Below are 57,671 nucleotides of genomic sequence, written 5' to 3'. Positions count from 1 at the left end.
TAAGTCAGCATATCCACTTGCATTGTTTGATACCCGCAGGGGCGCTAAATAAAGCGCACTGGCATGAAATAGAAAAAGGCTATTTATACCCCGTAAAAGCGTTATCAACAGTCTTTAGGGGTAAAATGCTAGCGGAACTCAATGAATGCGATAGTTCATTCGCGAAGATAAACACCCCAACAAAGTGGTGTGTGTATAGCAAAGCCTGTTTAACGTACAGTGAAAAGCTCGTGAGCTACCTTGCGCGTTATACCCGAAAAGGCGTGATGTCAGAATCGCGGTTCGTGTCAGCGAATGAGCAGTCAGTGAGCTTTAAATATCGCGACTATGCAGATAACAACCGCGATAAAGTCATGACACTGAGTTGTGATGATTTTTTACGGCGCTACTTACAACATGTATTGCCGAAAGGGTTTATGCGTATTCGCCACTATGGCTTTCTAGCTAATGCGTGCCGCAAGCGAAAGTTAGGGTTAATAAAGGCTCAAGCATCAGCAACCCCATTCAAAGCGGTGAAGCCGAAGGTAGAGCAAGAACGACTAATACCGCATTGGCCTTGCCAGTCATGTAAAGTGGGTATCTTACGATTTATTGGCGTGATGAATTCAGACATGGCGACAAATAAAATAGCGCGAACGAGTTAGCAGCCTTGCTTGCTGCATCAAATCAATGAGTTAACCTGCTTAACTGTTCAGGCTAGTCGCGGCTGCGCGTAAGAAAAACATCCTTGCTTAACGGTTAAACATTCGGTTTAATAAATAGATAATAAACGCTGAGCAATGCAGGGAAAGCTTAAATTATAATAGGTAAGCTTATTAAACTAGCTGATTTAGCTAGAGCCTCTAAAAAGCAAATTCCCATAGCATAAATAGCACCAACTCTGACACACCGAGCAGGTAGCGCCTCAGTCCAACAAGCGATTATGCAACACAAACTGCGTGTCGCATAAATACTAAAATGTTAGTTGTCTAGGAAAGTTTTGAGAATACTTCTACTTTTATTGATCACGTTCGCTTCCGTTGCGTCACAAGAAAGCGAGGCTCCTGAAACGGTTTGGGTTGAGTCACCTAAGCATTTTAACTGTACTCCAAATGAAATCAGCCTTAGAGGTAGTGTTTCCATTTTTCTTGGCGAAAATTCATTTGAAGAATTAGCTATATTCCGCGAATCAGATAACACATGGTTATTTTTGGTCGTCGGTAACGCTCCGAAAAGAAATGAATAGTTTAATGTCACCGCCGGAGCTGAAATCAAAAAATGTAGTAAGCCTAAACCACGAAACCACAGGTTTCCGCTGGGAAGCTAATGGTTACAATGACAGAATATTTACTGCTCCAGGCAAATACACCGTATACAACAGTGATATTTTAGAGAGTGAAGTTGGCGGTTATAAATGCGACATTGTCGTCGTCGGCAACTAACAAGTTACTCAAAAGGACGCAAAACGCTTGGCTTGTGCTCCTTCGTCGCTAATTTTAGCCAAGCATTTTTGCGCCCATTAGTAAGGCGTTATGTAGCCAAGGATAGATCGGCGTTTGTATGACCTACGAAGAATTTTATTACAGTATTGATTGCAATTTTCCTTATCACAATGAAAGTGAATGGAAACGAATTATTCAGCAATCTATCGAGATTGGTGGTGACGCTCCCTTTATGGTGCTGCACGAAATATGTAGAGTGCCAGCATCAGAAAAAATCGAAGAAGCTAAGCACCTACAAATGTACTATTTCTGGAAAGAGTCCTTTTCTAGTCCTGTACAAAAAATCGTTGAACCTGCTGCACTCTCATATATTAATAAAGAGGAGCTAACTGACAACGAGGCACTGGAGATTATGGTCAAACTTTCAAAGTTTCCAAACTCGTACAATGCTCTTCAAGTAGTTTTATTTTCGTGCCCCGATGATGAAGAGTTGGTTGACGAAAAGTATGAAGAAATTGTTAGTATGTGGAAGTCGGCTACATAACAAGCCATTGCAGTGCGGGACTTTTAACAGTTGGCTTTCCTCACTGCGTTCGTTATTTTAGCCAACTATTAAAAGCCCCTGAATGGGGCGTTAGGTGTTGCGTATGGATACGTCAGTAAGTTTTAAGTCCAATATGTTCAAACCCTTTTTACCAGATGACTCTCAGGTTAACCCTGAGGTTTATGGGGCAGAACTGGCTTTTTGGATTAGTAAGAAATTAGCTCAAAAAGGTATCGTTACTTCTTACCCTGAGAATGAAGATTGGGGCTGGTATGTGGAACACTTTTTGGGTGACAACGAATATAGATTATGTTGTGGCAACGTAGATGGTTCGCAGACAGAGTGGCAATGCTTTCTTGAGCCATATGCCAAAGGTTTTTTCGGTAGAAATAAGGCACCTCTTGAATTAGCTAAGCCTTTAATAGATGCAGTTCGACAAATTTTAGAAGAAACCGATGACATCACTGATATTAAGTGGTCTAGCGTAGGTAACACCTAACAAGCCAATGCAGGCAGGGACTTTTAACCGTTGGCTCGGTTCCGCTTCGCTTCACATTTTAGCCAACATTTAAAAGCCCCTGATTGGGGCGTTAGCAATCTCAAGGAGCCAGAGTGATTATCAAGAATCGTGAAATAGTAGTTGAGCCGGGTAGCCCATTTTTAAATGATGAACTAAATAGGCTTGAAAGTGCTGAAGTTCTTACTCAATTCGTTCTTTCTACTAAAGACCCTATGGTTGTTTGTTTAGATGCACCTTGGGGACAAGGAAAAACTACTTTTCTAAGGATGTGGGAACAACATCTTAAAGATAATGAAGTACCAACTATATATTTTAATGCTTGGGAAAATGATTTTACAGATGATGCACTAGTTTCAATTATTGGTGAAATCAGCTCTGCAATTGATGAACTCTCTACACCTGAAGATATTTCTAAGACTAAAGAGTACCTAGATAAGGCAAAAGGGTTTGGAGTTACGTTGCTAAAAAGAACTGTTCCTGTTGCAGCAAAAATCGCAACAGCAGGTGCTTTAGAACTGGATAAAGTAACTGAACAAGCTCTTGCTGGTTTTGCCGAGTCTATCGCGAAAGAAGAACTAGAAAGTTATGAGAAATCAAAAAATACTTTATCTGCTTTTAGAGATTCACTACAAGAACTAGCCACAAGTATTTCATCTAAAGAAAACCCCAAACCTTTAGTGTTTATTATTGATGAACTTGATCGGTGTAGACCCAACTTCTCAATTGAAGTGCTTGAGAAAGCAAAGCACTTCTTCAATGTGAGTAATATAGTATTTGTATTAGGTGCAGATAAAACTCAACTTGGACATTCAATTAAGGCAGTGTACGGACAAGACCTCAATGTAAACGGCTATTTGAGGCGGTTCATAGATTTTGATTACCTTTTACCGCCTCCAGAAAAAGGGCTTTTTGTTAAAGCACTATTTAAGAGATTTGACTTCAATAGTTATTTTTCAACGAAAACTGGAAGAGACTCACAATATGAGGGGCGTCAATCCTTAGAAATGTTCTCTGAATTTTTTGAAATATATAATCTTACTTTAAGAGAACAAGAGCATTGTTGCTCTTTGTTAAGCTTAGCTATTAGGACAACCCCTAAAGATTATGCGCTTTATCCATTATTCCTCTGCTACCTAATCGTTTTAAAAGTCAAAGAGCCAGATCTATATAAGTCCTTTGTAAATGAAGAAATGACTCCAGCAGCTTTATTTGAACATCTTTCTTCTAAACGCGGCGCCGAAGAGTTAATCGCCAACAATTACGGGGCAGTTCTTGAAACATACATAATGACATGTAAGTCTCACCGTCATGGAACTAATGACGTTGTAGAAAAATATAACGAAGTTGTTAATTCAACTACTGCGAGCGATGAGCAAAAAGCCCGAGCAAAAAGAATCCTAGAGCTAATAAACAAGTTCGATTGGGATGGCGGTGTTGGTATTTTAGGTTACTTAGTAAATAAAATAGAGATAGCGTCTAGGTTCAGCTCATAGATTGCTAACAAGTCAATTATGGCATGGACGCAAAACGCATGGCTTGCGCTCCTTCGTCGCTAAGTTTAGCCATGCATTTTTGCTCCCCATATTGAGGCGTTATGTTTCTCTCAGCTAGCAGCATCAAGGATTAGAAATTTTTATATGAGTAATAAATTTACATATCAATCAGATGATTATGATCGACAGTCGCAAAGATTCGTAATCCCTTTATATATCAAGGATGAATTAGAAAATTACGAATATTCATCTACAGGGACACTCGTTAGGTATAAAGGACATCATTTTATAATTTTCGCTGCGCATGCATTGGGCGGTGGAGTTGAGTTTGAGAATGTCTACACTTTTGGTAGTGATGGAGATTTCCATCAGATCATGAGTTTTGCAATTGGTCATCAAGTGTTCAAAGAAGAGGACATAGTTATTGTTGATTGCTTTAATCAAGCATTAGAAAACAAAAACTATTTTAACCTTGATATAAAAAGTATGAATGGTTTTGATAAAAAGCACTTTGCTTGGACTGGATTTCCTGCAAGTAAGTCTAAATCAAAGAAAGTACATAAAAGTAGTTCCAAAGAAACTTTGAAAAATAAATTTGTATATATTGATGAAAGTGGAAATTACTTTAAAAATGCTAAGTACTTCACGATACTTTCGAAAATAGTAACAAATAACAAAATTAAAATTTCTGGGGTTTATGATAGAAAGGGTGTGAATTTAAAATACCAAGGCGATGTGAGCATGGGGCCACACCCTCAAGGTATGAGTGGTGGCGCTATGTATTTATTTTTTTTCAAAAAATCAGATATTAAAATCAAGCATTGAAGACACCTTTCGGTTTGCAGGAATAGGTATCGAGTACAAAAAAGACAACTCGATTATCGGTGTTCCTAGGCTTAAAATAATTGAGTTAATAGAAAAGTTTGATAGCGAGAACCCTATTCAATTCAAGCTGGTTCAAAATAGCTAAGCCAAGGCAGTGGTAACCGAAACATAACAATCAATTCAAGCAGATTCGCAACGTTTGGCACTTTTGGTTTGAATCAGCTTTAGTGATTTCGGCAAAATGCTTTAGGCTGGTGGTAGCGTTGCTCACTACTTAATTGGGCGTTACTGATTAAATACTCTAACGTGTTTTTGTCCAAAAATGAGTTAAAGTAATAGACTTTAACTCATTAATGTAAGTATTTATGAATAACTGAGTGTCTTTCACTATTTAGGCAGGCGTTAAACTTTACGTTCTGTATAGCACTTTGATTACATGCCAACCAAAGCGAGTTTTCACTAAATGTGGTTCTAAGATTTCGCCACTGAAAGCTACTTTGTCAAACTGTGGCACCATTTGACCGCGTCTGAATTCACCCAAATCGCCGCCTTTTTTACCCGACGGACAGGTTGAATATTTTTTAGCTAAAGTCTGAAACTTAGCCCCTTTTTTAAGTTGCTTGATGATGTCTTCAGCTTGTTCTTTATGTTTAACAAGAATGTGCAGTGCGTGCGCTGTATTTGCCATGGAAAATCTCAAAAATAAAAACGCGTGTATTTTATCACGGCAATCAACACTGAGCCACTGCGGCTATTTATGTTTACTTGTTGCCTGCAAAAACCCTGTCACCAAACAAAATTGTGCAATGTAATACGTTATCATTATTGCGATACTTGCATGCACTATTTCTAAATAAAAGCGGTTAAGGCCAAGAATAGAGTCTGATATAACAAACACTGCCCCACCTAACACTAAAAAGCCGTTAGATTTATCTGTCATCCAAGTAAGACTTGCCATTATGGTGAGAACCAACATATAGAAAATCACCGGAATGAGCATGTCATTTAAGTTTGGATAGAATAAGCAAAAAACAATGATGGCCAAAAATAGATAAAGGAGTACAACTTCTAGTCGCCAATTTTTAATTGGCAACATGGTAATAATATAAAAAGCGTGACTTACAAAGAATGCTGCTAAACCGCTAATAAACAACTGCCCACTATCGATGGCAAGTAGCACATCACCTAGTGTGGAAAAAATAAGTGCAAACAATAAAGTAATAAAAGTGCGATTTTGTAACTGACTGCGTGCTTTTAATACCATCACAATCAATATACCGATTGGTAAGGTTTTAAAAAGCGCTAGTAAAGGCTGAGGCCATGCTGGTTGTAAGAGCAGTAAAGCAATGTAAACCGTGCTTAAAATTAGAAAGAGAATGTTCATATTCTTATTATTGTTATTTGTTCCCAAGAACGAGAATAGCAAGCTTTACTTTAAATGTTTATAAAAATGCTGCTTTTGTCTTTCGGTCAGTAACTTACATTGTGTTTGTTTACCAAAAAACCGATAACGATTACGGCCAAGCCAATCATACATACGATCGCGAATGCCTTTTGGCAGTAGCTTGAAAACGTTAGCCAAAGAGAATGGAAAACCTAATTGAGTTGCGATAAATAACACAGCGTCACTTTGTTTATATAACTGGTTATTATCAATCACTAACATTGAAGAGAGTGGATCGTCAACTTGATGCGCCTTTAGTAAACGTTCACCTTTATCGCTTTGCATTGGGCATAACTTAAAGGTTATTTGCTTATCAAAGCGAACAGTAAACTGAACACAAAAATGGCACAGATTGCACTGACCATCAAACAGTATGACTGGGCAGTGAGTTTGCAAAATTAACCGCTTACTTGCACAACTTGTTTACCGGTAAAGCCACCAGCAAGTTGTTTATTTAATGCCGCTGAAACAGCCTCGGCGATAAAGTCTACGGCATGAATTTGCGGCAATTTGATCTCGCCACGAGCTGCATTATCGAGTAATAAGTTACCCATAAAACTCAGCTTTTGTTGCGCACATAAGCTATTTGCAAGCCACGCTCCACCTAACGATACAATGCCAATATTTGGTGCGCGTCTAAACATCAGTTCTTGTTCAAACTTAGGTAATTCATTTAAACAGGCAATACGGCCACAAAAGCGCATTAACTCAACGTTACGAATGGTGGTATCGCCACCAATACAATCAAGCACTGCATCAAAGCCTTGCGGGCCTAATTCACGGCGAATTTTATCTTCAAGTTTTGGGTCTTTGTAATCAAACACCACATCAGCACCTAATTGCTTAAGTAACTTATGATTGTGTTTGCTGGCAGTTGTAAATACGGTTGCGCCACGTTGCTTAGCAAATTGAATAGCAAATTGGCCAACGCCACCTGCCCCTGCGTCAATAAACAGTGAATCCCCTTCGCTCAGCTGCAACTTATCAAGGGCAATTAATGCCGTCATACCTGAACAAGGTAAGGTTGCAGCGTCTGCAGGTGATACGTTATCTGGCACAACCGATACCGCATAATTAGGCACCGTGGTGTATTCAGATAACACACCTTGGTCGCCAAGGCTGGCGTGCCATACAACGCGAGCACCAACACCAGGGAATACACCTTTATTTGCCTGAACAACCACCCCAACAGCATCATGACCTAATACATGCGGGTAATGCCACTTACAAAAACCTTGTTTTGCAAAGTTGGCATCAACATGATTTAAGCCCACATATTCAACTTTAACCAAAAGCTCATTGCCTTCAGGGCTCGGTACTGGCACAGATAGCTCAGATAACGCTATAGCGTCATTCGGCTCAACCACTGCTAGCGCGCGCATTGTTGACGGAAGATCTGTAGTTTGTTGAATATGCGACATTTAATACTCTGGGTTAAAGGTTGTTTAGTTCAAAGCTCCAACGACCATTAAACGCTTGATAAGCACTTACTTTGGCCTGCAATGAAGCAATTGTTGAATCAACAGCGTTCTCTTGCGCTATTAAAACATCCTGTCTCGCATCTAACAACTCTAAGTAAGGAATTTGTCCTTCTTGATACATTGCTTGAGCTTGACCAAATGCTTTATTCGCATAATTAAAACGCTGATCAGCATAATTTAACTGTTGCTGCTGTTTGACTAGTCTTTGCAAAGTAAGTTCACTATCGCTAATGGCTTTTAATACTTTACTTTGATAGTCACTGTAAGCGGCTTCACTTAAAAACTGCTGTGCATCACGCTGAGCTAATAATGCAGGATAGCTGAGTAATGACCATTCAACTTTTGGCGTTACTTGCCATTGTTGCACGGTATCTTCTAAACCATTGCTGGTTAAACTCACCACACCTGCAAACCCTGCCAGACTAATATCTGGCAAAAGTGCTTTTGAGGCTGCAACACTCAATGAATAAGCCTGACTAAACTGATATAAAGCACTGGTGATATCTGGTCTGAGAGCCATTGCTTCGCTGGCTTTACTAAACGACACGCTAAACTCGTGGCTTAATAATTCAGGCTCTTCAATCAATGTTATGTCGCTTGCAAGTCGGCCGGTTAGCACCGCAAGGGTTGCGAGGTCACGATACTGCAAGTAACTAAGCTCAGGAATAAGCGCTTGTTGCTGCTTTAACTGCGCAAGGGTGCGGTTAAGATCAAGCTCATTTGCAACGCCCTCTTCTACTCGCGCATTGAGCACATCAATACTTTGCTCGAGTGCTTCGATTTGCATCTCAATGATAGCTTGCTTTTGCACATTACCTTGATAGCTTACATAGCCTTGCACCACGGCAGAAACCACTTCAACCTGTAATGCTCTTAGTTGCTCTGCTTGGTTTAGTGCACCCGCATTAGCAGCATCTACTAATGCGGTAATACGACCAAATAAATCAAGTTGCCAATTAACATTAACGCCTGCGTTTGATTGGCGGGTAATTGCGCCATCTAAGCTGCTGCGATCTGCGCCTACGCTTAGGCTGCCCTGCGGATAATAATCCGCACGAGCTGCACCTAAACGGGCAATGGCTGCATCAAGTTGAAGTTGGCTGGTTTTTAGGTCGTGATTCATTGCTAATGCATCAGTCACTAAATTGTTTAACTGCGGCGAATCTAAACGGCGCCACCAGTTATTTTCGCTCGCACCTTCGTTTTGTGCACCAATTTGTGTATCGCTAACAAATTGTGTCAAGCTCACTTGCTGCTCTTGCATATCGACGCTTTGTGCGCAGCCAGCCAGTGCACCGGCTAACAGCATCGCACTGACTAGTTTGCCTTGTTTAAAGATTGCATGAAGAGGCTTATGCATCGTGTTGCTCCTTCTGCGATTTTTTAGTAACTAACATATAAAACACCGGAGTAAACAGTAAGCCGAACACAGTTACACCAATCATGCCTGAGAACACTGCATTACCCATGGCATGACGCATCTCAGCACCAGCTCCTGTTGCTAAAACAAGGGGTACAACACCTGCCGTAAAGGCAATTGACGTCATTAAGATTGGGCGAAGTCGTAAGCGACACGCTTTGATGATAGCTTCAAGGTGAGACATCCCCCCTTTATGCTGATCTCGTGCAAACTCAACCATTAAGATGGCGTTCTTACTTGCTAGTGCAACGAGTACGATGAGTGCGATCTGCGTGAAGATGTTGTTGTCATCACCAACAAACCAAACACCCAACAAGGCCGAGAAAATCGTCATAGGCACAATCAAAATAATAGCCAGTGGTAATCTTAAGCTCTCGTATTGCGCAGCAAGTACCATAAATACAAGCAATACGACAAGTGGGAAAACATACACCATGGTATTACCCGCTAATATTTGCTGATAAGTTACTTCTGTCCACTCAAACTCAATACCATTTGGTAATGTCTCTGCAAGGATTGCTTCAATCGCATGTTGCGCTTGATCAGAGCTATACCCTGGTGCTGGGCTACCATTTAATTCAGCTGTAGGATAACCATTGTAATGCATTACACGATCTGGGCCTGTTGTTGGCGTGACCGTTAATACAGAGCCTAATGGCACCATCTCACCCATGCGGTTACGCACTTTAAGATTCAAAATTTGCTCAGGATCTTGGCGGTAATCAGCATCAGCTTGTGCATTAACCTGATAGGTACGACCAAACAAGTTAAAGTCATTTACATACATAGAACCTAAGTACACTTGTAAGGCATTGAATACTTCATCAAGTGGAATACCTTGGATAAGCGCTTGCTCACGGTCAATGTCGATATCCATTTGTGGCACTTGAATTCTAAAGCTTGAGTAAAGGCCCATTAATGCAGGGTCTTGCTGCGCTTTAGCAATGGTTGCTTGTAAGCTATTAAAGAGTGCTTCAAAGCCTTTATTAGCACGGTCTTCAATTTGTAGTTTAAAGCCACCCGTTGTACCTAAACCTTGAATTGGCGGTGGCGGGAATACCGCAACAAATGCTTCATCAATACTGGCAAACTTTTGATTTAACTGAGCCGCAATCGCCATTGCCGACATACTCGGATCTTGACGCTCTTCAAAAGGGGCAAGCGGAGTAAATACAATGCCGCTGTTAGGGCTATTTGTGAAACCATTCACCGATAAACCAGGAAACGATACTGTGTTTGCAACACCCGGTACTTGTAATGCAATTTTTTCCATTTCTTGCACAACTTCTTGGGTTCTGTCTAAGCTTGCCGCATCAGGCAACTGTGCTACAGCCACTAAATATTGCTTATCTTGCTGTGGAATAAAACCACCCGGTACTGCGTCAAACAATTTAACTGTGCCACCAACAAGTGCAACATAAGCAACTAAGACAATGACACTCATACGAATTAGTTTTTGTACCAGCTTTTCGTAGCCATTAGCGCCTTTATCAAACAAGCGGTTAAAAGGTTTAAACAGCCAATTACCGAATACACGGTTTAATAACTTAGTTAAACGGTCTGGTTTTGCATCATGACCTTTTAATAGTAACGCCGATAACGCAGGCGATAGTGTTAACGAGTTAAACGCAGAGATAACCGTTGAAATAGTAATAGTTAATGCAAATTGCTTATAAAATTGACCAGATAAACCCGTAATAAAAGCCGTAGGAATAAATACCGCACATAGGACAAGTGCAATGGCGATAATCGGCCCTGTTACTTCGGTCATCGCAACACGTGTTGCTTCAAGTGGTGATAAACCTTGCTCGATATTACGCTCAACGTTTTCAACCACAACGATGGCATCATCAACAACAATACCAATGGCAAGTACCAAGCCGAATAACGATAAGGTATTAATCGATACACCTAACCATTGCATAACCGCAAACGTACCAATCAGAGACACTGGTACTGCAATCAGTGGGATTACCGATGCACGCCATGTCTGTAAGAACACCACGACAACGATTACCACTAGCGCGATTGCTTCTAGTAGCGTTTTAATAACAGCATCGATTGAGCCGCGTACGAAAATAGTTGGGTCATAAACAATGTCGTATTCAACACCTGCCGGAAAGTCTTTTGATAATACTTTCATGGTTTCACGTACTTGATCAGAAAGCTCAATCGCATTTGACCCCGGACGTTGGAATACCGGCATTGCAAGGGCTGGTTGACCATCTAACATAGCTCTTAAAGCATAGGTGTCTTGACCTAATTCAAGGCGTGCAACATCACTTAGGCGTGTAAGCTGACCTTGCTCACCCACTTTGATGATCACATTTTCAAATTCTTCTTGAGAGCTTAAACGTCCTTTAACATTCATTAGAATTTGAAATTGATTACTTTTCGACGTAGGCTGCGCACCTAAACTACCCGCAGCAACCTGTTGGTTTTGCGCGCGTAATGCATTTACTACATCCATCGCTGTTAAGTCACGTGCAGAAAGTGCATCTGGGTTAAGCCAAACACGCATTGAGTACTGACCACCACCAAACATACGAACATCACCCACACCTGGAAGACGTGCAATTTGGTCTTTGATATACAAATCAGCATAGTTCGCTAAGTAAGTTGTATCATGCGTTTTTTCTGGTGAATATAAATGCACCACCATGGTTAAATCTGGTGATGATTTTTCAGCTACAACACCTAAACGCTGAACTTCTTGTGGTAAGCGTGGTAGCGCACTATTTACACGGTTTTGCACTTGAACTTGTGCACGGTCTAAATCAGTGCCTAATGCAAAGGTTACCGTCAACGTCATGCGGCCATCACTGGTTGCTTGCGAAAACATATACAACATGTTTTCAGTACCATTGATTTCTTGCTCAAGCGGCGTCGCCACTGTTTCAGCAATTACCGTTGGGTTTGCACCCGGGTAACTTGCCGTCACAACAACTGTCGGCGGCACTACCTCAGGGTACTCACTCACTGGCAATTGAAATAACGAGATTGCCCCTGCGATGAGAAAGATAAGCGACAGCATCGCTGCAAAGATGGGTCGCTGGATAAAAAAGTGTGAAAATTTCATTTTGCCCTACTGTTTTGCAACCAAATCTGAGTGATTATTTGAAAGAGTGAATGCAATTCCATCGCTATTAATAGTGACTGTGTTTGGTGAAATAGGCATACCAGGGCTTACACGCGCAGGGCCATTTACGGCTATCACATCGTTTTCGTTTAAGCCCGATGTAATCGCTCGTAGGCTGCCGTAACGCTCACCAACTGTCACTAATTTATATTCAAGAACATTGCCTTCACCCACAGTGAGTACAAAGCGATTCTTTAAATCAGTCCCAATTGCACGCTCAGGCACGATAACTTTTTCGCTTACTTTATCTGCGGCAAGCTTAATACGTGCGAATGAACCTGCACGCAGTTGTTGCTCATCGTTTTCGAACACCGCACGCACACGAAGAGTACCGGTAGTTTGATTGATTTGGTTATCAATGAAGTTGATTTTGCCATTGAAGTTAAAGCTGGTTTCACCCACTTTTTGCATCACAACAGCTTGTTCACTTTGCGCTGTTACATCAGCAAATGACTGATTCCAAGTACGCTCATCAATATCAAAATAAGCATACATTTGCTGGTTTGACACAATGCTTGTTAACACGCTTTGACCAGCAAGTACGTTGTTACCTTTGGTGATATTCGCACGCGATACAACGCCATCAATGGGTGAACGCACTTGGGTAAATGCTAAATCAAGCTCTGCCGCAGTAAGCTCAGCCTGTAGTGCTAGCAATTGTGCTTCGCGTTGTCTTAGTGTTGATTTACGAGATTCTGCTTGCTCCGTTGAAATTGCTTTACGCTCAGTTAAGCGCTCTGCACGTTTTGCTTCACTTTTAGCTTGCTCAAGTGCCGCCTTAGCACTTTCGATTTGCGCTTTTAAGCTATCGACTACGGCTGCAAAAGGACGTGCATCAAGGGTGAAAAGTAAATCACCTTCTTTAACGCTGTCACCTTCTTTAAAGTTAATTTTATCGATTACACCCGAAACACGTGGCATTAACGCAACTTCTTGTGGCGCTTCTAAACGCGTTGTATAGGTGTGCCAATTTTGTACTGGCTTTACAAGTACTTGTGCTACATCGATAGGTTGTAAATGCTGTTGCTGCGCTGCTTGGTTGGCTTCTGTGCCACACCCTGCAAGCGTTAAGCTCGCAATGGTCACAGCCACTGCAAGAATAGATTTGTTCATCACGACTCTCCTGTTAATAGATTGGAGACAATGTTACGGAACTAATTAGCGGATAAAAATGATAGATTTTTAAATTCTTTAATGCCAGAATGGCACCAATAAAGATTAAGGAACTGCTATGGATACCACCAGCCGCTTATTAATGTTGCTTGAAGTGATTGAACGAGGCTCATTTGCCAAGGCTGCAGAGTCTAGAAATATAGACCGTTCTGTCATTTCAAAACAAATTAGCCGTCTTGAAGATGAATTAGGGGTGCGTTTACTTAATCGAACTACGCGTTCCTTTTCGTTAACTGCTGCTGGCGCTGAAATGGTAAAAAAAGCAGCTGAACTCAGAGATTTGCTATCAGATACCGTAAGACTTGCAGAGAATTACCATCAAGAACCCCGTGGTACGTTAAAAATTACCTCATCAAGTATTATTGGCAAACGATATATTCAGCCAGTCATTAATGACTTTCAAAAACGCTTTCCTCAAGTAGAAGTAGAGCTTCGCTTAGACGACAGACTAATTGATTTAGTGTCAGAAGGTTATGATTTAGCTTTTCGCGTTGGCGAGCCAAAAGACTCATCATTTATTGCCCGAAAAATTGCCCGCAACCGCATGTTACTGCTGGCCTCACCTGAGTTTATCGAAACTTACGGTATGCCAAAGCATGTTGAAGATTTAAAAGAGTTGCCTGCCGCTAGTTATTCAAGCCCAAGTAAACGCATTAGTGGTATTCGCTATCGTAATGTCGATGGCGATATTATTGAGCAAAACATTAAAAGTGTCTTTCGTGCAAACGATGCTGAAGTACTTTTGATGAAAGCTATTTCAGGCAATGCTTATGTTCTTGCCCCGGCATTTATTCTTGATGATGAAGTAAAACGCGGTGATTTAGTGCCCATTTTAACCGATATGGAATTACTCGATTACAGCGCCGTGTACGCGGTTTACCCACACAGAGACTTACCAGTAAGAACACGTTTATTTTTTGATGCGATGCGCGAGTACATAGGCAAAGATATTCCAATATGGGAAGCGAACATTCCTGATTTTGACACTATGTACAAGGGTTAAGTCTATAAAGCGCTAGCTCGCTTTATTACACCGGGTTAATTGTTGGTTTAACTCATAAGCCGTTACGACTCTATTTCGGCCTTGCTGTTTAGCTTGATAAAGTGCATCGTCAGCTCGTTTTATAAAGCTTTTTAGGGTTTGGTTTGGTGTATAGCAAGCAACACCGATACTCACAGTGAGGTTGATCGCTTGCTCGTCAATATTGTGAATTGTCGATGCTAACTGCTCTCTTAATTCTTGTGCAAAATCTAATGCACCTTGAGGGTCGCTGTTTGGTAAAAAAATAGCAAACTCTTCACCACCAATACGAAACACATATCCTTTAGTAATCCTTTGTCTGAAAAACCTAGTCACCTCAATTAAAACGCGATCTCCCATTTCGTGGCCATAGTGATCATTAATTTTTTTAAAATAATCAAGGTCTAACATAAGGATAAACAAACCATGTTTATTTGTTTGTTCAATTTCAAAATAGTGTGTCATTGCTAAGCGATTACCAGCCCCCGTTAACGGGTCAAGTAAAGCTAAGTTTTCGAGCCGCTGTCCATACTCTGCACGACTGTTTTCAAAGGTATGAGACACCGCCCAAATACTGATGTAGGTAAAAGAAAAATTAAGTAAGAAATTAATAGTATTAAGGGGTTCTAAACTAGGTTTAGCTAATAGAATCGCGGCTTGAGTGACAGCGGCTATTAATGAAAGGTACAAACCAACTTGTTTACCTAACAGCAAGTAAAACAAAATAGGTAATGAACAGGTCCAAATAAACAACACGCTTTTTATGTTACTTAAATACGTGCCGAGCGTGATTAAAACCGTTAAAAAAATACATAATGTAACGGATTGCCAGCGATGACCATTGTGATTTCGTGTATAAAAGAAAATATAAAAACAGAACAGGGCGAAAATAACTTCAAGTGCCCCTAATAAAATCATGTTTGTAACAAGTAAATTAAAAACGGCAAAGATACTAGCAAGCACACCCAAGCAAAATCCCATCCATTTCAGAACGTTATTTCGTAAAGCCTGAGTACCTCTCAGTGCGCCGATATCCATTAGATTTCCTGCCGTAATTATAGTAAGCAGATTTTAACGTGATTCACCATAATTAGGAACATTTTATTACCAAACAGTGCATAACAATGCACTTTTTTACCTACAATTGTTAAACATTTTAGCTCCAAAGCAATAACGGAAATACACCCCAAAGTGCTAAAATGAGTGACCATTGCAAAGCTGCTACCATTGCTAAACTATTTAACAAATTCATTTTACTCAACTTTTCATGAGTAAATATACGCCATAACCCGTAAGTCATAGCAAACGGTAATATTGTCGTGGCTAATGCTAACAATGCACTGGCAAGTGTAAACTCACCAATATTTAAAAATGATTGAGTTAAAAATAAAGGCAGCGGTACAAAAAGAAATAACGTCGCCGTAAAAGGCAATAATAGAGGTGACGACAAGCATAATTGCCCCTTAACCAAGCAAATAGCGCCATATACTAATATCCATAGTATGGCGATTACGCCGATGGCGAGGCTGAGCCACATCGGCAGTAACTTCCAAAGACTGGTTTGTTCATATGTTCGAAAACCATCACTGATCATATGTTGACCATTTTCAGAAATATACAGAGTGTGTGAAGGAAATCGCTTTGTTTCTTCACGAAACAAATTACCGCCTGTAGCTAGCAAGGTTTTTTGCTGAGACTGAAATGGTGACAGTGTTAGCGTTTCGCCATTTGAGCTCACTGTTGCAAAATGAAGTAGGCGATCAAAATAGGCAAATCTTTTCATTCTGTTTGGGGAAAGCGTGTAAAACCCTTGCCAATCATCAAGCGCTACTTGCGCTTTTGATGGAGCTATTGCATTGGCCTTATTTACACCAAGGTTGCTAATCAGCATGCTATCAAATTGTTTGTAATTTGCAGTTTCTATATCGGCATTAAAAGCGATAAAAAATGCTTTTTGTTGCTCAGGAAAAAAGCAAAAGTTAGTGCGGTAACCTAAAGTAGAGCCACTGTGGCATTTGCCAACCACATTATGCCGGTCGCGTGTAGTTACGCCTAGCGCATAGCCGATATCAGTTAAATTATTTAAGGTAGCTTCTGTTTTAAAAGGCTTTCCCATGCTTGTTAATAATGTCGGTTCAATAAATATACGGTCATTAATCTTGCCATCGCCCATTAAAAACTGCGCAAACAAAGCCATATCATAAGCTGTCGTTGTGAACTGCCCTGCCGGTCTTAAAAACATTGGTAACGTGGCTTGGCTAACGCCATTTTCAAAATGGCCCATAGCAAGCGCAGGATCACTAAACTGTCCTACTTGAGAAACAAAATTAAATGTACTCATGTGCATACCCAGCGGTTCAAGCAAGTGTTTATCTAAGTAAGATTCATAGCGCTCTTTAACAACGGCTTCAATCACCATAGCTAAAATTGCATAACCAAGATTAGAATAGGATAAGCGGCTTCCGGGGCGATTTCTAATACGCAACTGACTTTCAGTAAAGGTTTCTTTTAGAGCCGTATCAGGCTTTGCTTGTGTCGTTAATAATTGCCAAAGCCGAATGTCTTCAAGCCCTGACGTATGATCAAGTAAATGTCTAACCCGAACTGGTGTGTTCAAGGCCCAAGGATTTTGCAAGCCAATATCTGGTAATATTTCAGTAACCGGGGTATCCAAGGAGAGTTTTTTATCTGTTACAAGATGCAACACCCCAGTAGCAATAAGTGTTTTAACGATAGAGCCTGTTTGCACCTTATTAGCTGTCGTCATAGGTTTTAAATTCGTAAAGTCTGCATAGCCTTTTGCACCTTGCGCAATTTTATTTGCACTCACTGTTGACCAAACAACGCCTATTAGAGATTCGTTATGCAAAGAGTGTTCAATTTGATTACTTAACTCTATTTCTGACCCAAACTTTTCGTCAGCCAAGGTTACATGAGATACAAAAAATAATGCCGTTACAGCAATAACTAAAAATTTTACAAGGTGTTTCATGTTTTATTAAACCATTCCTTAGGCAACAAGAAGTTGACCTGCGGCGTATTTACTAACCGCAAGCTAGAAAGTTATTTATTAAAAATACGACTATGAGCGAGGTGTGATTATTTAGTCATTCATTAAATCTGTAACATCATCGATTAGATCATCAAGCTCTTCACGAACATTTCGACGCTGTTTGTCTGTAAGAGTTGGTTTTAAGGCAAGCAGTAAGGTTACGTAGTCATCTAGATTTTTATCGTCAGCTTTGATTAATTCATCACTCATAAAAGCCAAACGATTATTAATGATCACCGCTAACTGTTGATCAAAATCCGCAGGCTTAGTTTTTTGCATAAACAAAGATTTTAAAGCATCTAAGCGCTTTTGTTTGTACTGCATCCAAAGTAAAAATGTACTAATGCGAGTGTTAGATGCCGATTCGATCAGTGCTTTTTGTTCAGCTGATAACTTTGAGCCAAACCACTCTTTATAATTCTCAAGATTTTCATCTAGACGTTCTTGTTTGTGCTGCTCAGCAGATTTTTCTTGATGCTCTAAATATTCTTCATTGATTTTATCTTGCAGTGCCGCTACAAATTCAACTCGTTGTTCATAACTCAATGCGTTAGCTAAATCGATCAATTCTGGTTCTAGCTTATCAACTAGTGTTTGCCAATGTTGCTTTGCTTGGCTGAAATGCTGTTTTAATTGAGCGTGATTAACGTCAGTTTCTAACATTAGTTTTAAACTTTCTAAGTCCTGTTTATAAAGAGGCAGTTGAGTCTCTCGATGCCAATCACGGCTGGTTTTAACTATATGTTCAAACTTTTCAGCTTGCTCATTGTTTAAGTCAACATAATCATCAATCCAGAATCCTGACAGCCAACCTAAATTGTTATAAGTGAAGCTAGGAGAACAACCAGCAACTCCTAAAAGTAAACTCAATGTGATTAAACACTTTGCTATTTTTTTCATCATGCTCAATTTATTAATCTAATTTTAATTAGTACCTTATTAAGTTAACACTGAGAATAAATAATCAGCAACACCCTCTAAATGAAATTAATTATCATTTAAGTGTTGACGCCCACGCTAATCTAAGTAATAATCGTTATCAACAAGTTCAGGTAGGCTATTAATCTCACAACAATATCAATGTCTATAAGGCTTTGATGGTGTTTTTCTGGATTTGTTCAAGATTTAACACTTGATTGTTTGCGGCTTCCTCGACCCAAGCAGCGACATAAAACGTTACACTTTACTTGCTACATTGCTCATATCGGTGACGGTAGATATGACACTAAAAAGCCCATCATGGGCTTTTTTTATTTCTTTAATTTTTCTGTAAAATCTGTATCTTGTGTCTACTTTTTTAATTATGTACTTGCTATTGCCTTCAAATTGGGCATTTAATACTGTTGGGTCTAAACTAAAAATAATGTTTTGCCCTTTTGCGAGTTTGGCAATGCATTTATCAATATCTAAGTTTGTAGCTGTTGATAACTAACACACATTTGGAGGCAGACAATGATCAAGCCTAACTTGAAATCACTATTGCTTACTAGCGCATTAATCCTCTCACCTTTTGTACATGCTAGCCTAGAAGATGCTCAATTGGCGGCTAATGAAGGTCGCTTTGAAGAAGCATTAAAAGAATACAACTATTTAGCAGATCGGGGCTTTGCACCGGCAATGTATGAACTTGCTAAAATGTACGAAGGTGGTTTTGGTGTACAGCGTAACTACCAAAAAGCAGCTGAGCTTTATCAACAAGCCGTAAAAAAAGTTCACGCTGATTCGATGTTTGCACTTGGAGTTCTTTACCAAGAAGGCAAAGGTGTAAAACTCGACAAAGAAAAAGCTATTTCGCTGTTTGAGATGGCAGCTAAGAAGAATCACCCCGCAGCTCAATATAACCTAGGTGTTATGTATGCAAATGGTGAAGGTGTATTACAAGATTACCGCACTGCACTTAGCTGGTATCAAAAGGCGGCAGCGAATAATTTTACACTTGCCCAGTTTAATATGGCTCTGATGTACTATGAAGGCCTTGGCGTTCCAAAAAACCTAGAGAAATCTTATATTTGGAATACCATTGCTGAATACAACGGCAACATGGATGCAAGCCATAGCCGCAAGCTTGATGAACGCAGTATGTTACCTGCAGAAATTGAAGCCGCAAAAGAAAAAGCTGATGCAATTTACGCAAAAATTCAGGCAGGTTTATATGCCCCTGATGGCCGCTTATAAGCGTAACTACTTGCTTAATTCAGTGATAACCAGTTAGCTAAAAATGAGCTTTAAATGTTTTGTACTTGCGCCTAAGGGCGCAAGTACATCCATTTTAATATCTTAATAAGCCACTTATTCTGCTTTAATAACAAGTGTGTGCGTGGGTTGAATTTACCCGAAACCAAAGTATTGCGCGCATGACTGAAAGTTTTAAACCCTTCAATACCGTGGTAATTACCCATTCCAGACTCACCTATTCCGCCAAACGGTAATTGATCAGCTGTCACCTGCATAAGTAAATCATTAATTGCTAAAGTTCCACTGCGAATAGATTGACTGACTCTTTTGATTTGTTCTTTATTATGGCCAAAAATATACAGGGCTAAAGGTTGAGAGCGGTGATTGATGTAATCTATGACTTGCTGCTCTGTTTCGTAGGTCATAATTGGTAACAGAGGGCCAAAAATTTCATCCTTCATAACTTGCATATCGTCATTCACTTGTGTGATTAAATGCAAGCCCATACGATGTTTTAAGTCATCATGTTGATCATCATCAAGTGGGCTAAACAGTTGCGCCCCCTTTTGCTCTGCATCGTGTAGGTATGACTTTAAACGTTGATACTGAGCATCTGATATTATTGAAGTTAAGTTTTTGCCCTCAACACCTTGCTTATAAACTTTTTTATACAGTTCACATAGCTGCAATACCAACTGGTGCTCAAGCTTTTTAGGTACAAATACATAGTCTGGGGCAACACATATTTGTCCTGCATTGTTCAGCTTTCCAAATAACAGTGTTTTTGCCGCCATCTTAATATTTACGTCATCGAGAATAACAACGGGTGATTTTCCGCCAAGCTCTAAAGTAACAGGTGTCAAATGCTTACTTGCTGCTTGCATGACTTTACGACCAACAGAAGTTGAACCTGTAAATAACAAATGAGCAAATGGGATATCACAAAAATTTGCGGCGACTTGGGCATCTCCCTCAACAACAACGCAGTGCAGTGCTAACTCATCAGTCATTATTGATTTGATTACCTGGTTAGTGTGGGGTGTAAACTCACTAACCTTTAACATTACCCGATTACCTGCTGCTAAGGCACTTATCACAGGTACTAAAGATAATTGAATAGGATAATTCCACGGTGCTATAACCCCTACGACACCTTTTGGCTGGTACTGAATATGTGCATTTGAAGGCCATAAGCTAATACCAACTGAACGCTTTTCGTTACGTGACCATTTAGGTAAACGTTTAATTATGTCGCTAATTGTTTTAACCGTTGGTAATAAATCACCAAGTACGGTATCAAAGGAAGTACGATAACCAAAATCTTTACTCGTTGCAGCGACCAATGCTTGTTCATTTTCAATAAGCCGAGTTTTAATCTGTTTCAACAGCTTAATACGACTGGCGATAGGTAAATAAGGCTGAGCTAAAAATGCCTCATCAAGTTGTTTAAATTGTATTTGCAAAGGTACATCTGTGTCAGTCAAAACGTCATCTCTTTCAAAGCGATTTTATCAACTATAACCAGCAATGCATGTATGGGCAACATTAGTCGTATCAAAAAAAACAGCGCTCACTAGGAGCGCTGTCGGTGGTTGGAAAATGGTTGAGAAAATAATCTAGTTATTAAAAACCAAATACTGCTCCTGCAATTGTCATTGTGACAAGAGTGATCATAACAATCGCAATAATATTCAGTGCAAAACCAGAACGAATCATATCGCGCATTTGAATTTGCCCAGAGCCAAAAACAATCGCATTAGGCGGTGTCGCAACTGGCATCATAAACGCACAACTACACGCAATCGCTGCCGGAATAACCCACACAAGCGGCGTACCAAATACAGATTCAGCTACCGGGCCTAATAGTGGTAAGAAACCTGCTGCTGTTGCTGTGTTACTAGTGATCTCAGTTAAGAAGGTAATTAAGGTAGCCACTGCTAGTACACTTAAAACCAATGGAATTGCACTTGCCCCTTCAATCATATGGGCAATGTATTCCGCAAGGCCTGATGATTTGATTTGTGCAGCCAGTGTTAAACCACCACCGAATAAAAGTAACACACCCCATGGCACTCTAGCTGCGCTTTCCCAGTCAAGAATACGCTCACCATCACCTTTGTTTGCTGGTAACACAAATAATAATAAGGCTGCTGCGATAGCAATACCGGTGTCAGAAATTTTTAAGCCAGAAAGATCAGCCAGTAACGGTCTGAAGATCCAACAAACAGCTGCCAAAACAAATACTATTGCTACACCTTTTTCTGCACGCTGCATAGCACCGAGCTCTTGTAACTGTGATAAAAATAGCGATTTAGTATCTTTACTCGCTGCTTTTGCACATTGTGTATCTACTTTATAAGCAAATTTAGTTAACCAAACCCAGCATAAAATAAGCATAACAGTCGCAAGTGGTACACCTACTTTCATCCATTCGGCAAAGCCAATATCAATCTTATAGCTATCTGATAAGTATGCTGCCATAAGTGCATTTGGTGGCGTACCAATTAGCGTTGCAATACCACCGATACTTGCGCCATAAGCGATTGATAATAACAATGCTTTACCAAATTGGTCATTGTCAGGGTTAGACTGTTTAACCAACATATTAATCGACATAGCAATAGGTAGCATCATTACAGCTGTTGCAGTATTTGACATCCACATTGATAAGAATGCTGTTACTAACATCATGGCTAAAATTTGCAGGCTAGGTTTAGTTCCGGCACGAAGCATAGTGTTAAGTGCAATACGCTTATGTAAACCCCAACGCTCCATTGCGATTGAGATCAAAAAGCCGCCTAAGAATAAAAAGATCAAAGGGTGTGCATACGGTGACGCGACCCCTTTGATTGCTGCAATATCAGCAAGAGGTGATATTACAAGTGGCAATAATGAAGTCGCAGGAATTGGCACAACTTCACTGACCCACCAAGAAGCCATCCAAAATGCTAGGCCTGCGGTACGAAGTGCAGCTACACTCATACCTGCTGGAGGCTCAATAATACAAGTTAATAACATCACTAATGGACCCAGAAGTAACATTACTGTGCTCATTAATGGGCGTGGCTGAGAGCCATCTTTTGTTTGATTTACTAATGACATACCGACTCCTTAGAACTTGTATTTAAGGCCAATTGCAACGCTGTTGTCTGATTCAAGCTCTAAATCTAAATCAGTATAGAATAAGTATGCTGTGGTTTGTTTATCAAAATTATAGTCAACACCTGCTGTCCATTGTTTACCTTCTTCAGCATGGCGAATTTTTGAGTCATCTTTAACGTATTGCAGTTTAGGTACCCATTTATCAATTGCATAGCTTGCACTGAGAGCATAGCCATTGCCTTCTTTCGTGCCATCTGTTGACTCGCTGCGCTGGAACAAACCCGCAAGCTGGAGGTTTTCAAGTTTCCATGCTGCAACCACACGGCTTGCCGTCAATTTGTTAAGTGCATCGACATGGCTAATAGCAACATAGTAGTCTTTTGATTTTAATGCACGGTCACCATAAATAACCGTTGCCGCAAAACCAGATTCATCATTGCTGCTGTCATCTTTTGGTGCATAAGTTAGCGCAAGTGATGCGCCACCATACGTTTTTGAGCTGTAAGTAATGGTATCGCCGATACGGTCTTGACCTGGGATCAGCTGAGCGATATCTGCTTGTGTTTCGTTAAAGCCGTCTAGTTTACCTTCAGAGTATTTAAAACGAGTGTCGTTACGACCCACAACGACTTCACCAAAATCTCCAGCAAGCCCTAAATAAGTATTACGCGCTGAAAATGGCTCGTTTGTGTCATCGTGCTCAAAGCCTTTTACTTGTACTTCATATTTAAATACCGCTTTAAGCGATTCTGTTAGTTTGTGGCTGCCTTTAATACCAATTCGCGAAAAAGGTGCCTCAATTTGTGTACCTTCGTCAGCATAGCGCATAACGCCGGTATCTGTGTTTGCTATTTGAACTTCTGCTTTACCGTATACAGCGTACTCTGCTGCCATTGCTGAGCCTGTTGTGCTCGCTAAAATTACAGCCGCTGCTACGCGTGTTTTTGTATGAGTGAATATTGTTGTCATTATGCGCCCCTTATTAGGTTCAAATTGTTGTTCCTAACAAGTAAGGCAAGTTGGTTGCCAACTTAGTTAATTTTATAAAAACCAATAAATAACAGCACGTTATATTTATTTGTCTATCTAAGACTGGCTTTTATGGGTGGATATCCACACATTTTTAAAAACATGCTGTCACCAGTTCCACCCATTGTGAAGAGTTTAATCTGAGAGGGTTGTTTAGTCTTTGAACATTTCGCGATTAATACCGTATTTGGTCATCTTGTCGTAGAGAGTTTTACGTGCAATTTGTAAGGTGACCATGGTGTCTTTGATGCTACCGTTGTTACGCTCAAGGGCTTCTTCGATGAGTGATTGTTCATAAAAGCTAATTTTTTCGGCTAGGCTTAAGTCCTGAGCAAGTTCGTTCTCATTGTTTGAATCGCTGTATGAGGCAAAGGCTAGATCAGAGCCCAGCAATACAGCACGCTCGGCTTGATTTCTAAGCTCTCGCACATTGCCAGGCCAATCATAAGCAAGTAGTCGTTGTTTTGCCTCACTACTCAACGGTGCCGGTGGTTTATGAAAACGTGTAGCCGCTATTGAGCTAAAATGTTTAAAAAGTAATGGAATATCGGCTTTTCTGTCGCGCAATGCCGGAATACTCACTTTTACTAAATTTAGGCGGTAATAGAGATCGGCTCTAAACTCCCCTGCTTCGACCAGTGTCATTAAGTCTACTTTTGTGGCCGCAACTATGCGCACGTCTAAATCAATGGCGTGGTTATCACCTACAGGCGTTACTTTTCGCTCTTCAAGCACCCTCAATAACTTTACTTGTAAGCTTGCGGGTGTTGACTCTATTTCATCTAAAAATACAGTGCCGCCTTTAGCAAATTCAAACTTACCTTGGCGAGATTGCGTTGCACCAGTGTACGCGCCACTGGCTGCACCAAAAAGTTCACTCTCAATGAGTTGCTCAGGGATAGCGCCGCAGTTTATGGCAACAAAATTAGCCCCAGAACGATTACTTTGATCATGCAAGTAACGGGCAACTAACTCTTTGCCTGTGCCTGTTTCACCTTCTATTAAAACATCGGCGGGAGTGTCGATTACCGCATTGAGTAAATGCATCATTTGTTGCATTTGCTCTGTTTCACCTAAAATACGCACACCGGGCGCAGAGGTTTTCTCTACTGCTAATTTTAACGCGCGGTTTTCCATCACTAGAGCACGCTTTTCTGAAGCGCGAGCGATACAATCTAACAACTGCTCTGTTAGTGGCTTTTCAAATAAATCATAAGCGCCAAGCTGCATAGCTTTCACGGCAACAGATACATCAGCAAAGCCGGTAAGAAAAATAACCGGTAACTCGCTATCGAAGGCTTTAACTTGTTCTAAAAATGCCAAGCCATCCATTTTTGGCATGTTTATGTCGCTTAATACAATTCCCTCAAAACGACGACTCAATTTTGAAAGCGCCGCGGTTGGTTCACTAAAACACTGAACTTGATAACCTTCAATCTCAAGGAGTTGCTTTAATGAATCGCGGATCACCGCTTCGTCATCAATAACGATTACCTGATTACAGGTCGCTGCAACTACACTCATGATGGTTCCTTATTTGTTTGTAAGGTTATTATAAATTGTGCGCCGCCTTCAGGGCGGTTGTGCGCAGATAATCGACCGTTAAATGAGTCGATAATTTGTCGTGAAATCGATAAGCCCAAACCCAAACCATTGCTGGTTTTAGTACTGTAAAATGGCTCAAAGATGTTACCTAACGCGTGTTGATCAATACCCGGGCCCGTATCAAGAATAGAGAGTTTTACGCGGTCATCGAAAAGTTCGAGCTCAAAACTCAATTCGCGTTTTTCAGATTCACTCATTGCTTGGCTGGCATTAGTGATCACATTTACCAATACTTGTTCAAACTTAACGCTGTCAACCCACACGGTTATGTGTGCGTCAATATCAGCAGCTTTCACTTCGATATCGTCTTGTTTTAATTGTGCACTGGCAATCATTAAGGCATTTTTTAACATACTTGCGAGGCTTTGCTGCCTAAGTTGAGTTTGCGCCGGTTTACTAAAATGCTTAAGTTGCGCGACAATCTTATGGACACGCTCTATGAGTGACTGCACTAGCACTAAATTTTCACTGGCTTGCTCAATATTGCCTTTGATAAGTAACCGTTTTGCACTCACTAAATAAGTATTCATAGCACTTAAAGGCTGATTGATTTCATGATTAATGCCCGCACTTAATTGACCTATCGTTGCAAGTTTGGCTGTTTGGATCAGCGCTTTTTGGGCTTTTTCGAGCGCTTGAGTTCGCTCGATCACTTCTTGCTCAAGGCTGTGCCTTGAAAACAGAAGCTTTTTATAGCCAGCAAAACGCACCATAGCCATATGAATTAATACCACTGCAATGGCATAAAACACACAAAACCAGAGGAGCCTTGGGATTTGCGCAAGCTCAACATTCGTCACATCCACAAGCACATTAGCTTTAGCGTTTATAATATCTATTGTTTCTGTCGCACTGATAAAGCGCGCTTCTTTGCCATCAAGTTGAATACTTTGCTGAGCGGTTTTTTCACTTAATGGCTTGTTGGTGTACATGAGCAAACTTGGTTTATGTGATAAGTATCGGCGTGACTTAACCAAAGCGGCCATTTGTTCATCACTTAGTGTATTAAGTGACTTTAAACGCCAATCGGCGACATCCGACATCACAATCACGCTATCTTCTAGCGCGATATAAAAATGGGTGCTGTCTGATGCATTAAGAAGCTGGCGGTCTTGTTCAAACTTTTTAGCATTTACTTTTAACGTGACGACGGCAATCACTTTGCCCTTCTCTATAACGGGCTCTGAAAAGTAAATGCCCCGCTCACTGGAACGCATACCTAAAGCAAAATAAGCAACTTTTTCACCTTGCTTGGCTAAATAAAAATATGGCCGAAATGCAAAATTACTGCCCAAAAAGGTGTAATCAACTTGCCAGTTACTACTTGCCACGACCGAGCCTGTTAAATCCATTAAATAAACATCAGATGCACCGCTGGCTCGTTGAATATCTTCGAGGTAATAGTTAACAGCCTGTTCGCCAGTACCTTTATTAACCAAAAATGATTTAACCAAATCATTGGCGCTAACTAAGGTAGGAATAGTTTTAAAGCGGGCTAACTCGCTTGAAAAATAATGACTTAACTGAGTAGCTTGAACACGACTTTGTTGCTCTGCTTGTTGATAATCGTGAGCGCGTCCAAGGTAAAAAACTAACACAAGCAACAATAAAAGCATTGCACCTGCAAAAACTAACTTTTTACTTAATGACGACATTCAAACCTTTGAGATAAGCGCAACTAGAAATTGAACTGGTAGTGTAACGATAAATCTTCAGTTGTACCAGCAACTGCGCCATTGTCCATGCGTGGATCAAACACGTTATATTGTTTGCCTAACAGGTTTTCTGCCTTAAGCATTAGCTGGCTTTTGGCATTTAGCTGCCACTTTAAGCTACCGCCTAGCAAAGTATAGGCTGACTGTTTAAAATAGGCACCACTCACCGAGCTCACCTCAACTTTGTCTCGCCACAATACATTTAAACTTAGTTGCCAACTGTCAGATAAGTTATAACTAGTTACTAAGCTTGCAAACCGCTTGAAACTTGCATTAATTGGGTCTTCAAAGTATTGAGTATAGGTGCCTGTTACAGAGAACTCTTTATTTGATTGCCAAGTACCATCAAGTTCAATACCACTGTTTTGGCTATTAAAGGAGTTTGCAAAGGTAAATAAGGCATCATTAGATTGTGTAGGTTCAATGTTTATAAAGTCGTTTAATTCATTATAAAAAAGCACTGCATTAGCTTGTAACTCAGATGTTTGAAAATGCCAAACCAGCTCAGTAGTTTTTACTGACTCAGAGCGAAGTGCCGGGTTGCCTACTGTGACATCATCATTTGAAAAAAGCTCGTTAGTAACAGGTGTTCTGAATGACTCGCCATATTGTAACTTAACGGTATGCTCTGGGTTTATGACATATACACCAGCAAGACGAGGCGAAAGTTTGCTGTCGATGTTGTTCACATCGTCATAGCGTGCTCCAACATATAGAGTAAATGCTTTTGTGTAAGGGATTTTTAGTTGCCCATACGCACTATATGTTTCAAAGGTGTATTTGAGGGCCGCAAACTCAGGAAAATCCATAACAGTAACAATACCTTGCTGATAATAGCTAGGATCTATAATTATCAGACCTGATTGGTCGTCGTAATAACTGGTGCGAATTCCAGCTTCAACTTGTTTAGCCTCTGAGTACTCTACTCCTGCAGCAAGCTGCCATTGATTATTAAATTGATAACTCAACTCAGTTTCAAACTTACTATCTGTAGTTTGCCAAGCTGGGCCAACTAAAAAGTCAGGCATATCATCAAATGCAACTATTAAACCTGCGCTAGAAATATTATGCTCAGTGTATGAATAACTTGAGTCAAGCTTTAGCTTATCGTTATTAACCCAGTTATATTTAATGCCAACAAAGGTGTTATCACTAGTATGTTGGTTTTGCTTTGAGTAGCCTGCAAGGTTTAAAAACTCATCGAGTTCTGTTTTGTTGTAACGAGCACTTAGTTTGAGCTTTTTGTAATCAACACCCGCTTCGAGATAAATTGCTTCAAGTGGATCTTTAACCCCTTGCGGATAGCTTTCACCGTCTTTTTGATCATAAGAAAATGTCGCATACACAGCGGTACTGTCATTAACAGTGCGGTTAAACTGCCCTATTGCCCCATAGCGACCATTATTGCCAACCACGAGTTGTATAGCATTTCGCTCTTTAGAGGTAACAATATTCATCACCCCTAAAAACGCATTACTACCATAAATCGCTGAGCCTGGACCGCGGATAAACTCTATTTTTTCGATGACTTCAATAGGAATATAAGGCATGTAAACAGAGGCTTTGCCAAATGATGACTCATTAACTCGCTCACCATTGATCATCACTAATACATTACCGCTATCAAGATAAACGCCTCGTGCATGATCTTTAGGCACGGCGCCAACCCAGTCTCCACGAGTTGATTGCATACCTGGTACGAAGTTCATTATCTCATACGCATTATCGATACCAAGTGCTTGAATTTGCTTGCGGTTAAACACCGTCATAGTAGAAGGAACTGACGACAAGGTCTCAGTAGTTTTAGTTGCCAGATCAACATGTACCTCAAGCAAGTCCTCAAAACTTAAAGAAAATAAGTCTTGTTCTTCAGTTGAATGAGCAACCGAAGAGATGGTTGAAGCAACTACAATTGAAAAAAGTGCTGAACATCTTAATAGCTTCACGCTGCGAGATACCTGTACTAATAGCCCATGCTGCAAAAGCAACACACTGTTTACACTATTAATACAAAAGATTGGCAAGCTTGCAATGTTTTTATAATTTTAGTTGAAGAGTTCTCGGAAGTAGATACAAAAAACCCATTTTAAACTAAAAATGGGTTTTAATATGAAGCTTAATTAAGCTGTTTCAATATTACCTGTACGCTTTGCTTTGATGTACTTATATAAACCAATAAGTGACGCTGCTATCCAGAAAATTTCGATAACAAAACTAGCAAGGTTAAAGTTATAACAAAGACTAATCAGTAACAGAATTGCCCCTGTTAAGTTCATCATGTTATACACAAGGCCGGTTGGCGATGCTTTATTCAGTTGTAATAAAAAGAAAGCACCAACCACTAAGAATGTGCCTGTCATGCCAATAATATCAAATAAAAGTGCTATCACGTGCGTGAATCCATTTTGTTCATGTGTTTATACCCATACAACTGGCCCAATCCATGGGGAGGGTTGTTTTCATTCATTGAAACAGCAAACCGGTCAATAGTATCAGAGCATGAGGAAGAAACGAGGATAAATGTCCGTATTTTAAACCTATTTATGCGTCACCTTACCACCGATAATTTTTAGAGCAGGTGCGCCACGGATCATGGTCTCGCGGGCAAATTGACGTTGGCAGTCAGGGCAAATGCCTGTTTCATTGGTAAAGTCTTGGCTAATACGCTCAACAAAGCATTTAACCAAGGCCCCTTTTCCACCTTTGCGGTATTTAAATAATTGGCTTTTACATTGTGAGCAAAAAATATCGACTGTTTTAGTTGGGCCTTTTTTATTTGGTTTAGCCATTAACTACCCGATTTTACTTCTAAAACACTGATCCTACCATGTTAAGACCACAGTCCCAAAACAAGGCCAATAAGCGAAAACTGTAATATAGAGTAACTTGCATTCACCAAAAAAAGCTTTAATGGACGCTGCTCAAAAATATAACCAATCCCCAAGGCACAGCTAACCCAACATAAACCAATAATAAAGCCAGTACCTACTGCCACTCCTACATTGACGTGCGAGCCAATGAATAAGGATAAACTAAAGGCGATTATGCAGCATAAAATAAAACTACCACCAAAGACTTTAATTGGATTGATACTTTGTAAATCAAGCTCTGTTAAACCACAGCTTTCCATCCAAATTCGCTTAAATAGCCAAGGTGAGTACCACAGCGCGCCTAGAAGAAATGAGGCAAGGCCAGCAAAAAAAATAGCAAAAAAATTAAGTTCTGAAAAATGCATATTGCAAACTCATACAACGAACAGTACTAATTTGACTGTAGTTAAGGATCTGCGATGCAGCAAACCAAAAAGACTTAGATTTATACCTGTCTACATCAAAATAATACTTTAGGATGTCACTTAACACGCGTTCCCACCAAGGAAACAGCTTGTTTATTGTTGAACTGGTTTTTTTTGTAATTTGCGCTGCAAAGTTCGCCTGTGCATATTGAGTTGTCGTGCTGTTTCGGAAATATTGCCATTATTACTATGGAGTACATGTTGAATATGCTCCCATTCTAATCGCTCTGGCGACATAACTTGGCTCGGCTTTGTATCTTCTAATAATGGGTTTGCTTCAGCGTCACCCAATATTGTTTTGAATAATGAATTAAAATCAACAGGTTTTGGTAGGTAGTCGTCAGCACCTAAACGAATTGCTTCAACAGCACTAGCAATACTTGCAAAACCGGTTAATAGCACAATGCGAGCAGTTGGAAACTGTGTTCTTATCGGTTTAATTAAGGTTAAGCCATTGTCGTCACCGAGTTTTAGATCAACCAAATAGTGGCTCGCATCAACATCGTTTAGTTTTTGCATTGCTTGCTCTTTATTATGGGCAAGCTCACATGCAAAGCCATGTTTTGTAAAACGCCTTGCCAGTGTGGTGGCAAGGTTTACATCATCTTCGATTATTAACAGTTTCATACGATCTTAAGACTTACGGTGGCAATTGCACCCAGCTGTTGGTGATTACATAGCGTTAATGAACCATCTAAACGCTCTAAAGTTACATTTGATAGCAGTACTGCCATACCCATACCGCTTTTGCTAGGCATTAACTGCCCTCCTAGTGCGGACATTTGTTGCTCACTAAAACCTGGCCCAAAATCTCTTAAAGAAAGCGACAGTTGTTGGTTATCTATTTGCCAGTTAGCTTCTATGGTATTTTGTTGGTTTTTTATATTCGCTAAAACTGCATTTTGTAACAAGTTCAAAATTGCTGGTAATAACATAGCATCACTCAAAATGGAGCACTGTGGCGCATCATTGAGCCACTGTAAGCTTTGCTCAGGAAAATGCAATGTCATGGCATCTTCAATTGTATGCTGTAATGTTTGAGCGCTGATCACCTTTTGTGTTTCACCGGTTCTTAAGGCATTTGATAGTGCCCTAAAATGTTCAAGTTGCTGTTTACACTGTGCCAATGGCTTAGCCATTTCTTGCACAATGGGATCATCAGCTTGTTGTTCTTGCAACTCTTCAAATAAAAGCTGCAAATTTGCAAGAGGTGTTGCTAATTGATGCGTAACTTGCGCGGCAGCACCGTCGAGTGTTAATAGCTGCTCATGCCTAAGTTGCTGTTCACGGGCCTTTGCAATAGTAGCTTCTCTGGCCCTTAACGTGCTATTTAATGTGCCAATAACAAATGCGATAACAATGGCGCTGATAACAAAATTAATCCACATGCCAATAAAATGATGAGTCATTTGCATTTGGTGCATGGTGTGTTCAGGCATCTTTATCAATAAAAAGCTATAAGCTGCAATTGCCAGCACAGCGGTATAGGCAAGTCCTTTGGCATTAACAGATACCGCAGCTATCATAATGGGTAACAACAATAACGACACAAACGCGTTAGTTGCTCCACCACTCAATGACAAAAGTATCGTCAAAAACAATAAATCAGCAGTTAACTGCATTAATACAGCAGAAGGTTTCGCTTTTGTTACTTTTCGATAAGCAAATATGCTCAACAGCTGAAAAATAGCTTCAATTAGAATAACGGATAGTAAAGGCAGTAAGGCAATTTGATGTTCAAATAAGAAGTACACAACCATTACAGCAATAAATTGCACTGCAATTGCGGCACTTCTTAACACCAGTAAGCGGCTAAGAGCCGGATCAGTTTGCATAGCAGAGGTGTTAATGATTATTCATCATCCATAGAAATTGTAAAAACAGCACATGGCGTGCCTTGATGAAACACCATTTGCCATTGTTTACCGTTAAAACGCCACAATGACATACGAATTGAATAGTTAAATTCTGAGCGAACAGATCGTCTAAAGGCCGCCTGATAGCTCAATTGCGCTATGTTCTCGCTAAGCATACGGCCTTTAAAATGTTGGTTGTAAAACTGCGGTACCACCTCAGTCGGCAAACGGGTTAATACTTGGAACTTATTAAAAGACGTGCCATCTGCTGCAATTTCGATGAAGTCATCATCTAGCAAAGCATCAAGTGCTTCTGCAGATTGTCTTACCTCAGGCTCTAACAACTGCCTTTCGGCATCAATCAAATGATTAAATAAAGTTTCTTTAATTTTGCCGCCCATAGTAACCCTTACTGTTTGAGCACTTTACCGCCCTTCATAACAAAGTTAACTTGTCTAAGTTCACTAATGTTATCAAGCACATTCATATTAACGCTGATAATATCTGCTTGTTTACCAACACTCAAGTCACCTAGGTTATCACTTTGGCCTAATAGTTTAGCAGCTTCAACAGTTGCGGACTTAATTGCCTCTTTAGGTGTCATACCGTATTTAACCAGTAATTCAAATTCTTTGGCATTATCACCATGCTTAGACACCCCTGAATCAGTACCAAAAGCAATTTTCACGTTATTTTTAAGCGCTAACTTAAACGATGCTTCCATCTTGGGCGCTACAACTTCTACTTTATCAGCAATTGCTTTTGGCATATTTGGGTTATTCTGCACTTCTTCTTTTACTGTAGCACCAGCGAGTAAAGTTGGGACTAAATAAGCATCTTGCTTTTTAAATAATTTAACGGTTTCTTTATCTAAAAATGAACCATGTTCTATTGAATCAACCCCTGCTCTGAGTGCCGCTTTTATACCTTCTGTGCCATGAGCATGGGCCGTTACCTTGCGACCTAAATGATGAGCCGTGTTAACAATGGCACTGAGCTCTTCATCAGTAAATTGTTGATTCACACCCGCAGCAGTATTACTTAACACACCACCTGTCGCGGTAATTTTAATCACATCGGCACCACTTTTGATAACATCGCGTACCGCACGAGTACAATCATCAGCACCATCACACACACCCAAGCCACCGCCTTGTGTTGCTTTGGTAATATCACGACGATAGCCATGCATGTCACCGTGACCACCGGTCGGTGTGATCATGTCTCCTGCAGCAAAAATACGCGGACCAACAATGTCGCCACGTTCAACAGCTCGTCTTAATGGGAAGATAACTTGATAGCTGCTACCAAGGTCGCGCACAGAAGTAAAACCGGCATCGACTGTGTGCTGTAAATATTTTAGAGAACGAAGTGCATAATCTGCTTCGTATTCAGTTGCCCATTGGTGTGGGTTACGCTTTGCATCTCGCTCAAAGGTAACATGAACGTGCATATCAATCAGGCCTGGTAAAACCATCTGATTTTTTAAATCAATAACATCTGCATTACTAAGGTTTAACTGCTGTTTTGTTAAATAGCCTGCTTTAATTGCAGTAATTTTGTTATCGTCAATAACCAGTGTTTGCTGCTCTTTGACATCTTGCTCAGTGCCTACCAGCATTTTTCCAGCGTGAATAATGGTGGTTTGTGCATTAACCGTAAACGAAGATAATAAGGACAGTACCGATAATGTGCTTATTTTTAAGTTTATTTTTTTCATAATCGCCTCTTTTTTATACTAGGTTTAACTTAAATATCGAACAAATGCCATTATTTACGACGCAGTAAAGCGTTAAGCTAGTGTTGAGAGGTGATTTTTGGTATAACTTTGAAAAATTTTAACAAGTCTGACCACATAAAGAGAACACATTATGTCTTATGCCCAAATTACTGGCTGGGGTAAATGTATACCACCCGCTAGCATTAGCAACGATGAAATAAGTAACATTGTTGATACCAACGATGAATGGATCACTACACGTACAGGCATTAAATCTCGCCGTGTCAGCCATGTTTCTACTGCTGAACTTGCTACTGTTGCTGCAAAACATGCCCTAGCTTGTGCTGGCGTTGACGGCAAGGACATAGACTTAGTGTTATTAGCAACCTGTACACCATCAACGATGGTGGCTAATACCGCTTCATTAGTGCAAAAAAACATTGGCGCTGTTGGCGCTGCAGCAATGGATACTAACGCTGCATGTTCAGGCTTTTTATACGCTTTACAAGCTGCCACAGCACAAATTCGTGCCGGTATGATTAAAAAGGCCGTGGTTATTGCTGCTGAGCGCATGACTTGGTATGTCAACTGGTCACGTCGAGACAGTGCTGTACTGTTTGGTGATGGTGCGGGTGCCGTTGTGTTAGAAGCCTCAGATACGCCATCAGGCTTACTCGCGACTAAAACAGGCTGTGATAGTGAAGACCGCGATATCCTGCATATTGAGAACTTTGGTAGCGATTTAAATAAATATGAGCCAATTGGTCCGTCAAACTTATTATTCGAAGGTCGCGAAATCTTCAAACGTGCAGTTAAAGGCATGAGTGAAGCCTGTGATGACGTGCTAAACCAAGCGCAATTGCAACTTGATGATATTGATGTATTAGTTCCTCACCAAGCTAATTTACGTATCATACAAGCCATTCAGCAACGCTTAAAAGTAGCTGACGACAAAGTCATGGTGAACATTGCCGATTACGGTAATACGTCTGCAGCGACAATTGCAATTGCAATTTGTGAAGCTGTTGAGCAAGGCCTTATCAAGCCTAACTCAAACATTATGTCAGCAGCCTTTGGTGCTGGTTTAACTTGGGCTGCAAGTTATATTAAATGGGGCGATCGTGTGACACCAATTGCGGTATCTGATGCTGCTCTACCTGAGTGTGATAAAACAGGTCTTGAACTTGTTGCACCAGCTGTTGCGGCATGTAAAGCGGCAGAGTAATACCCTACACTCATTAATAGAAAAGCGCGGCTTAGTCCGCGTTTTTTTATGAGCATAAAAGGATTAGACCATGGAATTATTAGGCATACATCACGCTGCAATCATCTGTAGCAACTATGAAAAGTCAAAGCACTTCTATAGTGAAGTTTTAAAACTGCCGATTATTCACGAACTATACCGCGCTGAACGTGACTCGTATAAATTAGATTTAGCGCTTCCTGATGGCAGCCAATTAGAGTTGTTTTCGTTTCCTGGCGCGCCACAAAGACCAAGCTACCCAGAAGCTCAAGGGCTTCGCCATTTAGCGTTTAAAGTTGCCGATATTGCAAAATCAAAACACTATTTAGAAACACAAGGTATTAGCGTAGAAGAAATAAGAGTGGATGAAATCACCGGGAAGCAATTTACATTTTTTGCCGATCCCGATGATTTACCGTTAGAGCTATATCAACTCTAAATTATTGAAAACGATCTTGTAGATAATTAAACACGGCACGAATGCCCAATGCTTCACCGCCTGCAGGACGACCCGGCAATGAGCGTACGTTCCAAGCCATCACATCAAAGTGAACCCAAGGCGTGCTTGGTTCAATAAACTCTTTTAAGTAAAGCGCGGCAGTGATTGCACCACCAAATGGCGTTGAAGCACAATTGGCGATATCTGCTACATCACTTTTTAATAATGCTTTGTATTGATCAAATAAAGGAAGTTGCCAAACAGGGTCATGACAGCTTTCGCCTGCATCTATTAATTTGTTCGCAACATCGCGATTATTGGCGAAAAAGCCTGGTAATTCAGTACCTAATGCTACTCGGCAAGCGCCTGTTAGGGTTGCAAAGTCTACGATTAGATCTGGATTATCGTTTTGTGCTTCAGCAAGTGCATCACACAGAACTAAACGGCCTTCGGCATCGGTGTTATCAATTTCAACAGTGATCCCTTTACGTGTTTTGATCACATCACCTGGTCTAAATGCATTTCTAGAAACCGCATTTTCAACCGCAGGTACCAATACACGTAAGCGAATTGGTAAGTTGGCAGCCATAATTAACTGTGCAAGGCCAATAACATGCGCGGCACCGCCCATGTCTTTTTTCATGTTACGCATACCAGAACTTGGTTTTAAATCTAAACCGCCAGAATCAAAGCAAACACCCTTACCAACTAAGGTAATCTGCGGAGCATCTTTTGCACCCCAACGTAAATCAAGTAACCGCGGTTTGTTTTCCGAAGCACGACCAACCATGTGAATCGTTGGGTAATTTTGCTCTAATAATTCATCACCCACCCATTCGCTGAACTCACCATCAAAGGTGTCAGCTAAATCAGCCATCACTTGTGATAAATGTTGTGGCATCATATCTGCAGCAGGTGTATTGACTAAATCACGCACTAAATTAATTGCGCTGGCATGCTCAGTTAAACGCTTAACTAGGCTCTCATCAGCAATAGCAAGCTGCGCTCGCGGTGAAGCTTTTTCTTTATATTCACTAAACTCGTACCCACCTAACACAAAACCAAGTGCAACTTGCTCAACGAAAGTGTCATCACCCTGGATTTGATAGCAACCTGCAGGAAGCTTCGTAGATAGGTCGCCTGCTAACCAAAAGTCATTAAGATCATTAACTAAGCAATAAACATGCTCCAATGAACCCGACTCACTATCAGCAATAAGGGCAATGCCTTTATTTTTAAAATCACAGTTTGATAACCAGTTTTGAAGTGATTGTGGTTGCTCAGTTAACCAATCGGTAAGATTTGCTTTTGCAATAAAAGAAAGGGGAATACCCGTTGAAGAATGGCGAATTAATGCACTCATTAAACGACTCGTTATAAAGAAAAGATAACTAAGCATACCAATATCTTGGTACAAAAGGTATAGGCAAAATCAGATTGCCAAACCCAAATCAGTGTTTGTTTTGCTTCTCTTTTTCTTCTTTTTCGACTTGTTGGTCTAGCTCTTTAAGTGACTTATTAATATTGAATGAACTTGGTAATACATCAACACCAACCCACTGCCCTAACTTAACAACAAGGGGGATGGTAATGGGTGCAAATGGCAATACAGCAAATACACCCAAACCTAAGCCTTTCAAGATATCTAAGAATTGTTCATTAGCAGTATGTAACTCTTCTTTACTAGCTAGGCCTTGAGTGTACCGCCTATATATATGAAGCATTTCTTTGGTTTCTTGCTTTTCTTGAGCAAGCGCGATTTTAAGTGCTACCATAGCGCGCTTAAAACGTAATGTTTGACGCTTTTTGGTAATTTTGGCTACTCTGAACGGAGCCCTATGAATAACTTTGTATAATCGCATTTAGGTATTTTCACACAGCATACGAAGTTCACAAAGCATAATTTACTTATATTAGTTTTTGACTTATCCTTAGCACTCTATTATTAATTATTTTTCATTAATTCAAATGGACCAAAAACAACTAAAGGACGAGCAAAAACCAACAAAGCCCGCTTCTGATGAATGTTGCGGTGGTGGTAGCTGTTGCCCATGCGTGTGGGATGAATACAAAGAAAAGCTTCAACAGTGGCAACTACTGAACGATAAGCAACAAACAAAATAGACCGTTCCAATTCCTTTTTTGCCTACATTTCACTCAAAACTTTCTGTTTTTAAAATTTTTTTAGATATTTTATATAAATTTTCACAAAAAAATGAATCGCAAAGAATAAATTATCCCCTTAAAATTCATACACATAATCCAAATAAAGTGAATACCAGAATAACCAACACAACCAAAACAACATTAAATTAACAATTTGCAAATTATTTTCACAGTCTGTATAAGTTATTTACACCAATTTAGAGTTGGTGACCTAATCATAACTATTCTAACTGGGGAAGTCAGAATGAAATTCAAAAATAGCGCGCTGCAACAAGCAATTAAATTTGCTTTAGCAACAACAACTGTAGGTCTGTTTGTATCTGGATCTGTAATTGCGGCAGAAGAAGCAACTGAAGAAACAAAGGTTAATAAAAATGTAGAGAAGATTGCGGTAGTTGGTACCCGCTCTGCACCTCGCTCAATCGGTGACTCACCGGTACCAATCGATATCATCGGTGGTGAAGAGCTAGACAAAGGTGGTAACACCGATATGCTTGAGCTACTAAAAGGCTCTGTACCATCTTTTAACGTTCACCAAAACCCAATCAGTGATGCTGCATCACTTGTTCGTCCAGCAAACTTACGTGGTCTTCCTTCTGACAGTACACTTGTGCTTGTTAACGGTAAACGCCGTCACCGTGCATCAGTAATCGCTTTCTTAGGTGGTGGTATTAATGATGGTGCTCAGGGTGCCGATATCTCAGTTATTCCAAGCATTGCTTTAAAACAAGTTGAAGTACTTCGTGATGGTGCAGCAGCTCAATACGGTTCTGATGCAATCGCCGGTGTAATGAACTTTGTATTAAAAGATGCCTCAGAAGGTGGCTCTTTCGAAATTCGTCAAGGCGAATACTATGAAGGCGATGGCGATACAACGCAAATTTCAGGTAACGTGGGCTTACCATTTACCGATAGCGGCTTTGCTAACTTAAGCTTCCAATATAAAACAGCTGACGCGACAAGCCGTTCAGTTCAACGCCCAGATGCTGCTGCACTTAACGCAGCGGGTGTACCAGAAGTATCTTCTCTTGCGCAAGTTTGGGGTGCACCTGAGGTTGATGACGATATCTCTATCTTCGGTAACATCGGTTTAGATATAAGCAACACAGCGCAATTCTATATGTTTGGTAACTACTCTGAGCGTGATGTACGTGGTGGTTTCTACTATCGTAACCCACATACTCGTCCGGGTGTTTATTCAAATGATGGCGGTGAAACACTACTTGTTGGTGATTTAACTGGCGATATGAGCGGTAACTGTCCTACCGATATCATGATTGATGATAACGTTTTAGATAACCAAAGATACATCGATCTAGTTGCTAACAACCCAGATTGTTTTGCGTTTAACGAAATGCTTCCGGGCGGTTTTACACCTAACTTCGGTGGTAACATCACAGATACTGCACTAACAATTGGTACTAAAGGTGAAATCACATCTGGTTTCCTTGAAGGTGCATACTATGACTTAAGCGGTACAGTAGGTTACAACGAATCACGCTATTTCATTTATGACACAATCAATGCGTCATTAGGCCCAGACAGCCCGCGTGACTTTAGCCCTGGTAAGTACTCACAATTAGAGAAAAACTTTAACGCTGATTTATCAAAAGGTTTTGACTTTGGTTTAGCGTATGACGTTAACGTTGCTGGTGGTCTTGAATGGCACGAAGAAACATTTACAGTTGTATCTGGCGACGTAGCTTCATTTACTGCGGGCCCTCTAACAGAGCAAGGTTTTGGTATCGGTTCAAATGGTTTCCCTGGTTTCAAACCATCTGATGCAGGCGAATATACACGTCGTAACTATGCAGCGTACGTTGATGTTGAAGCACCATTCACTGACGACTTCCTAATGGGTTTAGCGCTACGTTATGAAGATTACGATACATTCGGTTCAACAACTAACTATAAGTTAACTGCTCAATACCACGTAACTGAAGACCTGAATATTCGTGGTTCAATCAGTACTGGTTTCCGTGCTCCTACTGTTGGTCAAGCTAACGTAAGTAACGTACAAACAAACTTAAGCAGCGGTGTACTAGTTGACTCAGCACTATTACCACCAACAAACCCTATTGCTGTGCAATTAGGTGGTACAGAACTTCAACCTGAAGAATCGCAAAGCTACACTTTTGGTGCAGTATGGACAATTGGCGACTTATTCTTCACTATTGATTACTACAACATCCAAGTTGATGATCGTATCAGTCAATCAGACAAAATTGAGTTGAGCCAAGCAGACAAAGACACGCTTGAAGCGGCTGGTGTACCAAACGTACAAAACTTAGCGCAAGTAAGCTTCTTCACAAATGACTTTGATACAACAACACAAGGTGTTGACGCTGTTGCAAACTATTCAACTGAATTATTAGGTGGTAGTTCAACATTCAGCTTAGCGTATAACTGGAACGACACTGAAGTAACTAAGTCGAGCCCAATTACAGGTGAATTTAAAGTAAGCCGTTTAGAAAATGACTTACCAAATCACCGTGCAACGCTTAGCTGGGCACAACAGTGGGAGAACTTCTCTGCATTTACACGTGTTAACTACTATGGCGAATACCAAGGCGTTCACGTAGATTACGATGCAACAGCTAAAACAGCTGATGCAGCAGTAACAATTGATGCAGAAGTTACTTACTTCCTAACTGAAGAAATTAGCTTGTCAGTTGGTGCGACAAACTTATTCGACCAAGAAGCAGAAAAGCTTGATTTCTTCGACCGTACTGGCATCCCTAATAACAACTGGGGTGGTAAATACTACGAGACTTCACCATATGGTATTAACGGTGGCTTCTATTACGTGAAAGCTACATATACTTTCTAAATAGAGGTGCTTTCTAGGTTGAGAGATCAACCTAGAGAGTCTATACCCCAGACTTTTCTGGATATTTATAGTTAATCAAGGCGAAAGACATTTCGCCTTTTTCGTTTTATAGTAAATAAAAATAATAAACATCGCCCCATCATTATGTTGTTAGAAAAAGCGAATCAACTACTTGCTGAAAACAAACTAAAAGAAGCAGAGTTTCATTTTAAAACGATTCTTGATGCTGAACCAGAAAATGGCGAAGCATTATTTGGTTTAGGGCGAATCGCTCTGCGCCTAGAACGCTATGATGCGGCAGTATATCTATTACAGCGAGCTTGCGAGCGACTGCCGCACATGCTCGAGCCACTGCATGCCTTAGCGGATGCTTTTAATGGCGTTCACTCACCGCAAGATGCAGTGACTGTACTTGAATACGCAAAATCAATTGCCAGCCATAACCCTGAACCACATTATTACCTAGCCCAACACTATTTGACTTATGGCGAACTCGATAAAGCCTATAACATCTTAAAACATGCACTAACTATGGGTAGCTACCCTGTAAAAGCTTATATTTTATTTGAGTTGGTACAGTTTGCTCGGTTTAACAACGAACAAAACTACATAAACGAACTCCACCACTTCTTAACGTTAACCGATAACGTCCGCTTAAAAATGGTCTGTTACTACGCCCTCGGCAAGAGTTACGATGTACTTGGTGATACACAACAGGCGTTTGATTATTACAAGCTTGCAAATAAGTTTCAGTCTAAATTGACGCAATTTAAAACCGCTGAGCTAGTTCCATTTTATCAACGTGTTATTGAACAAAGTCACGCCCAATTAATTGCCTCACGCGATAAAACTTTTAAAGGGACAGTTACACCAATATTCATAATTGGTATGCCACGTAGCGGCTCTACACTCATAGAGCAAATGCTAACAAGTCATAGTGACTTTGCGAGCCTCGGAGAAGATGCCAGTATCAGTAATCAGGTTGTTGCTTATATTGAACAAAAAACTCAGCGCCCCTACCCTGATTGCTTAGCTGAATTAGATCAAGGGCTCATCACCACAGCCCGAAATATTTATATTGAACGCTTAAAGCAAGCACCAGTGGTGCGCCCCTTTATGATCAATAAGCTACCTTCAAACTATCAATCACTTGGGCTAATTTATTTATTGTTTCCAAACGCTAAATTCATCAATATGCAACGGGATTACAATGCCATTGCTTGGTCGGTGTTTAGCAACTACTTCGCAGAAAATGAGCCCTACTTTTGTTCTCTACCCGAGTTTAAACAATACTATGATTTATATCAGCAGTTAATGGCACATTGGCACAACGTAATGCCAGAAGCTATTTTTGATTTAAGCTATGAGGAACTAGTGAGTGAAAGCGAACAAACATTAACAGCATTGTGTAAATTCTTAAACATTGAGTATAACAAGCAATTTTTAAATTTTTATAAATCGAAAAAACCAGTGGCAACGCTCAGTAAAACGGCTGTAAGACAGCCGCTTAACGACAAAGCAATTGATAAATATAAACGCTACGAGAGTGCTATGCACACACTTATGAATGAGCCTCAAACCAGTTCAGCAGATCAACAAACTGCTCAAAACGCGCCTGTGGGTGAGTAAGCATATTAATGTGATCATAATCGACCTTATGGCCAAACTTACGGCCATAAATGGTCATGGTTTGCTTGCCAGTGCCCGACTCTTCCATAAACTTTGCAATATCAATTGGCTGACATAGTGCTTTATCTTTGATACCCGCAACGTGCATGATAGGTGGTAGCGCTTTATCGGCTAATGCTTTGGCGTAATCAAAGCCATCATCGGTGTCGACCCAAGGTTTACGTTTAGCCCATTGCATGCTTTGGTAATGCGATTTACGGGTTTCATCATCACTGCCCCATTTCAGTTTTTTAGCCGGAACAAAGCCATGCTTACGGGCAACTAAGGGTGCCAAGCCATACCAAATTAAATTACCTTGAATATACTTACTAGGATGATGATTATACAAAGACCGTTTAGAACCAAAATAGCCGCAAGCTTTCACATCATCAATCAATTCAGGAAAACGGGCAAACACACTGTTCATCAACACCCCGCCCCATGAGTGAGCAACCCAATAACGGGCAGGCTCGCCTTCAAGCTGTTTAATTTTATCTAGAAATGCAGGAATATCTTCTAAAATGGCCTCGGTCTGACCATACTTTGCATGCTTTGAAATCGCAGGCTTACTCTCACCACGACCGCGCAAATCAGCTACATAGCAAACATAACCATGCTCAGCTAAAAATGGCGCCAAGCCTTTATTGTTGTGGGTGTAAAAGATTTTGCCATTTTCAACGGCACCATGCATAAAAAACACTGCAGGGCCTTTCGCATCAGTCTTACTGATACGACGTAAATGTAGAGTTTGGCTTTCGGCGAGTTTAATAAACACCGATTCTTGTTTAATCGTCACGTTTGACCTTTTTATTCTTATAGACTCATCGTACCAGTGTTAAATTACGCCAGTCTATTTAGCAAAGCAAGTTTGTTTTGGCGATTGCCACTCAAAATGAGAATCTCAGGCACGATGAGATTTTGATTAAATAGTAACACCAATGCAGTGCCATTATTCATTGATATGAGAAGTTCGACTTGCAGAAGCCTTTGGCTAAATTTTGATGATTTCTATGTTACGTAATTAACATATGCGGAGGAGACAGCCTTTTGCCATTCGTGGTCTTAAGTTTATCATTGAGTGTGAACAGACGTTGAGCATGACACATATCTGGATTAAAACGTTTAAAATATTAATTCGGTAACGCTCCACTAAGTGAAAACTTATAGTAGGTTAAAACGTTTGTACGCAGTGAAACCAGCCAACTGTTAATTATCCCGCTTCAGTGCCTTGTCGGTATGCAATTTATAACCAGCCATCTTTTTGCGGATCATCGCCCAATACTTCAATTGCAACAGCGCACAGATCTTCACCTAATATTTGATTGGTACCCCAACCTTTATCCCATTTAATTGCGCATTCCTCTGCAATACCACGGAAGGAATACTCTTCGTCAACTCTCAAATATTTAATCCATTTGGCAGCTTCAAGGCTTATCAATGGTCTTAATTCATCCTTAAAATCCAAACTCTTACTCCTTGCCTACTAACACCCGCATACTGGACAGATAATACTTAGCTAAAATTAGTGAAGAATGACCACCAGCCAAGCTTTAGACGTCCCACTTATAATTGCCTTGTTAGGTGAACTTTTCGACTATTTCAATAGCTCTTTGTTTTGTAAAAACACCATTAATTTCTGGATCTGTTAATTCAGCTACGTAGTCAAAAACTCCTTCCTCTTCAAAATCAACTAAATCACATAGTTGAAGAGCATCTGCGATAAAGCATAAGTGATTTTTATTTAGTTTATCTTGAATGAACAATTCACATAGCTTATTAATATCAGCAAAAGATATAACAATCTCTTCATCTTCAATGACATCGATAGTAATAGAAGAACCTTTGATATCCAATTTATTTTCATAATCTGAAAATTCAGTTAAAAACCCTCCTAGAAACACTTCTGGAGATATGTACTCATTTAATAATTTGGATAGCGATGACAGCTTCACCTTTGCTCACCTAACAGTGTATTTGTCCATTAGTATTTACACTCAAAGCCTTTGGAGTCAACTTTGGCGATGTTGTCTTTATTACCACACTCTTTAATTGCCATTTCAGTGTGATTGCGCTCATTGTATTGTTTAGCAATTGCGTCAAGGCTTAGCAAAATTACTACAGCTATCACTATTTTTTTAAATTTAGACATAAACATTCCTTTGAAAACAGACTACTTAAAACACAACGATTTTGCTCTTTTGATGGGGCATAGAGGTTCACATACCAGTTGCTTAAGACGTAAAAGGTAAAAGAACAAAGAAAAATACTATTAGTCATTTTTTATAAGCTTCCTTGTTGTTTTTAATATTCAATTAAAATACACAGAAGCTCGATTCCTTCGATTGTCTTTTACAAGATAAAGTGCTTCATCTACGTTTTTAATTATTTTTTCTAAGTATTTCAAGTTAAAAATGATTTTTGCATATCATACTTTTAATGAGGCTAAGCAAAAATATCCACCGCAAACTAACTCAGAGCAAAGATTTATTTGGTACAATCAGCCTTTGATATGGCTAACAGATAGGTTTTCCTCAATGCATTCGCGAAATCGCCACTTAAATGGCTACGACTTTACTTTGCTATGCAAAGATACTCCTGCCCTAACACCTTATATAACGCAAACGCCAGCGGGCACTGATACCATTGATTTCACCAATGCATTAGCGGTTAAAACCCTCAACCAAGCGTTATTAAAAAGCCATTATAAAATCGATTTTTGGGATTTGCCCGACAACTACCTTTGCCCACCGGTTCCTGGCAGAGTGGATTACATTCATCACTTGGCCGATTTATTAGCAAACGATAACCAAGGTCATATTCCGACGGGTAAGCAAGTAAAAGTGCTTGATGTAGGCACAGGTGCAAATGTGATTTACCCGCTTACTGGTAATCACGAATATGGCTGGCACTTCACAGGCTCCGATATTGATGCCTTGTCTGTTAAAATTGCCAAACAAATCGTGCAATTCAACCGCCTGAAAATTAATGTTAAGCAGCAAAACAACGCCAATAAAATGTTTACGGGCGTGATATCGAATAAAGATGTTTTTCACCTAACTTTATGTAACCCACCGTTTCATGCCAGCGAGCAACAGGCCAAAGCAGGCACTGAGCGTAAATGGAAAAACCTTAACAAAGCGCCACAAAAAGCACTTAATTTTGGTGGCCGCCAAAACGAGCTTTGGTGTGAGGGCGGTGAGCGCGAATTTATCACTAAAATGTGCATTGAGAGTCAAGAGTTTGCAGAGCAATGTATTTGGTTTACATCACTTGTTTCAAAGTCTGACACTTTGCCGCATATAAAAAAGTTGCTTAGCACACTTGATGTGAAAGAAGTAAGAGTTATAAAAATGGCACAAGGCCAAAAAATAAGTCGCTTTATTGCTTGGAGCTATTTTGACCAAGCTGACCGCGAAGCCATTCTTAACGAACTAGTATAAGGATAATAAGATGATCGACTTTCGTTCAGACACAGTTACAAAACCAACAGCAGCTATGCGCGCGGTCATGAATGACGCCCCAGTAGGCGACGACGTTTATGGTGACGACCCAAGCGTTAATCAACTTGAACAATTTGCTGTTGAGCGCCATGGCTTCGAAAGCGCCCTTTATTGCAGCTCTGGCACGCAAGCAAACTTACTAGCATTAATGGCGCATTGTGAACGTGGCGACGAATATATTTGTGGTCAACAAGCGCATAACTACAAATTTGAGGGTGGCGGTGCCGCTGTATTGGGTTCTATTCAACCACAACCAATTGAAAATAATGCCGATGGCAGCATAGATTTAAACAAAGTTGTGGCTGCAATTAAAGCTGATGACTTTCACTTTGCTAAAACCAAACTACTTAGCTTAGAAAACACCATTGGTGGCAAAGTTCTCCCGCTTAGTTATCTAAAAGAAGCTAGAGAGTGTGTTGATAAACATAGCCTTGCTCTGCACTTAGACGGTGCCCGCGTGTATAACGCGGCGGTTAAGTTAGGTGTTGATATCACTGAAATCACTCAGTATTTTGATTCAGTGTCTATTTGCTTATCAAAAGGACTCGGCGCGCCGGTTGGCTCACTATTATTAGGTAGCAAAGCACTGATTGATAAAGCGCGCCGCTGGCGTAAAGTACTTGGTGGTGGTATGCGCCAAGCGGGTATGCTGGCAGCTGCTGGCCAGTATGCACTTGAGCATCACGTAGCAAGGCTTGCTGAAGATCACGATAACGCGGCGTATTTAGCTGAACAGTTAAACACCTTAGCTGGTTTTGATACGTCAACTTTTCAAATCGATACCAACATTGTTTACGCAAATGTTGCCGAACATATCGATTTAAAAGCAGTGGCACATGCACTAAAAGAGCAAAATATGCTGTTTTCACCGGGTAAACCACTGCGATTAGTGACCCATTTAGGCGTCACTAAGCAAGATATTGATAGTTTTATCTCGGCATTAGCGGCCGAGATTTAACGCTTCTTTATAATGTTTGCGGCACACCGATACATATCGGTCGTTGCCGCCAATTTCTACCTGATTACCGTCTGCAATCGCATTGCCATGCTCATCGGTACGCAGTACATGGTTAGCTTTACGACCACAATGACACACTGTTTTTAACTCAATTAGTTTGTCTGCCCAGGCAAGTAGGTATTGTGAACCACTAAATAACTCGCCTCTAAAATCGTTACGTAAGCCATAACACAGCACCGGAATACCAAGCTCATCAACCACATCTGTTAATTGCATTACTTGGTCTTTTGATAAAAACTGACACTCATCAACTAAAATACAATGGCGCTTTTGCTCTGCATTTAATGATTTGATTAGCTCAAATACATCTTTATCTGCATCAAAAATATGCGCATCAGCCTGTAAACCAATACGTGAAGACACCTTGCCAACACCTGCTCTATCATCAATAGCCGCTGTTAAAATAACCGGTTCCATACCACGCTCGCGGTAGTTAAATGCAGATTGTAAAAGTGTGGTAGATTTGCCTGCATTCATTGCAGAATAATAAAAGTACAGCTGTGCCATGATGTTGCCCAAATTTTAAAGTCGCAATATGCTACCCTAATCGCGCGGCAACATCATCTATTACCTTACTCTTATTACTTGAAACCTTGTCCCAGTAAAATTGCTGTTTTATAACAAGCCTTCGTGTTTAAGTAACCACTCTTTTCTTTCAAGGCCACCCGCATAGCCTGTGAGTTTACCGTTTGCGCCAATAATCCGATGGCATGGCACAATAATACTAATGGGGTTTTTACCATTTGCAGCCCCCACTGCACGCACCGCTTTTGGGTTATTAATGGCAATTGCAATATCTTGGTAACTTCTGCTTTGTCCAAACTCAACATCAATCAGTGCACGCCATACTTGCTTTTGAAACTGGGTACCTTGGGTATCTAGCGGAACAGTAAAACGCGTACGCTCGCCGTTAAAGTATTCATTAAGCTCACTTATACATATTAAAATGGGTGTAAGGGTGTGCTCATCAACAGCCTCAGTTTGCATTGCAACCACCGGGTAAAAGCCAACGTAACTGACGCCTTTTGATGTACTTTGAATGGTAATATCGCCAATCGGGCTTGGCATAATAACTTGTTGCATACTCATAATTGTTGCCATAGTTGAAAAGTTAAATAAGAGCGAAATGGCGCACAGTGCTCGCTATTAAATTCGCTTATACCAGCGAGGGCTTTTTTAACCCCTAAGTCGCCTGCCAATAGAATATCGGGTTGGCTTTGACCGCGCAGTTTGGCGTAATTGACTGTCCATGGGCCAATGCCTTTGAGCTCTAACCAATTATCAAGCTCTTGATTATCTGGGTTTTGCTGACAATAAGCACTTAAACGCCGTAGCGCATCTTTGCGTGATTGTGGCATTTTAAAAAAGTCGAGTTCAGAATTGGCAACCCATTCAGGGCTTGGAAAATAGTGGTTATTACTTTGCTGATTAAACTCATTTACAAGCTGTGTTACTAAGTTATGAGCCGCTGTAACACTTACCTGCTGACCAAGTACCGCACGAATACCTGCTTCATACTCAGACCAAATTCCCGGCAAACGAAGTCCAACACAAAGCGGCATTGCACCTTTTAGCTCTGCATTTAAATGCTGTTCAATAGTGTGCGTGTCGGCATCTAAATCAAGCACACGACGAATGTTATGGATCACTTGCTGTAAATAGCGGGTGTTATCGATATCAATAACCACTTTAAAATGGTTTTTATGCTCAACAAAATGCGCGGTAAATTGCCCTTGGCAATATTTATCTTTAAAAGTGCGACCATAGCTCGTTGCGCTTAGCCATTCTAGACCACTAATTAAGCGGCGCTGTAAAAAGTCATGGAGTGCTTGCCAGTTATAAGGCGGCCTAAATGCTAGTGTTAAAGTTAATGTTGATGCTGGTTTTTTATCTGACTTGCGTAACTTTGACGGGGCGATATTTAACTGCTTTAAAAAAGCATCATTAAAACGACGAATACTATTAAAGCCTGCCGCAAATGCGATATCAGCTACCGACAAATCAGTTTGTTGTAATAGCTGCTTGGCAAAATTGCATTGGTTAAATAATCGATATTGGGTGATCGACAGTCCAAAATGTTGGTTAAACAAACGGCGTAAATAGCGGCTCGACACCCCTAGTCTGTCTGCTAAAACCTCGCAATCGTAGGCCTCGCCTTTATCAATCAGTTGTTTGGCACGTAATGCGGTGGTTTTAGTACCTAACCAAGCTGGGCTATTCGGAGCACTGTCTGGGCGACAGCGAATGCAGGGTCGAAAACCATCTTGCGCAGCCAAGTGCGCATATTGGTAATACTCAACGTTTTTTTCTTGTGCCGTTGGTGCAGGGCAAATTGGTCTGCAATAAATGCCTGTGCTTTTTACAGCTACAAAGAACACCCCATCAAAGCGTGGGTCGCGGCTTTGCCTTGCAGTTTGCCATTGTTGGCTAGTCATAATTATTCTCGTTACACGCTAATACCGTTAGCTTAACTGAATATTATTTTTTGACTAGCCAGTTTCGGACCTTAACTATTTTTTAATTGCGGCTAAATATCGGCGCTCAACTTCCGGCCAATTGATCACTTCGTAAAATGCCGCAATATATTCAGGACGACGATTTTGATACTTCAAGTAATATGCATGCTCCCACACATCAAGCCCTAAAATAGGCGTGTGATTTTGCATCAGTGGGCTATCTTGATTAAGGCTACTTTCAACAACCAACTGGTTATTATCATCAACACATAACCACGCCCAACCACTGCCAAAGCGGCTTACCGCTGCATTAGTAAATTGCTCTTTAAACTCATCAAAGCTACCAAATGTATCAACAATGGCTGCATTTAACTCTGCACTTGGCATACCGCCGCCATTAGGTGACATAACTTGCCAAAATAATGAGTGATTATGATGGCCACCCACATGCTCTTGCACTGCTTTTTGTAATGACTCAGGCATTGATGAAATAGTGCGGAGTAATGTTTCAGCATCTTGCTCTGAATAATGGCTGCCCTCTAGTGCAGCATTCGCTTTATTGATATAGGTTTGATGATGCAAGGTGTGATGAATTTCCATGGTTTTCGTATCAATGTGCGGTTCAAGTGCATCATAGTCATACGCTAAATCGGGTAATGTAAAAGGCATACTGATTCCTTATCGTTAATGTAATAACTGCGTTTTGTGGGGATGGTCAGCTAATAGCTGATTAATACGGTTAATGAGTGTCGGAAATGCCGATGCCATGCTGGCAAACTTAACCAGCTCATAATAGGTTTTATGATGATGGTGCAGCACCAAGGTGCGAACCTGTTGCTCTGGGTGATTCAAAAGCACACTTAATCGTTGATGAGCATGGCAAAGCCAGGTGCAGGCTTTATCGGGTTTTTGCATCACTTTAAAAGTGTCGGCAAGATTCAAAGTGGCAACAACAAATGCTGCAATGCAATGCTCTAACGAGCGAGTTACCGACTGGTTGATTGGAATATTAGAAAATTGCGCAAGAAGTGTTTCGGCGCAGCTGCTTGCAACCGTGTAATGATCACGTGCAGTAATAAGCTCGCCAGATTCAAATGCTAAGTTGCCTTGATAAATTGCACTTTGCCAAGGGGCAAGCGCATCATCAATGGCGTTTGCAGTTAAAGGTGTGTGGCGTGTTGTTTGAGTCATAAAAATCACCTGCACTTATACCAATCTTTGTATGTGTATTTAAACTACACACAGAAAAGGTTAAATGCAAATGATTTTTATTTATATTGGTATTTGTTGATTTTAAGCTATATCAAAATTACTTATTGATGCGCAAAGTCGATAAGCTCTTGGCCTGTCAGGCGGTAAATAATCCATTCGTTTTGTGGTTTAGCACCAATGCTATCGTAAAAATCAATGGCTGGTTTATTCCAATCAAGTACCACCCACTCAAAACGACCACAATCTTTTTCGAGTGCTTGCTTAGCTAGATATTGCATAATTTGCTTACCAGCACCTTTACCACGGCTATCAGCACTGACGTAAAGATCTTCTAAATACAAACCATTTTTGCCAAGCCATGTAGAGTAATTATAAAAATACACTGCAAAACCAATTGGCGTGTCGCCCTCTAAACAAATAACACTATGAGCCGTAGCACCTTCACTGAATAACGTTTTTAAAATAGCTTGCTCGTCTGTTTTAACTGCGTCGGGTTCTTTTTCGTAAATAGCAAGTTCGGTAATAAAATGTAGGATTGTTGCAGCATCACTCGCGACTGCCGGTCGAATTGTAATTGCGTTACTCACTCTGTATTCCTTTTTTACATCATTATTGTAACGCCCAGTTTATAAGGGCTTTAGTATGGTGTAAACGCCCTTTACAGAAATACACGGCATTAAAAAAGGGGCTACTAAAAGTTAGCCCCATTTTGCTTTATTTACTCATCGACTTATAAAGTACCGGCAGTACAAATAAAGTTAAGAATGTTGCACTGACCAAGCCGCCAACAATAACCGTTGCAAGTGGCTTTTGTATTTCGGCGCCTATTCCTGTGCTTAGGAGCATTGGAATTAGTCCAAGCATTGAAGTAAGCGCAGTCATTAGTACGGGTCTGAGCCGTGATACAGCCCCTTCAAATACCGCTTTATCTTTGCTATCGCCGTGACTCACTCGGTGATTAATGCTTTCAACCATCACCACACCATTCAATACAGCAACACCAAACAGCGTAATAAACCCTACAGAACTAGGTACAGATAAGTATTGCCCAGAGACATACAATGCAATCACCCCTCCAATTACAGCAAGAGGAACATTGACAAGAATAAGCACCACTTGCGATAAGTTACTAAAGGCAAAATAAAGCAATAACGCAATGAGTAACAAGGCCACTGGCACCACTATCATTAGCCGCTTTTGTGCCCGTTGTTGGTTTTCGAACTGGCCGCCAATCGCCACGCTGTAACCACTTGGTAACTCCACTTTATCAGCAATCGCAGTACGAATATCCGCAACCACAGAGCCCATATCACGCCCTTGTACATTCGCTTGAATGACTATGCGTCTTTGAACATCATCGCGACGAACTTGTGGAGCGCCAGACTCAATCTGTACATCGGCTACATCACCTACCCTAACAATGGCACCCGCGGGGGTACGCAGTCGAAGATCAGCAATCACATTTGGGTTTTGGCGATAACTTTGCGCTATACGCACATAAATATCATAGCGCTCATTGGCATTAATAATTTGCCCTGCTGATTGCCCACCAATACCGTGCTGGACTACATCCATTAAATCAGCTACCGATAAACCAAAACGCGATAACGCCAAACGGTTGGGTTTAACTATAAGCTGTGCTTCGCCGCCTATTTGCTCCATCGCGACATCTTTAGCGCCAGGTATTTGCTGAACTAGCTGCTCAATTTGTTGGCCTTTTTCACTTAAAACAGCCAAATCACTTCCGAACAACTTAATGGCCAATTGAGCCTTTACACCCGATAAAAGCTCATCTACTCGGGTTGCTATGGGTTGTGAAAAGTTAAACAAAAGCCCAGGGAATTGCTCAAGCTTGGCTTCCATTAACTGTTGCAATTCGACACGTGTTTTCGCGTTAACCCATTGCTCATGTGGCTTTAAGCCTAAATAGATTTCTATGTTGTTAACCGGTTCAGGATCGCCCCCCACTTCTGCCCGACCGATTCGGCTCAGCGCATATTCCACCTCGTTAAATTTAAGCAACATGGCTTCAAGCTTTGGAGCCACTGAGATTGCTGTTTCGAGACTTGCAGATGGAGCAAGAGTCACACGCAAGTTAATCGTGCCTTCTTCAAGTTCTGGCACAAACTCAGTACCTAGCCTTGGTAGCATAACAGCCGCTACAATCAGTAATAACCCTGCAATAGCTAAAACGCTGCGTTTAGCCTGCAATGCTTTTTGTAAAGCCCGTTGATAAAGCATATCGATAGGTTTTAGTAAGATACTTTGCTTTACTGTCACGCCCTTAGCAAATAAATAAACACACAGTGCTGGCACCACAACTAAGGCAACAATTACAGCGCTAATAATCGCAAGCATAATACTCACAGCCATTGGCTGAAATAACTTAGCCTCAACGCCTTCAAAGCTAAACAGTGGTAAAAATACCGTAAGAATAATCAAAGAGGCAAAAAAGATAGGCCGTGCGACTTCTTTTGCAGCAATTGCAACCAGCTCGGCGGGTGGCTTATGTTGATTATGCTTCATCCCTAAGTGCCTAAATACATTTTCTACCATAACAACCGAGCCATCTACCAGCATGCCGATGGCAACAGCTATACCCCCTAATGACATTAAGTTAGCCGATAAGCCAAGCCATGCCATTACACTCAGTGCTAAACCAATCGAAATAGGGATCGACAATAAAACCAAAAATGTTGCTCTTAAATCCAACAAAAATAGCGCTAATACTATGATAATAAATACAAAAGCTAAAAGCAGTGCATCAATAACTGTTTGTACCGCTTGGCTTATAAGCTCTGCTTGGTCGTAAATTGCTTTAAATTCAACCCCATTTGGCAGTGCTTGATTTATCATCTCGACACGCGCGTTAATGCCATCAATCGTTTGCTTGGTATTAGCGCCCATTCTTTTAAGCACAATACCTGTGACCACTTCACCACGATTGACTATTTCACCTTGATCATTGCGTTTAGATAAGGTGACAGCGCCTTGTCGAATTTCACTGCCAAGCTCAACATTCGCAACATCAGCCACTTTAACGACCGTACCATCAATGGTTTTGATAGGCGTTTGCGCAATTTCAGTAAGCCCTTTTTCGCCTGGGGTAAACCAACCTGTACCACGAATAACCAGCTGCTCTTGACCTCGGTTCATATACCAGCCACCCACATTGCTATTGTTAGCATCTAGTGCGTCACTAACATCTTGCTGTGTTAAGTCATAGGCTAGGAGTTTATTGGGGTTTAAGTTTACTTGATACTGCTTGACCTCACCGCCAAATGACAAAATATCGGTAACACCGTCAATAGGTAATATAAGTAATTTAACCACCCAATCATTTAAGCTACGTAGTGACATGCTATCTATGTTTGCATCAGGCTTTGCTTCAAGTAAATACTGATAAACTTGTCCAAGCCCTGATGTATTAGGGCCCATTGTAGGCATACCTACACCGTCTGGGATCAACTCTTTAGCAGACTGCAAACGTTCAAAAACCAGCTGCCTAGCAAAGTAAATATCAACACCTTCTTTGAACACCACAGTGACGCCCGATAATCCCGTTTTAGAAATAGAACGAACTTGCTCTACATCGGGTAGTGCATACATAACCGCTTCTATCGGGTATGTGATCAGCTGCTCAACTTCTTCAGCCGCCAGCCCCGGCGCTTCGGTATTAACTGCCACTTGCACATTTGTCACGTCAGGAAAGGCATCTAAATTGAGTTTTGGGATCATAAATAAACTCACAGCAATCGCTGCAAGCAAGGCCAATAGCACCAGTAAACGATTTTTTATCACCGCTTCAATTAATAAATTAAACATGCGTCACCTCTAGTGGTTATGCGGATCAAATCCGCCTTTAGCTAGCTGTGATGCAATAAAAAATGCACCTTGGGTGACAACCTCAAGTCCGGCTTCAATACCAAATACTTCGCGATAATCACCAAAACTTCTGCCAAGGGTTACTTCTTGTGCGACAAAACCACCATCGTCATCAACAACAAATAATTGCCAGTCACCATCTGCGCTGCGAGTTAAAGCATTCTCTGGTACAGCAAGTACCGCTTGCTCTGTTTCAAACTGAAAATACACATCGGCAAACATGCCCGGATGCAAACTATGCTGAGTGTTTTTTACCTCGAGCCTAACGGTTCGTGAGCGTGTTTGTTCATCAATGGTATGTGCTTCTTGAATGACTGTTGCTTGATAGCGATTACCGTTTACTTCTAACAGCGCTGTCGAGCCATTACTGATAGTACGGTCTTGATTAGCTGAAAGCTGAGCTGCAACCCAAAGCGCTGATTCATCAGCAATCAGCATCAACTCAATCCCCGAATCAACTCGCTGGCCTTGGGCGAAGTTATCGGTTAAAACAGCACCGGATGTTTGTGCAAATAAGGTATATTCGCCGAGTTTTTCAGGGCTTATAGTCAGTGTTTGAGCTATAGCTTGTTTTGATAAACCAAAGGCAACTAAGCGGCTATAAGCTACTTCATACTCGGCTTTGGCAGTCAAGATTTGCTTTTTGCTCACCGTGCCTGGTGTCATTTTAGTTAGCCGTTTTAACTCTGCTTCGGCCAATCTAAATTCAGTTTGCTGGCTGGCAACTTCGCCACTAAATAAGGTGACTAAAGAGTCACCTTTATTGACATGTTGCCCTAACAAGGCATGGCGCTTTACAACGATTGAATCAACGCGCGGTGACACCACATAACTGGCATAACCATTGGCTTTAATTTCGCCCGGTGCATATAAGGTTTGATTGTGTTTTTTCAGTACAAGGCGCTCAACCTTCATATTAGCTAGTTGCTGTTGCTGCTCAGTTAAATTGACTTCATTAGCATGCTCAGCTTGTTCATTTTCTTGATGTTCATGTGCTTCTTTCGCAGAATTATTTGTCACATACATAAAGCATACGCACAGTAATGCGTAACGCATAAAATTTCTTAAAAACATATATCGTCTCTTACTTAAAATGGGCTAAGCCCAAATAAAATCTAAAAAGGGTTTTGGATTAAGTAAGAGCTAAAATAGGTGGGCGATGTAACGGTGCTAAATCTGCTGATGTGAAGTTTAAATCGAGAGATTCAATTTTAGTAAAATAGGTATCAGCAGGCTCGGTCAATTGCAGCGAATCGACAAACACAGGGCTGTGACAAACATGACAATGGCCTTTTTCGGCTGAATCAGACAACTGTTTGCTAAGTTCGGTGTGCTCTAATTGGTGTAGCTGATGATCGCCATTGATAGCGCAATGGGCTTCAAGATCAATTTCTTCAGATAGTAGTACCGAGGTGTGATTAAACGCAGCATTATGATCGGCCACATCAAAGCTATCCAGCGTGGGCTGGAGCAATAATACGCTAATCAAAATAAAAAATGCAGCTTTCACATTGAGCCTAAAAATTAGAACTAAAAAATGGTACAACAGTGTTAAATTAACAAATCCATCAGCATTTGAACAGAAAATTATAATCTGTACACGAACAAATCATTATAAACTTTTCAATATCACAGCACGCATGGTATAAAAATAAAGCAAATCAATAACTAGGTATTTTTATGGGACACGGACACCACCATCATCACGATACAAATAACCAAAGCACCCGCCAACTCATGATGGCAGTGGTAATTAATGTGTTATTAACCGTCGCTCAGGTGATTGGCGGCCTCGTTTCTGGCAGCTTATCGTTAATTGCTGATGCGCTGCACAATTTAAGTGATGCCTCATCGTTATTCATTGCCATAATTGCCCGAAAAATAGGTGCCAAACCTGCCAATGATCGTTATCAATACGGCTATAAACGCGCTGAAATTTTAGCAACCTTATTTAACAGTTTAAGTTTAATCGTGATTGGTGGTTACCTAATTGTTGAAGCCATATCCAACTATTTAAACCCTCAGCCCATAGACGGCTGGATCATCATTTGGGTTGCAGGTTTTGCACTGGTTGTTGACCTATTCACCGCGCTTTTAACTTACAAAGCAGGTGCGAAAGACAGCATGAATATTCGTGCTGCGTTTATACATAATGTGTCTGATGCATTAGCGTCTGTGGTGGTGATCATTGCGGGTACCTTAATTATTCTTTATCAATGGTATGTTGTTGATTTAATTGCCACCATGCTGATTTCGGTATATGTCATTTACCATGGTATTTTGCTGCTAATAGCGAGCAGTAAAATTTTAATGCAGGCAGCCCCCGATAGTTTTGCGCTACCAAAAGCTATCACTGAACTTAAAGCCCAATTTGCAATCACTGATATTGATTACCTTAAAACATGGCAGATAGATGACCATCACATTCATTGTGAGCTTAAGTTTAGTGCCAAGCAAAGCATTCAAAACGATGAAATACGTCACTTTTTACATGAAAACTTTGCTATTGAAAGCTGCACCATTGAACAAGTTTTAGTGTAAATGTATCGCGTTATCATTTACAATTCAGTTTTGTTTTAACAGCAAACTGAAGGAACAAACCTTGTTGAAGTTGTGGTTACGTCGTACGCATTTATTACTTGCCTTAGTAAGCGGTTTATTTTTAATTTGTTTAAGCTTGACCGGCGCGTTGCTTATTTACGCAAAAGACATTCAATACCTTACTCAAAGCGATAAATGGACAGTAACGCCAGCACCTTCAGCACTAGATTTCGATGACCTCATCCAACACGTTTCAGCTACAACAAAACAATCCGTTACCCTGTTAATGCCAGAGCAGCGTAGTGATCTTGCTTGGCAATTACAGTTGGCCAATAACAAATATGTGAGTGTTAATCCATACAACGGTCAAGTGTTACATGGGTACGATTACTACAGTACAATTTATGGCTTTACCATGGCTTTGCACCGCTGGCTGCTTTATGAAGATGGCGATAAAAATCGCCCGCTAAGAAACTGGGTATCGGTGTGTGCGCTGATTCTTATTATTGAAATTCTGCTTGGCTTTTATATTTGGGTAAAGCCAAAAAATCGTATTAAGCGCTTGGCTATTAAGCGTAAAGCAAAGTTTAGAGTGCTGATGTATCAGCTACATACCGTTCTAGGTGTGTATTTTTTAATTCCACTCATTTTAATTGCCTACACAGGTATGGCATTTAACTGGA

General features: G+C 40.6%; 54 protein-coding genes and 1 pseudogene (1 of these 55 running past the window's edge). 17 read left to right on the top strand and 38 right to left on the bottom strand.

The genetic code is table 11. From position 1 onward, the window contains the following. From L1267_RS01410 to L1267_RS01385, 6 genes and pseudogenes are all read left to right on the top strand, one after another. A pseudogene (locus L1267_RS01410) lies at window positions 1–644 on the top strand (IS91 family transposase) (it extends 447 nt beyond the left edge of the window). A gap of 585 nt (window positions 645–1,229) precedes the next feature. Beyond that, complete coding sequence (locus tag L1267_RS01405; RefSeq protein ID WP_235381889.1) at window positions 1,230–1,421, top strand: hypothetical protein; 192 nt, start codon at window positions 1,230–1,232, stop codon at window positions 1,419–1,421. Window positions 1,422–1,539: 118 nt separating this feature from the next. After that, window positions 1,540–1,965, top strand: coding sequence for a hypothetical protein (locus L1267_RS01400; RefSeq protein ID WP_235381888.1), 426 nt, complete (start codon window positions 1,540–1,542; stop codon window positions 1,963–1,965). A gap of 103 nt (window positions 1,966–2,068) precedes the next feature. Further along, complete coding sequence (locus tag L1267_RS01395; protein WP_199526937.1) at window positions 2,069–2,464, top strand: hypothetical protein; 396 nt, start codon at window positions 2,069–2,071, stop codon at window positions 2,462–2,464. A 113-nt stretch (window positions 2,465–2,577) separates the two neighbouring features. Next, complete coding sequence (locus L1267_RS01390; RefSeq protein WP_235381887.1) at window positions 2,578–3,978, top strand: KAP family P-loop NTPase fold protein; 1,401 nt, start codon at window positions 2,578–2,580, stop codon at window positions 3,976–3,978. 144 nt (window positions 3,979–4,122) lie between these two features. Next, window positions 4,123–4,803: a hypothetical protein gene (locus tag L1267_RS01385; protein ID WP_235381886.1), complete on the top strand. Its 681-nt coding sequence runs from the start codon at window positions 4,123–4,125 to the stop codon at window positions 4,801–4,803. A gap of 409 nt (window positions 4,804–5,212) precedes the next feature. On the opposite strand, the gene ppiC is transcribed toward L1267_RS01385, so the two are convergent. From ppiC to L1267_RS01350, 7 genes are all read right to left on the bottom strand, one after another. Next, window positions 5,213–5,491 (bottom strand): peptidylprolyl isomerase PpiC, encoded by a 279-nt coding sequence (gene ppiC / locus L1267_RS01380; RefSeq protein WP_054552145.1) that lies wholly within the window; start codon window positions 5,489–5,491, stop codon window positions 5,213–5,215. Between the two features lie 63 nt (window positions 5,492–5,554). Continuing rightward, on the bottom strand, window positions 5,555–6,187 hold the full coding sequence (locus L1267_RS01375) for a lysoplasmalogenase (RefSeq protein WP_235381885.1): 633 nt from the start codon (window positions 6,185–6,187) through the stop codon (window positions 5,555–5,557). Window positions 6,188–6,232: 45 nt separating this feature from the next. After that, window positions 6,233–6,643, bottom strand: a complete 411-nt coding sequence (locus L1267_RS01370) for a thiol-disulfide oxidoreductase DCC family protein (RefSeq protein ID WP_235381884.1) — start codon at window positions 6,641–6,643, stop codon at window positions 6,233–6,235. Between the two features lie 2 nt (window positions 6,644–6,645). Next, window positions 6,646–7,668 carry a zinc-binding dehydrogenase gene (locus L1267_RS01365; RefSeq protein WP_235381883.1) on the bottom strand — a complete coding sequence of 341 codons (1,023 nt, stop codon included), beginning with the start codon at window positions 7,666–7,668 and terminating at the stop codon, window positions 6,646–6,648. Window positions 7,669–7,681: 13 nt separating this feature from the next. Next, window positions 7,682–9,088, bottom strand: a complete 1,407-nt coding sequence (locus L1267_RS01360; protein WP_135926534.1) for a TolC family protein — start codon at window positions 9,086–9,088, stop codon at window positions 7,682–7,684. Then, on the bottom strand, window positions 9,081–12,227 hold the full coding sequence (locus L1267_RS01355; protein ID WP_135926533.1) for an efflux RND transporter permease subunit: 3,147 nt from the start codon (window positions 12,225–12,227) through the stop codon (window positions 9,081–9,083). Before L1267_RS01355 ends, L1267_RS01360 begins: the two co-directional genes overlap by 8 nt. Window positions 12,228–12,233: 6 nt before the next feature. Next, window positions 12,234–13,400 carry an efflux RND transporter periplasmic adaptor subunit gene (locus L1267_RS01350; RefSeq protein WP_235381881.1) on the bottom strand — a complete coding sequence of 389 codons (1,167 nt, stop codon included), beginning with the start codon at window positions 13,398–13,400 and terminating at the stop codon, window positions 12,234–12,236. A 118-nt stretch (window positions 13,401–13,518) separates the two neighbouring features. Here L1267_RS01350 and L1267_RS01345 point away from each other — a divergent pair, with 118 nt between their 5' ends. Then, window positions 13,519–14,463, top strand: coding sequence for a LysR family transcriptional regulator (locus L1267_RS01345; RefSeq protein ID WP_135926531.1), 945 nt, complete (start codon window positions 13,519–13,521; stop codon window positions 14,461–14,463). Between the two features lie 12 nt (window positions 14,464–14,475). Here L1267_RS01345 and L1267_RS01340 read toward each other — a convergent pair whose 3' ends face one another. From L1267_RS01340 to L1267_RS01330, 3 genes are all read right to left on the bottom strand, one after another. Then, window positions 14,476–15,519: a GGDEF domain-containing protein gene (locus L1267_RS01340; RefSeq protein ID WP_235381879.1), complete on the bottom strand. Its 1,044-nt coding sequence runs from the start codon at window positions 15,517–15,519 to the stop codon at window positions 14,476–14,478. Between the two features lie 118 nt (window positions 15,520–15,637). Beyond that, on the bottom strand, window positions 15,638–17,473 hold the full coding sequence (locus tag L1267_RS01335; RefSeq protein ID WP_235381876.1) for a serine hydrolase domain-containing protein: 1,836 nt from the start codon (window positions 17,471–17,473) through the stop codon (window positions 15,638–15,640). A gap of 111 nt (window positions 17,474–17,584) precedes the next feature. Then, entirely contained in the window at window positions 17,585–18,436 is an 852-nt protein-coding gene (locus L1267_RS01330; protein ID WP_235381874.1) for a DUF6279 family lipoprotein, read from the bottom strand. 549 nt (window positions 18,437–18,985) lie between these two features. Between L1267_RS01330 and L1267_RS01325 the strand changes: the two genes are divergently transcribed. Then, a complete protein-coding gene (locus L1267_RS01325) occupies window positions 18,986–19,708 on the top strand; it encodes a tetratricopeptide repeat protein (protein ID WP_135926527.1) in 723 nt (240 codons plus the stop codon). A gap of 71 nt (window positions 19,709–19,779) precedes the next feature. On the opposite strand, the gene L1267_RS01320 is transcribed toward L1267_RS01325, so the two are convergent. The 13 genes from L1267_RS01320 to L1267_RS01260 all read right to left on the bottom strand — a co-directional run bounded on the left by L1267_RS01320 (window position 19,780) and on the right by L1267_RS01260 (window position 34,030). Beyond that, complete coding sequence (locus L1267_RS01320) at window positions 19,780–21,192, bottom strand: coniferyl aldehyde dehydrogenase (RefSeq protein ID WP_235381872.1); 1,413 nt, start codon at window positions 21,190–21,192, stop codon at window positions 19,780–19,782. A 139-nt stretch (window positions 21,193–21,331) separates the two neighbouring features. Continuing rightward, complete coding sequence (locus L1267_RS01315; protein ID WP_235382012.1) at window positions 21,332–22,762, bottom strand: SLC13 family permease; 1,431 nt, start codon at window positions 22,760–22,762, stop codon at window positions 21,332–21,334. 57 nt (window positions 22,763–22,819) lie between these two features. Continuing rightward, window positions 22,820–23,779, bottom strand: coding sequence for a porin (locus L1267_RS01310; RefSeq protein WP_235381871.1), 960 nt, complete (start codon window positions 23,777–23,779; stop codon window positions 22,820–22,822). 213 nt (window positions 23,780–23,992) lie between these two features. Beyond that, complete coding sequence (locus L1267_RS01305) at window positions 23,993–25,363, bottom strand: sigma-54-dependent transcriptional regulator (RefSeq protein ID WP_199526927.1); 1,371 nt, start codon at window positions 25,361–25,363, stop codon at window positions 23,993–23,995. Beyond that, window positions 25,360–27,099, bottom strand: a complete 1,740-nt coding sequence (locus tag L1267_RS01300; protein WP_235381870.1) for a sensor histidine kinase — start codon at window positions 27,097–27,099, stop codon at window positions 25,360–25,362. The genes L1267_RS01305 and L1267_RS01300 overlap by 4 nt, the downstream gene beginning before the upstream one ends. A gap of 23 nt (window positions 27,100–27,122) precedes the next feature. Further along, a complete protein-coding gene (locus L1267_RS01295) occupies window positions 27,123–29,105 on the bottom strand; it encodes a TonB-dependent receptor plug domain-containing protein (protein ID WP_235381869.1) in 1,983 nt (660 codons plus the stop codon). A gap of 174 nt (window positions 29,106–29,279) precedes the next feature. Then, window positions 29,280–29,549, bottom strand: coding sequence for a CBU_0592 family membrane protein (locus L1267_RS01290; protein ID WP_135926521.1), 270 nt, complete (start codon window positions 29,547–29,549; stop codon window positions 29,280–29,282). A 147-nt stretch (window positions 29,550–29,696) separates the two neighbouring features. Further along, window positions 29,697–29,948: a hypothetical protein gene (locus tag L1267_RS01285; protein ID WP_055021979.1), complete on the bottom strand. Its 252-nt coding sequence runs from the start codon at window positions 29,946–29,948 to the stop codon at window positions 29,697–29,699. A gap of 41 nt (window positions 29,949–29,989) precedes the next feature. After that, window positions 29,990–30,394, bottom strand: coding sequence for a DUF1761 domain-containing protein (locus L1267_RS01280; protein ID WP_135926519.1), 405 nt, complete (start codon window positions 30,392–30,394; stop codon window positions 29,990–29,992). A 153-nt stretch (window positions 30,395–30,547) separates the two neighbouring features. Further along, window positions 30,548–31,081, bottom strand: a complete 534-nt coding sequence (locus tag L1267_RS01275) for a response regulator transcription factor (protein ID WP_235381868.1) — start codon at window positions 31,079–31,081, stop codon at window positions 30,548–30,550. Further along, window positions 31,078–32,289, bottom strand: coding sequence for an ATP-binding protein (locus L1267_RS01270; protein WP_235381867.1), 1,212 nt, complete (start codon window positions 32,287–32,289; stop codon window positions 31,078–31,080). Before L1267_RS01270 ends, L1267_RS01275 begins: the two co-directional genes overlap by 4 nt. 17 nt (window positions 32,290–32,306) lie before the next feature. Next, window positions 32,307–32,711: a nuclear transport factor 2 family protein gene (locus L1267_RS01265; RefSeq protein WP_235381866.1), complete on the bottom strand. Its 405-nt coding sequence runs from the start codon at window positions 32,709–32,711 to the stop codon at window positions 32,307–32,309. An 8-nt stretch (window positions 32,712–32,719) separates the two neighbouring features. Then, window positions 32,720–34,030 carry a metal-dependent hydrolase family protein gene (locus L1267_RS01260; protein WP_235381865.1) on the bottom strand — a complete coding sequence of 437 codons (1,311 nt, stop codon included), beginning with the start codon at window positions 34,028–34,030 and terminating at the stop codon, window positions 32,720–32,722. Window positions 34,031–34,181: 151 nt separating this feature from the next. Between L1267_RS01260 and L1267_RS01255 the strand changes: the two genes are divergently transcribed. Together L1267_RS01255 and gloA2 are read left to right on the top strand one after the other, a co-directional pair. Further along, complete coding sequence (locus tag L1267_RS01255; RefSeq protein ID WP_138558284.1) at window positions 34,182–35,255, top strand: ketoacyl-ACP synthase III; 1,074 nt, start codon at window positions 34,182–34,184, stop codon at window positions 35,253–35,255. 70 nt (window positions 35,256–35,325) lie between these two features. Continuing rightward, the gene (gene gloA2, locus L1267_RS01250) at window positions 35,326–35,712 is read left to right on the top strand and encodes an SMU1112c/YaeR family gloxylase I-like metalloprotein (protein ID WP_135926513.1); all 387 of its coding nucleotides are present in this window, start codon (window positions 35,326–35,328) and stop codon (window positions 35,710–35,712) included. 1 nt (window position 35,713) lies between these two features. Here gloA2 and L1267_RS01245 read toward each other — a convergent pair whose 3' ends face one another. Together L1267_RS01245 and L1267_RS01240 are read right to left on the bottom strand one after the other, a co-directional pair. Further along, complete coding sequence (locus tag L1267_RS01245) at window positions 35,714–37,075, bottom strand: leucyl aminopeptidase family protein (RefSeq protein ID WP_135926512.1); 1,362 nt, start codon at window positions 37,073–37,075, stop codon at window positions 35,714–35,716. Window positions 37,076–37,163: 88 nt separating this feature from the next. Beyond that, window positions 37,164–37,574 carry a hypothetical protein gene (locus L1267_RS01240; protein WP_135926511.1) on the bottom strand — a complete coding sequence of 137 codons (411 nt, stop codon included), beginning with the start codon at window positions 37,572–37,574 and terminating at the stop codon, window positions 37,164–37,166. A 106-nt stretch (window positions 37,575–37,680) separates the two neighbouring features. Between L1267_RS01240 and L1267_RS01235 the strand changes: the two genes are divergently transcribed. The 3 genes from L1267_RS01235 to L1267_RS01225 all read left to right on the top strand — a co-directional run bounded on the left by L1267_RS01235 (window position 37,681) and on the right by L1267_RS01225 (window position 42,337). Then, window positions 37,681–37,836: an oxidoreductase-like domain-containing protein gene (locus L1267_RS01235; protein WP_135926510.1), complete on the top strand. Its 156-nt coding sequence runs from the start codon at window positions 37,681–37,683 to the stop codon at window positions 37,834–37,836. A 286-nt stretch (window positions 37,837–38,122) separates the two neighbouring features. Beyond that, the gene (locus tag L1267_RS01230) at window positions 38,123–40,708 is read left to right on the top strand and encodes a TonB-dependent receptor plug domain-containing protein (protein ID WP_235381864.1); all 2,586 of its coding nucleotides are present in this window, start codon (window positions 38,123–38,125) and stop codon (window positions 40,706–40,708) included. Window positions 40,709–40,852: 144 nt separating this feature from the next. Further along, a complete protein-coding gene (locus L1267_RS01225) occupies window positions 40,853–42,337 on the top strand; it encodes a tetratricopeptide repeat-containing sulfotransferase family protein (protein ID WP_235381863.1) in 1,485 nt (494 codons plus the stop codon). On the opposite strand, the gene L1267_RS01220 is transcribed toward L1267_RS01225, so the two are convergent. The 4 genes from L1267_RS01220 to L1267_RS01205 all read right to left on the bottom strand — a co-directional run bounded on the left by L1267_RS01220 (window position 42,270) and on the right by L1267_RS01205 (window position 44,525). Continuing rightward, a complete protein-coding gene (locus L1267_RS01220) occupies window positions 42,270–43,172 on the bottom strand; it encodes an alpha/beta fold hydrolase (RefSeq protein WP_235381862.1) in 903 nt (300 codons plus the stop codon). The two genes, L1267_RS01225 and L1267_RS01220, sit on opposite strands and share 68 nt — an antisense overlap. Window positions 43,173–43,619: 447 nt before the next feature. Continuing rightward, window positions 43,620–43,841 (bottom strand): hypothetical protein, encoded by a 222-nt coding sequence (locus L1267_RS01215; protein WP_235381861.1) that lies wholly within the window; start codon window positions 43,839–43,841, stop codon window positions 43,620–43,622. A 112-nt stretch (window positions 43,842–43,953) separates the two neighbouring features. Then, window positions 43,954–44,328, bottom strand: a complete 375-nt coding sequence (locus tag L1267_RS01210; protein ID WP_235381860.1) for a hypothetical protein — start codon at window positions 44,326–44,328, stop codon at window positions 43,954–43,956. Window positions 44,329–44,357: 29 nt separating this feature from the next. Beyond that, window positions 44,358–44,525 (bottom strand): hypothetical protein, encoded by a 168-nt coding sequence (locus L1267_RS01205; protein ID WP_235381859.1) that lies wholly within the window; start codon window positions 44,523–44,525, stop codon window positions 44,358–44,360. Between the two features lie 385 nt (window positions 44,526–44,910). Between L1267_RS01205 and rlmF the strand changes: the two genes are divergently transcribed. Further along, window positions 44,911–45,816 (top strand): 23S rRNA (adenine(1618)-N(6))-methyltransferase RlmF, encoded by a 906-nt coding sequence (gene rlmF / locus L1267_RS01200; protein ID WP_235381858.1) that lies wholly within the window; start codon window positions 44,911–44,913, stop codon window positions 45,814–45,816. 10 nt (window positions 45,817–45,826) lie between these two features. Further along, window positions 45,827–46,834 carry a low-specificity L-threonine aldolase gene (ltaE, locus tag L1267_RS01195; RefSeq protein WP_235381857.1) on the top strand — a complete coding sequence of 336 codons (1,008 nt, stop codon included), beginning with the start codon at window positions 45,827–45,829 and terminating at the stop codon, window positions 46,832–46,834. On the opposite strand, the gene L1267_RS01190 is transcribed toward ltaE, so the two are convergent. The 9 genes from L1267_RS01190 to L1267_RS01150 form a co-directional block, all read right to left on the bottom strand. Continuing rightward, window positions 46,817–47,401, bottom strand: coding sequence for a thymidine kinase (locus tag L1267_RS01190; protein ID WP_062565567.1), 585 nt, complete (start codon window positions 47,399–47,401; stop codon window positions 46,817–46,819). The genes ltaE and L1267_RS01190 overlap by 18 nt on opposite strands. Window positions 47,402–47,509: 108 nt before the next feature. Continuing rightward, window positions 47,510–47,977, bottom strand: a complete 468-nt coding sequence (locus L1267_RS01185; RefSeq protein ID WP_235382011.1) for a methylated-DNA--[protein]-cysteine S-methyltransferase — start codon at window positions 47,975–47,977, stop codon at window positions 47,510–47,512. 2 nt (window positions 47,978–47,979) lie between these two features. After that, entirely contained in the window at window positions 47,980–49,329 is a 1,350-nt protein-coding gene (locus L1267_RS01180; protein WP_235381856.1) for a DNA-3-methyladenine glycosylase 2 family protein, read from the bottom strand. A 75-nt stretch (window positions 49,330–49,404) separates the two neighbouring features. Beyond that, window positions 49,405–50,019: a superoxide dismutase gene (locus tag L1267_RS01175; protein WP_235381855.1), complete on the bottom strand. Its 615-nt coding sequence runs from the start codon at window positions 50,017–50,019 to the stop codon at window positions 49,405–49,407. Window positions 50,020–50,034: 15 nt separating this feature from the next. Next, complete coding sequence (locus tag L1267_RS01170) at window positions 50,035–50,541, bottom strand: hypothetical protein (protein WP_235381854.1); 507 nt, start codon at window positions 50,539–50,541, stop codon at window positions 50,035–50,037. A gap of 122 nt (window positions 50,542–50,663) precedes the next feature. Further along, window positions 50,664–51,149, bottom strand: a complete 486-nt coding sequence (locus L1267_RS01165) for a GNAT family N-acetyltransferase (protein WP_054552102.1) — start codon at window positions 51,147–51,149, stop codon at window positions 50,664–50,666. 127 nt (window positions 51,150–51,276) lie between these two features. Beyond that, window positions 51,277–54,387, bottom strand: a complete 3,111-nt coding sequence (locus L1267_RS01160; RefSeq protein WP_235381852.1) for an efflux RND transporter permease subunit — start codon at window positions 54,385–54,387, stop codon at window positions 51,277–51,279. A 9-nt stretch (window positions 54,388–54,396) separates the two neighbouring features. After that, window positions 54,397–55,521, bottom strand: coding sequence for an efflux RND transporter periplasmic adaptor subunit (locus tag L1267_RS01155; RefSeq protein WP_235381851.1), 1,125 nt, complete (start codon window positions 55,519–55,521; stop codon window positions 54,397–54,399). 58 nt (window positions 55,522–55,579) lie between these two features. Beyond that, window positions 55,580–55,891: a hypothetical protein gene (locus tag L1267_RS01150; RefSeq protein WP_171040418.1), complete on the bottom strand. Its 312-nt coding sequence runs from the start codon at window positions 55,889–55,891 to the stop codon at window positions 55,580–55,582. Window positions 55,892–56,127: 236 nt separating this feature from the next. Here L1267_RS01150 and L1267_RS01145 point away from each other — a divergent pair, with 236 nt between their 5' ends. Together L1267_RS01145 and L1267_RS01140 are read left to right on the top strand one after the other, a co-directional pair. Then, a complete protein-coding gene (locus tag L1267_RS01145; protein WP_235381849.1) occupies window positions 56,128–56,988 on the top strand; it encodes a cation diffusion facilitator family transporter in 861 nt (286 codons plus the stop codon). Window positions 56,989–57,052: 64 nt separating this feature from the next. After that, the coding region (locus L1267_RS01140; protein WP_235381847.1) for a PepSY-associated TM helix domain-containing protein at window positions 57,053–57,671 on the top strand (619 nt) is incomplete at its 3' end.

It is taken from the genome of Pseudoalteromonas sp. OFAV1, assembly GCF_021532595.1.
In the GTDB taxonomy this organism is placed as follows: domain Bacteria; phylum Pseudomonadota; class Gammaproteobacteria; order Enterobacterales; family Alteromonadaceae; genus Pseudoalteromonas; species Pseudoalteromonas lipolytica_C.
This window is presented reverse-complemented; position numbering and strand designations above follow the sequence as displayed.

Coding starts and splice junctions, on each gene's coding strand:
- L1267_RS01405 (WP_235381889.1), top strand. CDS start 1,230: ATGTCACCGCCGGAGCTGAAATCAAAAAATGTAGTAAGCCTAAACCAC.
- L1267_RS01400 (WP_235381888.1), top strand. CDS start 1,540: ATGACCTACGAAGAATTTTATTACAGTATTGATTGCAATTTTCCTTAT.
- L1267_RS01395 (WP_199526937.1), top strand. CDS start 2,069: ATGGATACGTCAGTAAGTTTTAAGTCCAATATGTTCAAACCCTTTTTA.
- L1267_RS01385 (WP_235381886.1), top strand. CDS start 4,123: ATGAGTAATAAATTTACATATCAATCAGATGATTATGATCGACAGTCG.
- ppiC (WP_054552145.1), bottom strand. CDS start 5,491: ATGGCAAATACAGCGCACGCACTGCACATTCTTGTTAAACATAAAGAA.
- L1267_RS01375 (WP_235381885.1), bottom strand. CDS start 6,187: ATGAACATTCTCTTTCTAATTTTAAGCACGGTTTACATTGCTTTACTG.
- L1267_RS01365 (WP_235381883.1), bottom strand. CDS start 7,668: ATGTCGCATATTCAACAAACTACAGATCTTCCGTCAACAATGCGCGCG.
- L1267_RS01360 (WP_135926534.1), bottom strand. CDS start 9,088: ATGCATAAGCCTCTTCATGCAATCTTTAAACAAGGCAAACTAGTCAGT.
- L1267_RS01355 (WP_135926533.1), bottom strand. CDS start 12,227: ATGAAATTTTCACACTTTTTTATCCAGCGACCCATCTTTGCAGCGATG.
- L1267_RS01350 (WP_235381881.1), bottom strand. CDS start 13,400: ATGAACAAATCTATTCTTGCAGTGGCTGTGACCATTGCGAGCTTAACG.
- L1267_RS01345 (WP_135926531.1), top strand. CDS start 13,519: ATGGATACCACCAGCCGCTTATTAATGTTGCTTGAAGTGATTGAACGA.
- L1267_RS01340 (WP_235381879.1), bottom strand. CDS start 15,519: ATGGATATCGGCGCACTGAGAGGTACTCAGGCTTTACGAAATAACGTT.
- L1267_RS01335 (WP_235381876.1), bottom strand. CDS start 17,473: ATGAAACACCTTGTAAAATTTTTAGTTATTGCTGTAACGGCATTATTT.
- L1267_RS01330 (WP_235381874.1), bottom strand. CDS start 18,436: ATGATGAAAAAAATAGCAAAGTGTTTAATCACATTGAGTTTACTTTTA.
- L1267_RS01325 (WP_135926527.1), top strand. CDS start 18,986: ATGATCAAGCCTAACTTGAAATCACTATTGCTTACTAGCGCATTAATC.
- L1267_RS01315 (WP_235382012.1), bottom strand. CDS start 22,762: ATGAGCACAGTAATGTTACTTCTGGGTCCATTAGTGATGTTATTAACT.
- L1267_RS01310 (WP_235381871.1), bottom strand. CDS start 23,779: ATGACAACAATATTCACTCATACAAAAACACGCGTAGCAGCGGCTGTA.
- L1267_RS01305 (WP_199526927.1), bottom strand. CDS start 25,363: ATGAGTGTAGTTGCAGCGACCTGTAATCAGGTAATCGTTATTGATGAC.
- L1267_RS01300 (WP_235381870.1), bottom strand. CDS start 27,099: ATGTCGTCATTAAGTAAAAAGTTAGTTTTTGCAGGTGCAATGCTTTTA.
- L1267_RS01285 (WP_055021979.1), bottom strand. CDS start 29,948: ATGGCTAAACCAAATAAAAAAGGCCCAACTAAAACAGTCGATATTTTT.
- L1267_RS01280 (WP_135926519.1), bottom strand. CDS start 30,394: ATGCATTTTTCAGAACTTAATTTTTTTGCTATTTTTTTTGCTGGCCTT.
- L1267_RS01275 (WP_235381868.1), bottom strand. CDS start 31,081: ATGAAACTGTTAATAATCGAAGATGATGTAAACCTTGCCACCACACTG.
- L1267_RS01270 (WP_235381867.1), bottom strand. CDS start 32,289: ATGCAAACTGATCCGGCTCTTAGCCGCTTACTGGTGTTAAGAAGTGCC.
- L1267_RS01265 (WP_235381866.1), bottom strand. CDS start 32,711: ATGGGCGGCAAAATTAAAGAAACTTTATTTAATCATTTGATTGATGCC.
- L1267_RS01260 (WP_235381865.1), bottom strand. CDS start 34,030: ATGAAAAAAATAAACTTAAAAATAAGCACATTATCGGTACTGTCCTTA.
- L1267_RS01255 (WP_138558284.1), top strand. CDS start 34,182: ATGTCTTATGCCCAAATTACTGGCTGGGGTAAATGTATACCACCCGCT.
- gloA2 (WP_135926513.1), top strand. CDS start 35,326: ATGGAATTATTAGGCATACATCACGCTGCAATCATCTGTAGCAACTAT.
- L1267_RS01245 (WP_135926512.1), bottom strand. CDS start 37,075: ATGAGTGCATTAATTCGCCATTCTTCAACGGGTATTCCCCTTTCTTTT.
- L1267_RS01240 (WP_135926511.1), bottom strand. CDS start 37,574: ATGCGATTATACAAAGTTATTCATAGGGCTCCGTTCAGAGTAGCCAAA.
- L1267_RS01235 (WP_135926510.1), top strand. CDS start 37,681: ATGGACCAAAAACAACTAAAGGACGAGCAAAAACCAACAAAGCCCGCT.
- L1267_RS01230 (WP_235381864.1), top strand. CDS start 38,123: ATGAAATTCAAAAATAGCGCGCTGCAACAAGCAATTAAATTTGCTTTA.
- L1267_RS01225 (WP_235381863.1), top strand. CDS start 40,853: ATGTTGTTAGAAAAAGCGAATCAACTACTTGCTGAAAACAAACTAAAA.
- L1267_RS01205 (WP_235381859.1), bottom strand. CDS start 44,525: ATGTCTAAATTTAAAAAAATAGTGATAGCTGTAGTAATTTTGCTAAGC.
- rlmF (WP_235381858.1), top strand. CDS start 44,911: ATGCATTCGCGAAATCGCCACTTAAATGGCTACGACTTTACTTTGCTA.
- ltaE (WP_235381857.1), top strand. CDS start 45,827: ATGATCGACTTTCGTTCAGACACAGTTACAAAACCAACAGCAGCTATG.
- L1267_RS01190 (WP_062565567.1), bottom strand. CDS start 47,401: ATGGCACAGCTGTACTTTTATTATTCTGCAATGAATGCAGGCAAATCT.
- L1267_RS01185 (WP_235382011.1), bottom strand. CDS start 47,977: ATGCAACAAGTTATTATGCCAAGCCCGATTGGCGATATTACCATTCAA.
- L1267_RS01180 (WP_235381856.1), bottom strand. CDS start 49,329: ATGACTAGCCAACAATGGCAAACTGCAAGGCAAAGCCGCGACCCACGC.
- L1267_RS01175 (WP_235381855.1), bottom strand. CDS start 50,019: ATGCCTTTTACATTACCCGATTTAGCGTATGACTATGATGCACTTGAA.
- L1267_RS01170 (WP_235381854.1), bottom strand. CDS start 50,541: ATGACTCAAACAACACGCCACACACCTTTAACTGCAAACGCCATTGAT.
- L1267_RS01160 (WP_235381852.1), bottom strand. CDS start 54,387: ATGTTTAATTTATTAATTGAAGCGGTGATAAAAAATCGTTTACTGGTG.
- L1267_RS01155 (WP_235381851.1), bottom strand. CDS start 55,521: ATGTTTTTAAGAAATTTTATGCGTTACGCATTACTGTGCGTATGCTTT.
- L1267_RS01145 (WP_235381849.1), top strand. CDS start 56,128: ATGGGACACGGACACCACCATCATCACGATACAAATAACCAAAGCACC.